General features: G+C 70.2%; 47 protein-coding genes, 1 tRNA gene and 1 pseudogene (2 of these 49 cut by a window edge). 24 read left to right on the forward strand and 25 right to left on the reverse strand.

What is annotated here, in order from left to right; genetic code table 11:
• Together ACX114_RS23185 and ACX114_RS23190 are read left to right on the forward strand one after the other, a co-directional pair.
• A protein-coding gene (locus ACX114_RS23185) for a sensor histidine kinase (protein WP_459287882.1) crosses the window boundary here: on the forward strand, positions 1-706 show its 3' portion. The gene continues 65 nt to the left of window position 1, outside the view; the window shows 706 of its 771 coding nt (coding positions 66-771); its start codon lies beyond the left edge, outside the window; it ends in the stop codon at positions 704-706.
• 26 nt (positions 707-732) lie between these two features.
• Positions 733-3,228 (forward strand): hybrid sensor histidine kinase/response regulator, encoded by a 2,496-nt coding sequence (locus ACX114_RS23190; RefSeq protein WP_459287884.1) that lies wholly within the window; start codon positions 733-735, stop codon positions 3,226-3,228.
• 23 nt (positions 3,229-3,251) lie between these two features.
• On the opposite strand, the gene ACX114_RS23195 is transcribed toward ACX114_RS23190, so the two are convergent.
• Complete coding sequence (locus ACX114_RS23195) at positions 3,252-3,728, reverse strand: DUF3592 domain-containing protein (protein WP_459287886.1); 477 nt, start codon at positions 3,726-3,728, stop codon at positions 3,252-3,254.
• A 13-nt stretch (positions 3,729-3,741) separates the two neighbouring features.
• Positions 3,742-5,415, reverse strand: coding sequence for a S53 family peptidase (locus tag ACX114_RS23200; RefSeq protein WP_459287888.1), 1,674 nt, complete (start codon positions 5,413-5,415; stop codon positions 3,742-3,744).
• Positions 5,416-5,511: 96 nt separating this feature from the next.
• On the opposite strand from ACX114_RS23200, the gene ACX114_RS23205 reads away from it, so the two are divergent.
• Genes ACX114_RS23205 through ACX114_RS23220 form a run of 4 tightly spaced genes read left to right on the forward strand, consistent with a single transcriptional unit; the run spans position 5,512 to position 12,226 of the window.
• Entirely contained in the window at positions 5,512-7,701 is a 2,190-nt protein-coding gene (locus ACX114_RS23205) for a TOMM precursor leader peptide-binding protein (RefSeq protein ID WP_459287890.1), read from the forward strand.
• 3 nt (positions 7,702-7,704) lie between these two features.
• Entirely contained in the window at positions 7,705-9,657 is a 1,953-nt protein-coding gene (locus ACX114_RS23210) for a B12-binding domain-containing radical SAM protein (protein WP_459287892.1), read from the forward strand.
• Between the two features lie 3 nt (positions 9,658-9,660).
• Positions 9,661-10,818: an amidohydrolase family protein gene (locus tag ACX114_RS23215; RefSeq protein ID WP_459287894.1), complete on the forward strand. Its 1,158-nt coding sequence runs from the start codon at positions 9,661-9,663 to the stop codon at positions 10,816-10,818.
• Between the two features lie 10 nt (positions 10,819-10,828).
• Complete coding sequence (locus tag ACX114_RS23220; RefSeq protein ID WP_459287896.1) at positions 10,829-12,226, forward strand: SagB family peptide dehydrogenase; 1,398 nt, start codon at positions 10,829-10,831, stop codon at positions 12,224-12,226.
• Positions 12,227-12,245: 19 nt separating this feature from the next.
• On the opposite strand, the gene ACX114_RS23225 is transcribed toward ACX114_RS23220, so the two are convergent.
• Genes ACX114_RS23225 through cysD form a run of 7 tightly spaced genes read right to left on the reverse strand, consistent with a single transcriptional unit; the run spans position 12,246 to position 21,352 of the window.
• Positions 12,246-12,608 carry a BMA_0021/BMA_0022 family TOMM bacteriocin gene (locus ACX114_RS23225; protein ID WP_459287898.1) on the reverse strand — a complete coding sequence of 121 codons (363 nt, stop codon included), beginning with the start codon at positions 12,606-12,608 and terminating at the stop codon, positions 12,246-12,248.
• Positions 12,609-12,659: 51 nt separating this feature from the next.
• Complete coding sequence (locus ACX114_RS23230; protein ID WP_459287900.1) at positions 12,660-16,751, reverse strand: TOMM system kinase/cyclase fusion protein; 4,092 nt, start codon at positions 16,749-16,751, stop codon at positions 12,660-12,662.
• A gap of 8 nt (positions 16,752-16,759) precedes the next feature.
• Positions 16,760-18,178 carry an ATP-binding protein gene (locus ACX114_RS23235; RefSeq protein WP_459287902.1) on the reverse strand — a complete coding sequence of 473 codons (1,419 nt, stop codon included), beginning with the start codon at positions 18,176-18,178 and terminating at the stop codon, positions 16,760-16,762.
• Entirely contained in the window at positions 18,169-18,552 is a 384-nt protein-coding gene (locus ACX114_RS23240; RefSeq protein WP_459287904.1) for an FHA domain-containing protein, read from the reverse strand. The genes ACX114_RS23235 and ACX114_RS23240 overlap by 10 nt, the downstream gene beginning before the upstream one ends.
• A 58-nt stretch (positions 18,553-18,610) precedes the next feature.
• Positions 18,611-19,171 (reverse strand): adenylyl-sulfate kinase, encoded by a 561-nt coding sequence (cysC, locus tag ACX114_RS23245; RefSeq protein WP_014397431.1) that lies wholly within the window; start codon positions 19,169-19,171, stop codon positions 18,611-18,613.
• Between the two features lie 10 nt (positions 19,172-19,181).
• Complete coding sequence (locus ACX114_RS23250) at positions 19,182-20,447, reverse strand: sulfate adenylyltransferase subunit 1 (RefSeq protein WP_459287906.1); 1,266 nt, start codon at positions 20,445-20,447, stop codon at positions 19,182-19,184.
• On the reverse strand, positions 20,447-21,352 hold the full coding sequence (gene cysD, locus ACX114_RS23255; RefSeq protein WP_014397433.1) for a sulfate adenylyltransferase subunit CysD: 906 nt from the start codon (positions 21,350-21,352) through the stop codon (positions 20,447-20,449). The genes ACX114_RS23250 and cysD overlap by 1 nt, the downstream gene beginning before the upstream one ends.
• Before the next feature lie 235 nt (positions 21,353-21,587).
• Between cysD and ACX114_RS23260 the strand changes: the two genes are divergently transcribed.
• On the forward strand, positions 21,588-22,364 hold the full coding sequence (locus ACX114_RS23260; protein WP_459287908.1) for a thioesterase II family protein: 777 nt from the start codon (positions 21,588-21,590) through the stop codon (positions 22,362-22,364).
• Here the strand turns inward: ACX114_RS23260 and ACX114_RS23265 are convergent.
• Entirely contained in the window at positions 22,361-23,143 is a 783-nt protein-coding gene (locus ACX114_RS23265; RefSeq protein WP_459287910.1) for a 4'-phosphopantetheinyl transferase family protein, read from the reverse strand. The two genes, ACX114_RS23260 and ACX114_RS23265, sit on opposite strands and share 4 nt — an antisense overlap.
• A 103-nt stretch (positions 23,144-23,246) precedes the next feature.
• Here ACX114_RS23265 and ACX114_RS23270 point away from each other — a divergent pair, with 103 nt between their 5' ends.
• The 11 genes from ACX114_RS23270 (at position 23,247) to uraH (ending at position 34,275) form a co-directional block, all read left to right on the forward strand.
• Positions 23,247-24,455, forward strand: coding sequence for a phosphatase domain-containing protein (locus tag ACX114_RS23270; RefSeq protein WP_459287912.1), 1,209 nt, complete (start codon positions 23,247-23,249; stop codon positions 24,453-24,455).
• Positions 24,456-24,514: 59 nt separating this feature from the next.
• Entirely contained in the window at positions 24,515-25,018 is a 504-nt protein-coding gene (locus ACX114_RS23275; protein ID WP_459287914.1) for a hypothetical protein, read from the forward strand.
• Between the two features lie 192 nt (positions 25,019-25,210).
• Entirely contained in the window at positions 25,211-26,464 is a 1,254-nt protein-coding gene (locus ACX114_RS23280; protein WP_459287916.1) for a glycosyltransferase family 2 protein, read from the forward strand.
• Positions 26,461-27,561 (forward strand): hypothetical protein, encoded by a 1,101-nt coding sequence (locus tag ACX114_RS23285; protein WP_459287918.1) that lies wholly within the window; start codon positions 26,461-26,463, stop codon positions 27,559-27,561. Before ACX114_RS23280 ends, ACX114_RS23285 begins: the two co-directional genes overlap by 4 nt.
• Before the next feature lie 32 nt (positions 27,562-27,593).
• Complete coding sequence (locus tag ACX114_RS23290; RefSeq protein ID WP_459287920.1) at positions 27,594-28,724, forward strand: hypothetical protein; 1,131 nt, start codon at positions 27,594-27,596, stop codon at positions 28,722-28,724.
• A complete protein-coding gene (locus ACX114_RS23295; protein ID WP_459287922.1) occupies positions 28,721-29,497 on the forward strand; it encodes a hypothetical protein in 777 nt (258 codons plus the stop codon). The genes ACX114_RS23290 and ACX114_RS23295 overlap by 4 nt, the downstream gene beginning before the upstream one ends.
• An 88-nt stretch (positions 29,498-29,585) precedes the next feature.
• Positions 29,586-31,028, forward strand: a complete 1,443-nt coding sequence (locus ACX114_RS23300) for an FAD/NAD(P)-binding protein (protein ID WP_459287923.1) — start codon at positions 29,586-29,588, stop codon at positions 31,026-31,028.
• On the forward strand, positions 31,025-32,374 hold the full coding sequence (gene allB / locus ACX114_RS23305; protein ID WP_459287925.1) for an allantoinase AllB: 1,350 nt from the start codon (positions 31,025-31,027) through the stop codon (positions 32,372-32,374). The genes ACX114_RS23300 and allB overlap by 4 nt, the downstream gene beginning before the upstream one ends.
• A gap of 28 nt (positions 32,375-32,402) precedes the next feature.
• On the forward strand, positions 32,403-33,425 hold the full coding sequence (alc, locus tag ACX114_RS23310; RefSeq protein ID WP_459287927.1) for an allantoicase: 1,023 nt from the start codon (positions 32,403-32,405) through the stop codon (positions 33,423-33,425).
• Positions 33,422-33,934: a 2-oxo-4-hydroxy-4-carboxy-5-ureidoimidazoline decarboxylase gene (gene uraD / locus ACX114_RS23315; RefSeq protein ID WP_459287929.1), complete on the forward strand. Its 513-nt coding sequence runs from the start codon at positions 33,422-33,424 to the stop codon at positions 33,932-33,934. The genes alc and uraD overlap by 4 nt, the downstream gene beginning before the upstream one ends.
• Complete coding sequence (uraH, locus tag ACX114_RS23320; RefSeq protein ID WP_206793569.1) at positions 33,931-34,275, forward strand: hydroxyisourate hydrolase; 345 nt, start codon at positions 33,931-33,933, stop codon at positions 34,273-34,275. Before uraD ends, uraH begins: the two co-directional genes overlap by 4 nt.
• A gap of 7 nt (positions 34,276-34,282) precedes the next feature.
• Here uraH and ACX114_RS23325 read toward each other — a convergent pair whose 3' ends face one another.
• From ACX114_RS23325 to ACX114_RS23335, 3 genes are all read right to left on the reverse strand, one after another.
• Entirely contained in the window at positions 34,283-35,929 is a 1,647-nt protein-coding gene (locus tag ACX114_RS23325) for a Rieske 2Fe-2S domain-containing protein (RefSeq protein ID WP_459287931.1), read from the reverse strand.
• A gap of 239 nt (positions 35,930-36,168) precedes the next feature.
• Entirely contained in the window at positions 36,169-37,677 is a 1,509-nt protein-coding gene (locus ACX114_RS23330; RefSeq protein WP_459287933.1) for an OTU domain-containing protein, read from the reverse strand.
• Positions 37,678-37,746: 69 nt separating this feature from the next.
• Positions 37,747-38,799, reverse strand: a complete 1,053-nt coding sequence (locus ACX114_RS23335) for a carbohydrate-binding protein (RefSeq protein ID WP_459287935.1) — start codon at positions 38,797-38,799, stop codon at positions 37,747-37,749.
• A 389-nt stretch (positions 38,800-39,188) separates the two neighbouring features.
• Between ACX114_RS23335 and ACX114_RS23340 the strand changes: the two genes are divergently transcribed.
• Entirely contained in the window at positions 39,189-40,148 is a 960-nt protein-coding gene (locus ACX114_RS23340; RefSeq protein WP_459300252.1) for a TerC family protein, read from the forward strand.
• 94 nt (positions 40,149-40,242) lie between these two features.
• Here the strand turns inward: ACX114_RS23340 and ACX114_RS23345 are convergent, their stop codons facing one another.
• The 7 genes from ACX114_RS23345 to ACX114_RS23375 form a co-directional block, all read right to left on the reverse strand.
• Positions 40,243-40,581 (reverse strand): YacL family protein, encoded by a 339-nt coding sequence (locus tag ACX114_RS23345; RefSeq protein ID WP_459287937.1) that lies wholly within the window; start codon positions 40,579-40,581, stop codon positions 40,243-40,245.
• Positions 40,582-40,770: 189 nt separating this feature from the next.
• Positions 40,771-40,842: transfer RNA gene (locus ACX114_RS23350), tRNA-Val, on the reverse strand.
• Between the two features lie 86 nt (positions 40,843-40,928).
• The gene (locus ACX114_RS23355; RefSeq protein ID WP_459287939.1) at positions 40,929-41,213 is read right to left on the reverse strand and encodes a hypothetical protein; all 285 of its coding nucleotides are present in this window, start codon (positions 41,211-41,213) and stop codon (positions 40,929-40,931) included.
• 20 nt (positions 41,214-41,233) lie between these two features.
• On the reverse strand, positions 41,234-41,659 hold the full coding sequence (locus ACX114_RS23360; protein ID WP_206793551.1) for an SCP2 sterol-binding domain-containing protein: 426 nt from the start codon (positions 41,657-41,659) through the stop codon (positions 41,234-41,236).
• A 9-nt stretch (positions 41,660-41,668) separates the two neighbouring features.
• A complete protein-coding gene (locus tag ACX114_RS23365; RefSeq protein ID WP_459287941.1) occupies positions 41,669-43,291 on the reverse strand; it encodes an Hsp70 family protein in 1,623 nt (540 codons plus the stop codon).
• 153 nt (positions 43,292-43,444) lie between these two features.
• A complete protein-coding gene (locus tag ACX114_RS23370) occupies positions 43,445-45,514 on the reverse strand; it encodes an ATP-dependent helicase (protein ID WP_459287943.1) in 2,070 nt (689 codons plus the stop codon).
• Between the two features lie 46 nt (positions 45,515-45,560).
• Positions 45,561-47,249, reverse strand: a complete 1,689-nt coding sequence (locus tag ACX114_RS23375) for a HEAT repeat domain-containing protein (protein ID WP_459287945.1) — start codon at positions 47,247-47,249, stop codon at positions 45,561-45,563.
• A gap of 133 nt (positions 47,250-47,382) precedes the next feature.
• Between ACX114_RS23375 and ACX114_RS23380 the strand changes: the two genes are divergently transcribed.
• On the forward strand, positions 47,383-48,237 hold the full coding sequence (locus ACX114_RS23380; RefSeq protein ID WP_459287947.1) for a CHAP domain-containing protein: 855 nt from the start codon (positions 47,383-47,385) through the stop codon (positions 48,235-48,237).
• A 101-nt stretch (positions 48,238-48,338) separates the two neighbouring features.
• Here ACX114_RS23380 and ACX114_RS23385 read toward each other — a convergent pair whose 3' ends face one another.
• The 5 genes and pseudogenes from ACX114_RS23385 to ACX114_RS23405 all read right to left on the reverse strand — a co-directional run bounded on the left by ACX114_RS23385 (position 48,339) and on the right by ACX114_RS23405 (position 53,673).
• Positions 48,339-49,535: a glycosyltransferase family 2 protein gene (locus ACX114_RS23385; RefSeq protein ID WP_459287949.1), complete on the reverse strand. Its 1,197-nt coding sequence runs from the start codon at positions 49,533-49,535 to the stop codon at positions 48,339-48,341.
• 155 nt (positions 49,536-49,690) lie between these two features.
• Entirely contained in the window at positions 49,691-50,878 is a 1,188-nt protein-coding gene (locus ACX114_RS23390) for a tetratricopeptide repeat protein (RefSeq protein ID WP_459300417.1), read from the reverse strand.
• A 990-nt stretch (positions 50,879-51,868) separates the two neighbouring features.
• Positions 51,869-51,967, reverse strand: a pseudogene (locus tag ACX114_RS23395) (zinc-ribbon domain-containing protein); the annotation flags it as partial.
• Between the two features lie 9 nt (positions 51,968-51,976).
• On the reverse strand, positions 51,977-52,363 hold the full coding sequence (locus ACX114_RS23400; protein ID WP_459287951.1) for a ComEA family DNA-binding protein: 387 nt from the start codon (positions 52,361-52,363) through the stop codon (positions 51,977-51,979).
• A gap of 32 nt (positions 52,364-52,395) precedes the next feature.
• The gene (locus tag ACX114_RS23405) at positions 52,396-53,673 is read right to left on the reverse strand and encodes an aspartate kinase (RefSeq protein WP_459287953.1); all 1,278 of its coding nucleotides are present in this window, start codon (positions 53,671-53,673) and stop codon (positions 52,396-52,398) included.
• 146 nt (positions 53,674-53,819) lie between these two features.
• Here ACX114_RS23405 and hutH point away from each other — a divergent pair, with 146 nt between their 5' ends.
• The 4 genes from hutH to ACX114_RS23425 form a co-directional block, all read left to right on the forward strand.
• Positions 53,820-55,346, forward strand: a complete 1,527-nt coding sequence (gene hutH / locus ACX114_RS23410) for a histidine ammonia-lyase (RefSeq protein ID WP_459287955.1) — start codon at positions 53,820-53,822, stop codon at positions 55,344-55,346.
• A 79-nt stretch (positions 55,347-55,425) separates the two neighbouring features.
• Positions 55,426-56,325 carry a DUF6310 domain-containing protein gene (locus ACX114_RS23415; RefSeq protein ID WP_459287957.1) on the forward strand — a complete coding sequence of 300 codons (900 nt, stop codon included), beginning with the start codon at positions 55,426-55,428 and terminating at the stop codon, positions 56,323-56,325.
• Positions 56,326-57,075: a DUF5953 family protein gene (locus ACX114_RS23420; RefSeq protein ID WP_459287959.1), complete on the forward strand. Its 750-nt coding sequence runs from the start codon at positions 56,326-56,328 to the stop codon at positions 57,073-57,075. It begins immediately after the preceding gene.
• Positions 57,076-57,296: 221 nt separating this feature from the next.
• Positions 57,297-57,671 carry the 5' end (the start) of a serine hydrolase domain-containing protein gene (locus ACX114_RS23425; RefSeq protein ID WP_459287961.1) on the forward strand. 633 nt of this gene lie beyond the right edge of the window, so the window shows 375 of its 1,008 coding nt (coding positions 1-375); it begins with the start codon at positions 57,297-57,299; its stop codon lies beyond the right edge, outside the window.

A 57,671-nucleotide genomic window follows, 5' to 3' on the forward strand; every position in this document is an offset into this window, starting at 1 on the left:
GGGCCTGCGCAAGGCCTTGCGCCAGAACAGCGCCGACCTGGAGCAGTTCACCTACGTGGCCAGCCACGACCTCCGGGCTCCACTGCGAGGCATCTCCAACCTGGCCCAGTGGCTGGAGGAGGATCTGGGGCCGCGGCTCTCCCAGGGGTCGCGCAGGCAGATGGAGCTGTTGCGCGGGCGCGTGCAGCGGATGGAGGGCATGCTGGATGGCCTGCTGGACTACAGCCGGGCGGGCCGTGTGCGCCACGCGCCCGAGCCCGTGCCGGTGGACCGGTTGATCCACGAAGCGCTGGAGCGGCTGGGGCCCGGCCCTCTCGCGCGGCTGGAGCTGGGGCCCGGAATGCCGGTGCTCGTCACGGAGCGCTCCGCGCTCCAGCAGGTCTTCGTGCACCTGCTCTCCAACGCCCTGAAGCACGCGGGCCGCGAGGACGTGCGGATCCGCGTGGAGGTGGAGACCCCCGCGGGCTTCCATCACTTCTCCGTCGCGGATGACGGCCAGGGCATCCCGCCCCGCTACCACGAGAAGATCTGGAGCCCGTTCCAGACGCTCGTCTCGCGCGACAAGGTCGAGGGCGCCGGCATGGGCCTGTGCATCGTCAAGAAGCTCGTGGAGGGTCGCGGCGGCCGGACCTGGGTCGAGTCGGCCGAAGGCGCGGGCGCCACCTTCCACTTCACCTGGCCCGGGTCCGAGGAACGCCTGACGTGAGTGACACCCCTGCCCCGACTTCTCCCGTGACCGAGCGTCTCCGGCTGCTGCTCGTCGATGACGACGAGGTCGACCGGCTCCTGGTCCAGCGGCTGTTGGACACGACCGGGCTCGCGGTGGACGTGGTGGAGGCCACGAGCGGGAGCGAGGCCCTGGAGCACCTGAAGGCGCGGTCCTTCGACGTCATCCTCCTGGACTTCTTCCTGCCAGGAGAGGACGGGTTCTGGGTGCTGCGCGAGCTGGGCAGCCGGGGCTCGCGCTCACCCATCGTCGTCCTCACCGGCCAGGGCAGCGAACAGACGGCCGTCGAGCTGATGAAGGCGGGCGCGTCCGACTACATCGCCAAGAGCCGGTTGTCCGCGGAGCGGCTGGAGCAGAGCCTGCGCCAGGCCATGCGGCTGCACCTGGCGGAGCAGCGGCACCGGGCGCTCGCGGAGGCCCTGCCGCAGATCGTCTGGACGGCGGGCCCGGATGGACGCCCGGACTACTTCAACCAACGCTGGTACGACTACACCGGCCTGCCGGCCAGGCCTGCGTCGGAGGAGCGCGGGAGCACGCCTCCCCTGCTCCCCCGGGACGTCCTCCACACCGATGACGTGGTGGGCTGCCTGGACCGGTGGAGCGAGAGCCGGCACGTGGGAGGCCCCTTCGAGTGCGAGGGCCGCATCCGGCGCCACTCGGACGGCACCTGGCGCTGGCATCTCATCCAGGCCCTGCCGCTGCGCAACGCGCACGGCCGCATCCTCCAGTGGCTGGGCACCTGCACCGACATCGATGATCAGAAGCGCGCGGCGGAGACGCTGAGCTTCCTGGCGGAGGCGAGCACCATGCTCACCGCCTCGCTGGAGATGTCCGTCACGCTCGAGCGGCTCTCTGCGCTGATCCTCCCGAGGCTGGGCGACTGGTGCGCGGTCTACCTCCAGGACGATGACGGGCCGGTGCGCCAGGTGATGGCCGCGCACGTGGATGCCTCACGGGTGCCGCTGCTGCGCGAGCAGCACCTCGCCTTCCATCCGTCCGCCACCGCCAGCCATGGCGTCGCGCGGGTGCTGCGCACGGGCGTGCCGGAGCTGGTGCCCGAGCTCACCGACGCCGTCCTTCAAGAGGCGCTGGGCCCCGCGGGCGACGACGCGCGGATCCGCCCGGGGTCGTGGGTCATCGTCCCCCTGTGGGCGCAGCGGCGCGTCTTCGGGGCGCTGAAGGTGTGCGCCCTCCCGTCCGGTCGCCGCTACGGCGCGCGGGACATGGAGCTCGTGCAGGAGCTGGCGCGGCGGGCGGAGATCGCCATCGACAACGCCCGGCTGTTCGAGATGGCCAAGGCGGAGCACCTGGTCGCCGAGCAGGCCAACCGCGCCAAGGACGAGTTCCTGGCCGCGGTCTCCCATGAGCTGCGCACCCCGCTGATGGCGATGGTGGGCTGGACGCGGATGCTGCGCTCGGGGCAGCTGGGCCCGGAGAAGGCCGCGCGGGCCCTGGAGGCGGTGGAGCGCAACACGCAGGTGCAGACGCAGCTCATCGAGGACCTGCTCGACGTGTCGCGGATCATCACCGGCAAGATGCGGCTGGAGATCCGTCCGGTGCTCCCCGGCATGTTCATCGAGGCGGCGCTGGACTCCGTGCGGCACGCCGCCGAGGCGAAGGGCGTCACGCTCAGCGCCGAGCTGCCCCCGGGCTCCGGCTCCATCCACGGCGACGCGGACCGGCTGCAGCAGGTGGTCTGGAACCTGCTCACCAACGCCATCAAGTTCACGCCCCGGGGCGGCCAGGTCACCGTGCGCCTGCGGTGGGTGGAGGGCCACGTCGTCATCGAGGTCCAGGACACCGGCCAGGGCATCCCCCGCGCCTACCTGGGCCAGATCTTCGAGCGCTTCTGGCAGGTGGACGGAAGCTCCACCCGGAAGCATGGCGGGCTGGGGCTGGGGCTGGCCATCGTGCGGCACCTCACGGAGCTGCACGGGGGCACCATCGAGGCGACGAGCCAGGGCGAAGGGCATGGCGCCCTCTTCCGGTTGACGCTGCCGCTGTCGACCGCGGCCTCGTCGCGGGGGAGCGCGCCGTTCGTCCAGGTCCAGGCGCGCCAGGAGGTGCCCTCGCTCGATTCAGGCATCTTGAAGGGACTTCAGGTGCTGGTGGTGGACGACGAGCCGGACGCGCTCGAGCTGCTCGCCGTGGTGCTGGAGGGCCGAGGGGCCGAGGTCTTCACGGCCGCCAGCGCGCGCGAAGCGCTGGAGAAGCACCACGTCCACCGCCCTCACGTGATCATCTCCGACGTCGGCATGCCGGGAGAGGACGGCTATTCCTTCATCCGCAGGCTGCGCGCCCTGCCCCTGGAGCAGGGCAGCCAGACGCCGGCCATCGCGCTCACCGCCTTCGCGCGGATGGAGGACCGCACCCGGGCGCTGCTCGCGGGCTTCCAGATGCACGTGCCCAAGCCCATCGAGCCGGCGGAGCTGATCATCGTCCTGGCCTCGCTCACCGGGCGGCACCCGCGCGTGGACTCACAGGTGCAGGCCGTCCGCTAGGCGCCGAACCCTCACGGCGCGGGCTACCGCACGAACCGGAGGCCCACCAGGCTCAGCACCGCGCACAGCAACGCAATCCCCGCCGCCAGCGCGGGGCCCCGCGCGGCGTCTGGGTTCACTTCCAGGAGGCTGCGCCGGGGCTCCTTCGGGCTGTAGCGCACGGTCACCGTGGAGCCCACCGGGTAGCGCTCCACATACCGCGTCAGCGCCGGACCGGGCTGGGGGTTCCAGAGCAGCAGCTCCCTCGGAGTCTCGTTGGAGAGCGTCTCCCCGACATACGACTGGCCATCCACTTCGTAGGCGTAACGCGCCTTCACGCGCCAGTAGCGGCTCTTCGAGTACCCCATCTCCACCGACATCTCGAGCACGCGCCCTGGCACTGTCGGCCGGGCCAGGAATGCCTGCGTCGAGCTGTGGATCATCCAGGCGCCAATCCCCAAGAGCACGCCGAAGAACAGGCCGCCCCACACGAGGACACTCAGGAGGTTGCGAAGCCACATGGTGGAGTAGACCTCAGTGCTTGCGGCGCTGGAGCCTGCGCAGGCCCGTGAGCAGCGCCTCGCCGTCCGGCGTACCCAGGCCCGTGCATGCGTTCCACAGCGTCGCGTCGCTGGCGAAGTACGCGCCGTTGCCGCCGTGGGTGATGCGGCGGACGACGAGCTGTCCCTCGGTGACGAGCGCGTACAGCCGGGGGTGGAGGAAGCCCACGCGCGCCCCCAGTGCCTCGTTGAGGCGGACGATGAGCGCGGCCCACATGGGCGCGGCGGCGCTCGTGCCCGCGGCCACGCCCTGCTGGCCCTTGAAGACGATTTGGTAACCGGTGTGCAGGTCCGCGTTCGCCGCGACGTCCGGCACGCCCCGGCCCGTGCTGCGGGACACTTCGAACACGCCGTTCTTCCACGACGACTTCACCAGGTCCGGCACGCCCATGCCCTGCTGGTACAGCGGCAGCGCGTTCATGGTGCTGACGCCGCCGCTGCTCGCGCCCGCGGCCGTGGAGCTGGGGCCCATGGACATCGCCTCGCCCAGGCGGTTCCACACGCGCTCGTGGTGGAGGACCTCCCCCACCGCCTCCAGCGTGGTGCCGCCGCAGCCCAGCACCAGCGCGCTCGCCGCGGGGTAGCTCGTCGCGGCCAGGGTGATGGCGCCCGTGGGCGAGTGGGAGGTCACCGGCACCTGCGAGCCCAGGTCGCCGGACGCGGCGCACACGGTGATGCCCAGGAGCGCCGCCTTGATGAAGAGCCGCTCGAAGGCCAGCTCCTCGCCCTGCTGGATGAGCGACCCTTCGTAGAAGGACCAGCTGGTGGTCAGCACCGACGGCAGGTTCTCCCGGTCGCTGATGGCCTCCGCCAGGACGCGGTAGTAGTCGCGCAGCGAGTAGTCCTTCGACCCCGCGTTGTAGACGACGACGCGCGCGGCCGGACACACGGACGCCACCAGCTCCACGTCCATGGTGACCTCCGCGTTGGAGGCGGTGTTGAGGACCCCCGCCTTGTTCGGCCCCACGGTCACCACCGGCGCCGTGCGCTCCACCCCCACGGACTTCAGGTACGCATCCAGGTCCGACTGCTTGTAGCCGCCCGCCAGCTCGATGATGCCCACGCACTGGCCCTCCCCCTGGTTGCGGGGGTAGCGGTAGAGGTTGGCCACCTGGGGCGCCGTGTACGTGCGCAGCCCGGCCTGTCGAGCCATCTCCCGGGGGATGGGCAGGGCCGCCGCGTTGTGGGTGACGAGCGGCCGTGTGTCCAGGCCCAGGACCCACTCCGCCACGCCTTGCAGCGCGCGCGGCAGGGTCACCGGCTTCGTGTGCGTCAGGTAGGAGGTCTTCCCGTGGGTGAAGCGCCGCAGGTCGACTTCGAAGGCCTTGCGCACCGAGGCCGTGGAGCCCTGGAGCACGACGGAGCCCAGGTCGCGCCGCTCGGAGGTGATGGTGAGGCCATGGCTCTTCGCGAAGCGCCGCACGGCGGCCAGGTGCTTCGGGTCCGTGCCGTACTTCGCCTCGAACTCGTCGTGGGTGAGCGGGCGGCGCGGCGGGTTCGCGCACAGCTCCTCCACCGTGGGCAGCGGCGCTCCGTGGCGCAGCAGCAGGGTGATCTCCACCGTGCCAGTGGCGGAGCGGCTCCGGAGCGGGGGATGGAGGGACGCCGGGGAGACACGCGCGCTCTGCGCCAGGGGGATGCGGGCCATGCGCGGCGTTCTACCACGCGGGGTCCGGGCTCCCGGAAGCCCTGGCCGGGTCGTATCCACGAGCGCGGGCGACCGGGTAGGCTCGCCCGCCTGCCCATGGACCGAGTCCTCCGCATCAAGCCCCACCTGCGCGCCGAGGTGCTCGACGCGCGGCGCGTGTTCCTCGTTGGAGAGCGCGCCCAGTTCCTGCTGGAGGGGGAGCTGCACGCGAGCATCGTGCCCCTGCTGGATGGCGAGCGCACCGTGGCGAACGTCATCGCCGCGCTGGCGGGACGTGCCTCCGCGCCGGAGGTGCTCTACGCGCTGTCGCTCCTGGAGGAGCGCGGGCACGTGGAGGAGGCGCACGACGTCTTCGACGCCAGCGTCGCAGGCTTCTGGGAGTCGCTGGGCGTGGGCGCGGCCACCGCGGCCGGACGGCTGCTGGACGTGTCCGTCTCCGTGCACGCAGTGGATGGCGAGGACGGCGAGGGGCTGGCGGAGGCGCTGCGCGACACCGGCCTGGACGTGCGCGACGACGCCGACCGCCGCGTGCTGCTGGTGGACGACTACCTGTCGCCCGAAGCGCTCGCGCTGGCCCGGGAGGCCCGGAGCGCGGGCGCCGCGTTCCTCCCGCTGAAGGTGTCCGGCACCGCGTGCCACGCAGGTCCGGTCGTGGGCCCCGAGCGCGCCTGCTGGACGTGCCTCACGTCGCGGCTCTTGGACAACCGTCCCATCGAGAAATACCTCGCGCGCAAGGGCATCCCGCCGCGCGCCACCCGCCCGCCGCGCACGGGCCTGCCCACCACCGCGAAGGCGGGGCTGTCCCTCGCGGCGACGCTCGTGGCCCGCTGGGTGGTGGACGGCCCTGGCGGCCCGGGACAGACGCGGCTGTGGACGCTGGACTTCGCCACCTGGAAGCTCGAATCGCACACAGTGGCGAGGCGTCCGCAGTGTCCGGACTGCGGAGACCCCCACTGGATGGAGGCGCGCGCGAAGCAGCCCCTGGAGCTGGCCTCGCGCACCAAGCATTTCACCGAAGATGGCGGCCACCGCATCCTCACGCCCGAGCAGACCTGGGAGCGCCACCGCCACCTCATCAGCCCGGTGACGGGCGTGGTGAGCGACCTGCGCGCGGTGCCGGGCGACGCACCGCTGGGCCACGTCCAGTCCGCCGTCTTCCGCGTGTGCCCCTGGACGGACGCGCCGGCCTCCGACGACTTCCACCGCGTGGCCAGCGGCAAGGGCCGCACGGAGGCCCAGGCCCGCGCGGGCGCGCTGTGTGAGGCGCTGGAGCGCTACAGCGCCGTGTTCCAGGGCGACGAGCCCCGCGTCCACGCCACCGCGTCCGAGCTGGGCGCGCAGGCCGTGCACCCGGACGCGCTCCAGCACTTCAGCGCCGCGCAGTTCCAGGCCCGGCCCGAAAGCGCGAGCCGCGACATGCGCACCGCGGTGCCCCGGCCGTACGCGGATCAACCCATGGACTGGAGCCCCGCGTGGTCGCTCACGCACGGGGTCCACAAGTACGTGCCCACGTCGTTCGCGTACCTCTTCGCGCCCACGCCCCCGCGCGGAGACGGGCCGTTCTGCTTCTTCAACTCCAACGGCAACGCGGCGGGCAACTGCGTGGAGGAGGCCATCCTCCAGGGCTTCCTGGAGCTGGTGGAGCGCGATGCGGTGGCGCTCTGGTGGTACAACCGCCTGCGCCGGCCGCGCCTGGACCTGCGCTCCTTCGACGAGCCGTGGTTCGCGTCCGTGAGCGAGCACTACCAGTCGCTCGGCCTCACGTTGTCGGTGTTGGACCTCACGCACGACCTGGGCATCCCGGTGTTCGCCGCGCTCGTGTGGTCGCCGGAGCGCGGACGGGCCTGGGCCGGGTGCGGCTGCCACTTCGACGCGAAGCTCGCGGTGCAGCGCGCGCTCACGGAGGTGGCCCAGTGCTACGACCCGAAGGACCTGTCCCCGTCGCCCTGGGACGCCAGCGCGCACGATGACGTCAGCTGGCTCTTCCCCAATGATCTGGTCCCCGCGCGCGTCCGCGCCGACTTCCCGCGCGTGTGGCACGACGACCTGCGGGACGACGTGCGCGAGTGCGTGGCCCGGGCCGCGAGCGTGGGACTGGAGACGCTGGTGGTGGAGCAATCACGGCCCGACGTGGGCGTATCCGCGGTGAAGGTCATCGTCCCGGGGCTGCGCCACTTCTGGCCCCGGCTGGGCCCCGGCCGGCTGTATGACGTCCCCGTGCGGATGGGGTGGCTGAAGGCCCCGAAGACCGAAGCGCAGCTCAACCCCGTGCCCTTCTACTTCTGAGCGATGGCGTCCGTCCTTCCCCCCAAGCCTCGCATCCTGCTCGTCCAGTGCGGCCCCGACCGGCGCCACGTGGACCGGGAGACGGAGGACTTCGACCCGGAGCGCGGCCTGGTGAAGCGCGCGACGATGACGCCGCTGGCCTGCGCGACGCTCGCGGCGCTCACGCCGGACACCTTCACCGTGGACATCTGGGACGAGGAGCTGCACGGCCAGCTCCGCGCGGACACGGAGCTGCCGGACTACGACATCGTCGGCGTGTCGGTGATGTACTCCGCCCTCACCTACCAGGCGCGCTTCCTGGGCGGCCACTTCCGCGACCGGGGCGCCACCGTGGTCGCGGGAGGCCCCGCCATCTCCGCCGCGCCAGAGGACTACCGGGGCTTCTTCGACGCCCTCTTCGTCAACGAGGCGGAGCGCACCTGGCCGCGCTTCCTCGCGGACTGGCTCGGAGGCGAGTACGCGCCCGAGTACCGGCAGCTCGACAAGCCTTCGCTGAGCGAGAGCCCCCTGCCCCGCTGGGACGCCATCGCCACGGACCTCCCGCGCTACGCATGGGGCTCCGTGCAGACCACGCGCGGCTGTCCGTTCGACTGCTCCTTCTGCGACGTCATCTACCTGTACGGCCGCAAGCAGCGGCACAAGCCGGTGGAGCGCGTGCTGGACGAGGTGCGCACCCACGCGGCGCTCGGAGCCGAAGGCGTCTTCTTCGCGGACGACGAGTTCATCGGCGACGCGGCGTACGCGAAGGAGGTGCTCGCGGGGCTCGTTCCCCTCAACCGCGCCCTGCCCCGCCCGCTGCGCTTCTTCACCCAGGTGACGATGAACCTGAGCCGCGACGCCGCGCTGCTGGAGGGCATGGCGGACGCGAACTTCTACACCGTCGTCCTGGGCATCGAGTCCTTCGACACCGGCGCGCTCAAGGAGGCGCAGAAGCACCAGAACGTGCGCGCGGACCTCGTGGGCGACCTCTTGCGCATCCAGGCGCACGGCATCGGGCCCCGGGGCAGCTTCATCGTCGGGTTCGACCACGACACGCCCGCGGTCTTCGACTCACTGCACGCGAACATCCAGCGCACGCACCTGCCCTGGGTGGTGGTGGCGCCGCTCCAGGCCCCGCGCGGCACGAAGCTGTGGACGCGGCTGCGCGCGGAAGGCCGGCTCGCCACGCCCCGGAAGACGCACGCGAAGGACCGGGGCGCCATCGTGCTCAACGTGATGCCCCTGGGCATGACGCGGCTCCAGCTGCTCGAAGGCTTCCGCGATCTGGTGGAGCGGCTGTCCACCTGGGACGCCGCCTGCGAGCGCATCCGGGGCTTCATCGCCGGCATCCAGCGCCCGCCCCAGGTGGAGGAGCCCCACTGGCCGGAGGCCGTCACCGACCGCTTCCTGCGCGAGGCCACCACCACCTGGGCCCTGACGCCCGCCGAGCGCCACGCGCTGGGGGACACGCTCGCGGAAGTGCGCCGCACCGCCCCGGCGATGCTGCCGCGCGCGGTGTTCTTCCTCGCGCGAAACCAGAACGAGCGCCGCCGCCATGAGCGCCTCTTCACGGACTTCGACGCGGTGCTGGCCGCCGAGCGCCAGGGCGACCTCGTCCCGGACACGCAGCCCGTCTACGTGCCGCCCGGCTTCGCCACCGCGATGCGCGACGTGTTCCCGGACCTCTTCGTGCGCCTGAGCCGCGACCTGCCGGACCGCCGCGAGGTGCCGGAGGCCTCACGCGACGTGCTGGTGGACTTCGTCGCCCGCTGGGGCGAAGGCTTCCAGGCGCTCCAGCCGCAGCACCACGAGTTCCTGCGCGAGCTGTGCGACCGGGAGGTGGCGGCGCGCGGTGGCCATCCGGGCTCGCTGGAGGTCTCCGAGGAGCAGGCCCTGCGCACCCAGGCGCGCCGCACGGGTCTGCTGGAAGCACTGCTCAAGGACGTGCGCGACGAGCTCGCGAGCTGGGGACCCTGACGCATGCGTGACGGCCTTCACATCTTCGATGCGGACCGGCACGTCCTGGAGCCGCTGAGCCTGTGGGCGGAGCAGCTGGAGCCCGGCCTGCGCCGGCACGCGCCCCGCCCGGGACGCCTTCCGGACGAAACGCTGGAGGAGCGCCTGGCGCGGCTGGGCCCCCAGGGCCTGCTGCCCGTGCTCCCCCTGCCGGAGGTGGACGGCAAGCCGCTGTGGAACCACATGCCGGAGAAGGCCTGGCTGGAGTTCTCCGCGCGCTCCTACGCCCAGCTCGGGCGAAATGAAATGTTGCAACGGCCGGACGTGTACCTGGCCCAGATGGATCGCGACGGCGTGGACATGGCGGCCCTGTTCCCCACCTATGCGCTGCTGCTGGAGGGCTTCTCCCCCCTGGAGCCCCGCGTCGCGACGGCCTTCGCGTCCGTCTACAACACCTGGCTGCACGGCTTCTGCGCACACCAGCCGGAGCGCCTGCGCGGCGTGGGGCTCATCAGCCGGCACCAGCCGGAGGCCATGGTCGCGGAGGTCCGCCGCGTCGCGGGCTTCGGCTGGCGCGCCGTGATGGTGCGCCCCAACCCCATCGGCGGCCGGCTGCTGTCGGACGCCGCCTACGAGCCCTTCTGGTCCGAGTGCGAGAAGCTCTCACTCGCGGTGGTGCTCCACGGCAGCGGCCACGTCTACGTGCCCTCCGCGGGCGCGGACCGCTTCGACACCCGCTTCGCCAACCACGTCTGCGCCCACCCCATGGAGCTGATGATGGGGCTGCTCGCGCTCCTCCAGGGGGGCGTGCTGGAGCGGCACCCGGCCCTGCGCATTGGCGCCATGGAGGCCGGCTGCGGGTGGCTCCCATACTGGGCGTGGCGCCTGGATGAGGAATATCGCGCTGTGGGTGCAGAGGTCTCCGCCACCATCCGACAGCTCCCTTCCTCGTACCTGCGCCAGCACTGCTTCGTTTCCATGGAACCGGACGAGCCGTACGTGCCTGACGTGGTGCGCCACCTCCCGGAGGACCGACTGGTCTTCGGAACCGACTTCCCCCATCTCGACCACGGCGAGGATGTGCTGGGGGCGATGCTGTCCTTGCGTGACGTGATGACCGAAAGTCGTCTACGAAAGGTTCTCTGGGAAAACCCGACTCGGTTCTACGGTGTGGAACCGTGAGGCCGCACGAATGAGATTGTCGCTCGCCGAAGGTGTGGCGCTGCGTTGCCCCGACGCGGAGGACGCGCGCGTGGAGGGCCCTGGCCGCTCACTGCGGTTGGGCCCGCTGGCCCCCGGTGTGCGCGCCGTCTTCGAGTCGCTCGCGGACGGAGGCATCCACGAGACGGAGGTGCCGGCCGCCGCGGGCTCGGACACGACGCTCGCGTGGTACTGGCTGGACCTGGCGGGAGACGGCGGCCTGCTGTCGTGGACGGTGGAGGAGCGCGGCAACCTGCTCCTGACGCTCACGCCCGCGTCCGCGTCGTTCCTGCGCCACCGCGCGACGTTCGACGCGTCCCAACCGCTTCAACTGTCGCGCTTCGCGCACACGCGCATGGCGGAGGGCCGCGCGGTGCTGGACTGCCCCACGGTGCACGCCACCGCGGCGCTGCACGACCGGCGCGTGGTGTCGCTGCTCTTCGACATGGCCCGCCCCACGCTGCTGGCGCGGCTCAACCAGTTCAACACCGGCATCGAGTCCTTCACGCTGCGCGAGCTGGTGCGCCTGCTGGCGGAGACGGGCATCCTGGTCCCCAACGGCCTGGACGTGCCGGCATCGGAGGAGACGCAGACGGCGCTCAAGCAGTGGGAGCCGCACGACCTGCTCTTCCACCTGCGCTCACGCGGCTGGGGCCACCAGACGCGCGCGGGGGCCACCTACCGCTTCCGGGGAGAGCTGCCCAACCCGCCCGCCCTCAAGCCCACGGTGACCGAAGAGGTCGTGGAGCTGCACCGGCCGGACCTGGAGGCGCTGCGCACGGGGGGAGACCGCTCCTTCACGGAGGTGCTGGAGGCCCGCCGCAGCCTGCGCGGCCGGGGCGCCGCGCCGCTCACCGTGAAGCAGTTGGGAGAGCTGCTCTACCGCTCCGCGCGCGTGCGCGACGTGCGCACCACGCAGGACGGTGAAATCACCGACCGACCCTACCCCGGCGCGGGCGCGGTGTACGCGCTGGAGCTCTACCCCATGGTGGGCGAGTGCCAGGGCTTGGCCCCGGGCGCCTACCACTACGACCCGCTGGGCCACCGGCTGGAGAAGCTGAGCGGCCCCACGCCGGAGTTCCACGCGCTCCTGGACGAAGCCCGCGCGCCGGTGGAGCCCTTCGAGCGGCCGGAGGTGCTGATGGTGGTGGCCGCGCGCGTGCCCCGGCTCGCGTGGAAGTACGAGACGCTGGCGTACTCGCTGGTGCTACAGGACACGGGAGCGCTGGTGCAGACGCTCTACCTGGTGTCCACCGCGATGGGCCTCAGGCCCTACGCGCTGGGCCGGAGCGATCCGGACTTCTTCCAGCGCGTGGCGGGCGTGGACGGCTTCGGCGAGGCCAGCGTGGGCGCCTTCGCGGTGTCGGGGGGCGAGTTCCAAGACCGCTAGGCGCCCCCCGCGCGCTGTTTCAGCAGCAGGGGCTGCCGCAGCAGTGCGAGCGGCCGTAGGTGTCGGTGAGGCTGGAGAGCGCCACGGCGTGGTCCGCCACGTCGGCCGGCTTCTTCGGCAGGTGCAGCTCCACCTCCGCGTTGTTCACCTTCCAGGAGCCGTCCGCCGCCGCGTCCTTCGTGGTGGAGGGGACGACCTTCAGGTGGATGCTGGCGGGCAGGTCGAAGTCGAAGCGCTTCTTGAGGGCCTGGCGCGGGTCCTTCTGGAGGGCCGCCTCGAACTCGGGCTCCTTCCACGCCAGCGCGACGGCGCGCATCCACACGGCCTGCCAGTCATTCACCGAGGCCTTGGCCTCCGGGCCCCGCGTGGGCTTGCGCGCCACGGGACGGACCGTGCGGGCGCGGCCTTCGACTCCGGCTTCTTCTTGCTCATGTCAGCGTTCTCCTCCCAGCGCATCCAACAGCACGCGGGCCTCCGAGACGGGCGGTGTCCCCCATCCTTCGGAGAAAGTACTGTAGACCGTTTGCAGGCGTTGCCGGGCTTCTTCCTGTCGCCCGGATGCCTGGAGCACCCGCGCCAGGGCGGTGACGGCCTGCAGCTCCCGCATCCGCGCGCCCTGTGCGTGTGCCACCTCCGCCGCCTGCCGGAAGCACGTCTCCGCGGAGGGTGCAGTGTTTCCATCCCGCTGCAGCAGCACCCGCCCCTTGACGTGAAGCATCCTGGACTCGTGGTACGCCTCGCCCAGGGCCTGCGCGCGCTGCCAGCCGCGCTCCACGGTGGCGAGCGCCGCCTCCACGTGGCCCAGCTCCAGCTCCAGCTCCGCGAGCATGGCGTAGTACGCCGGCTGGTCCATCTCCGTGCCGAACGCCTCGCGCAGCGCGACGCCGCGGCGCATCGCCTCCACGTCCTTCACGGCCCAGGCGCGCAGGATGCCCACGTAGGCGGACTGCTCCAGCAGGCCGTAGCGGTGGGACAGCTCCGTGTGCTGCGCGATGAGCTGGAGCGCCTCCGTCCGGTCGTTGTGCTCCTGGGCAATCAGCAGCAGGTAGATGAACGACAGGCCGATGCTGGTGCCGTGGTTGAGCTCGCGGCCCCACGCCACCGCGGCCTCGCCGTGCGCCTTCGCCTGGTCCGGGAAGCCCAGCAGCCACTTCCCCCGGCACAGCACGGACTCGCCGCCCACGCGCGTGTCCTGTCCGTAGAGGATGCGGTGCATCCGGTGCGCGACCGGGTCGAAGAGCGCCAGGCACCGGTCCGCCTTCGCCTTCGCCTCGCCCAGGCGGCCCTCCAACAGCTCGATATTGGAGAGGATGGTGAGCGCCACCGCCTCCTGGCCCGCGTCCCCGTTGCGCTGCGCCAGCGCCACCAGGCGGTCCAGCAATCCGCGCACCCGGCGCTGATCACCTCCCAGGTGGTAGAAGATGGAGAGGACCCACAGCGTCGGGGCCGCGTATGGGCTCTCCCCCACCGTGAAGAGCAGCTCCAGCGAGCGCTCGGCCACGTTGCGCAGCTCCTGTGAGCGCCAGCCCTGCGTGGACATCAGCGCCGGAGCGAGCACGCCGTTGAGGCTCAGCTCCAACTGCGCGCGCTCCACCGGGTCGTCGATGGCGTCCAGCCACGACAGGCCCAGCCGGGCGAAGAGGATGGCCTCCAGGTAGGCGGAGCGCACCAGCGCGGCGAACGCGGCCTTCTGCGCGTAGAGGATGGCCTTGCGCTTGAGGTTCGCGGCGGCCCAGTGGTGCGCGAGCAGGTCCGGCCGCGACTCCACCTGGTCCTGGAAGTGCGTCTCCAGCGCCTCCGCCGTCTTCGCGTGCATCTGCTGGCGGTAGCGCTTGAGCATGGAGTCGTAGGCCGCGTCCCGCACCAGCGCGTGCTTGAAGAGGTACACGGGCCCCTTCGGCCGGCGCTTGCGGTGCAGGAGCCCCGAGCCCACCAGCCGCTCCAGGTCCGCCTCCAGCGCCTCGGGCGTCAGCGGGCTCACGTGGCGGAGCAGCTCATGCGTCAGCTCACGGCCCAGCACGGAGGCGATCTGCGCGGTCTCCTTGGCGCGGCCCAGCCGGTCCAGGCGGGCGACGAGCAGGTCCCGCAGCGTGCCCGGCACCGAGGGACCCGCCTTGCCGGCCTCCAGCGCGAAGCGGCCCTCGCGCTCCACCAGCGCGCCGGACTCGCGCAGCGTGCGCACCAGCTCCTCCACGAACAGCGGGATGCCGTCCGTGCGCGTGGCGATCTCCTCCAGCGCCTCCGGCGAGAGCGGGCCTCCCGCGGCGGCGGTGGCCAGCCGCTCCACCTCCGCGCGAGCCAGCGCGCCCAGTTGCACCTGCGTCACCGCCGAAGCGGCCCAGGGCGGCTCCAGCTCCGGCCGCGCGCTGAACACGGCGAGCAGGCGCGACGAGGCCACCTCCTCCACCAGCGCCTTGAGCAGCTCCAGCGTGGACGGGTCCGCCCAGTGCAGGTCCTCCAGTGCCAGCACCACGGGCTGGCGCTCCGCCATCGCGGCGAGGAACGCGAGCAGCGCGTTGCGCGTGAGCTCCCGGTGCTTCAGGGGCGACACGTCCAGCGGCGCCCAGCGCTCCGGCGGCAGCGGCAGGGACAGGAGCGACGCGAACAGGGGCAGCGTCTCTGGCAGCTCGAAGCTGTAGCCGGACAGCAGCGCCTCCAGGCCCGTGAGCCGGCCCTCCGGCGGCAGGTCGCGGTTCGGGTCCAGCATCCGAGTGAGCAGGTCCACCACGGGGGCATACGCCTGGCCGGAGCTGTCCTCCGTGCAGCGGGCCTCCAGCCACGTGTGGGGCTCCGCGCCCAGCCGGTCGCCCAGCTCGCGCATGAGGCGCGACTTGCCGATTCCCGGCTCGCCCGAAATCAGCAGCGCCTGTCCCTGCCCCGAGCGCACCTGCTCCCAGCGCGACAGCACCAGGTCCAGCTCGCGCGAGCGGCCCACCAGGGAGAGCGCGTCGTCGGTGCCGCTCCACGTCGCGTCCGCGCCCTGGAGCACGAACGTCTCCAGGCCCGGCGGCAACAGCTCGTTCGGGGACGCGGGCGCGGGGTCCAACGGGAAGTGCTTGCGCACCAGTTGCTGCGTGTCACCCGTGACGAGGATGGCGCCCGAGGGCGCGGAGGTGGACAGCCGGAAGGCCAGCTTCGGCGTGGTGCCCACCACGAAGCCCAGGCCGGAGAGCGTCGGATCTCTCTGCTCGCGCGACACCACCAGGCCCGTGTGCAGGCCCACGCGGATCTCCACGCGGGTGCCGCGCTCGGCTTCAATCGCACGGCCGCGCCGCTTCACCTCCGCCACCATGTCCAGCGCCGCCTGCGCCGCGCGGCGCGCGTCGTCCTCCCGCGCCGCCGGATAGCCGAAGTAGAAGAGGACGATGTCGCCCAGCGCGCTGGCGATGTGGCCGTTGTAGCGCCGGGCGATCTCGATGCAGACCTCCTGCTGGGCGCCCAGCACGTGATCCAGCTCCTCGATGTCCACCGGCCCCGGCGCCGTCTGCGTCGCGGACAGCGTGCAGCACACCACCGTCAGCTGCCGGCGCTCGCCCTCCGCCCACCGGCGCGAGCGCGTGGACACGGCGTTGGGCGTGCGGCTGGACAGCTCCACCGTCGCCGTCTCCGCGTTGGGAGCCGCGGGCTGGATGCGCACGGGCGCGGGCCGGCGCGGCAGGTTGGACACGTCCACCGCCTCCAACTGGCGCAGCAGCACCTCTGCGGACACGGTGCGCTGGGACGGGTCCTTCGCGGTGACGCGCTGGAGCAGCTTGCCCAGCGGGTGCGCGGCGATGGCCGGCGGGATGGGCACCGGCTCCGAGGAGAGCTGCTGGAAGATGACCTCCGCGACGGTGGCGGCCTCGAAGACGCGGCGGCCGGTGAGGCACTCCAGGAACACCAGGCCCCACGCGTACAGGTCCGAGCGCGGCGTGGGCGCCTGCCCGCGGAGCTGCTCCGGCGCCGCGTACGACGGCGTGCCCAGCGACTCATTGGTGGACGTGATGCGCGGCTGCGCCTCCGTGCGCGTCAGCTCGTCCGTCACCGACCCGATGCCGAAGTCCAGCACCAGCGCGTTGCGGCGCGCGCCGGTGGGCACGACCATGATGTTCGCGGGCTTCAGGTCGCGGTGCACCACGTTCTGCGCGTGCGCGCACGCCAGCGCGTCCAGCAGCTGGAGCATCAGGTGGCGCGCCTCCACCGGATCCAGCACTCCCTCCTCCGCGAGCACCTGCGCCAGGTTCTTGCCCGGCACGAACTCGAAGATGGAGTAGACGGCGCCGCCCTGCGCGCGGCCCGAATCGATGAGCCGCACGATGTTCGGGTGGTGCATCTGCGCGCACAGCTTCATCTCGCGCTCGAAGCGCGCGCTGCGGCGCTCCACCGACTCCGGCGTCGCGCCGTCCGTCAGGCGCAGGAGCTTCACCGCCACGTTCTGGCCGGTGGTCACCTGGCGGGCCTTGTAGACGCGGCCGAAGCCGCCCTCGCCCAACTCCGACAGGAGCTCATACCGGCCCTGGAAGGCCTCCAACAGCGCAGGATCCATGAGGTTCTTCATCGCGTCCCCGAGCCTCGCTCCATTGATGACCGTCCCCCCCGCCTGGGCAGGGTGATGACGAACTCCGTGAACTCACCCGGCGCCGACTCCATGCGGAACGTGCCCTGGTGGCCCTGCACGATGATGTCATGGCTGAGTGACAGCCCCAGCCCCGTCCCCTGCCCTGGCGGCTTCGTCGTGAAGAAGGGGTCGAAGATTCTGCCCGCGCTCTCCGCGGGGATGCCCGGTCCATTGTCGCGCAACCGGACCTCCACCTGCTCCTGACGCACGAGGGTGCGAACCTTGAGCACCGGCACGTACGTGGCGCCCTGCGTCTGGCGCTTCTGACGCATGGCGTAGAGCGCGTTGTCCACGACGTTGATGATGACGCGGCCCACGTCCGCGCGGCTGAGCTCCAGCCGTCCCACGGCCGGGTCGTACTCGGCCTCCAGGCGGACGGTCAGGGGCTCGCCCCGCATGCCGCCCTGCCCCAGCGCGACGCTCTCCGCGACCAGCGCGTTCAGGTCCACCGGTTCGCGCGGTCCGGGTGAGCGGCGCGCGTGCTGGAGCATGCCCTGGATGAGCGCGTCCGCGCGGCGGCCGTGCTCGTTGATCTTCTGCACGTTGGTGCGCAGGCACGCGAGCGCCTCATCCACGTCGCGCACGGAGTCCGCCGTCAGCCGTTCACGCTGCGGCTCCAGCACGCCGGCCAGGTCCTCCGTGAGGCCCACGGAGAGGCCGGCGAAGTTGCTGATGAAGTTGAGCGGGTTGCGCAGCTCGTGCGCCATGCCGCCCACCAGCGCCGCGAGCGAGGCCAGCTTCGCGTCCATGATGAGCTGCATGCGCTGCACCGTCTCCTGCTCGATGCGGCGGTAGAGCCGCGCGTTCTCCAGCGCGAGCGCCGCCTGCCCCGCGAACGCGACGAGGAACTCCAGGTCGTCCTCGGAGAAGCTCTTGGGCGTGGAGACGTTGTCCACGTAGAGCACGCCCAGCACCTCGTCGCGGGGCTTGAGTGGCACGCACATGGAGGCGCGGATGGAGCTGAAGATGACGGACTCCGCGGCGCCCAGGCGCGGATCATTCACCGCGTCGGAGAAGAGCGCCGCCACGCTCCGGCGCAGCACGAAGTCCACGATGTTCTGGCTGTAGATGGGCCCGCGCACGGCCGTGCCCTCGGCCGTCTTCGTCACGCGCGGCTCCAGCTTCCCGGTGGCTTCATCCACGAGCAGGATGGCGCCCCGCTCCACGTGGAGGATTTGAAACGCCAGGTCCAGCACCCTGCCGGGCAGCGCCTCCAGGTCGTCCGTGACGGACAGGAGCTTCGCCACCTCCTGGAGGATGCGCATCCGCTCGCGGGCGCGCGTGGCCGTGCCGGGGGCCACCACCGCGGACTTCTCCGAGCCGGACACCGCCTGCACCAGCGTCTTCAGCGGCACGCGGGTGAGCGCGCGCGTGAGCTGGGGCCGGGGCTCGTCGGAGGCGGAGCCGGGCGGCCCGCGGGCGCGGCCGGTGGCGCCTCGTGGGTGAGCAGGAAGACGAGCTCGCCCAGGGTCAGCGTGTCGCCGGGGCGCAGCTCCTTGCGGCGGATCTGCACGCCGTTGACGAACGTGCCGTTCTTGCTCTGCAGGTCGGTGACGAAGAAGCGCCCATCGGAGGGCTCGATGCGGGCGTGCTGGCGCGACAGGCTGCGGTGGGGGATGCAGATGCCCTGGTCGTCCGCGCGGCCAATGGTGATGGGCGCGTCCCCCAGTGGGTAGGACAGCTCATCCGGCTGCCCTGGATTGTAGACGAGCATCGGCACGGCCTTCACACCCCCTCCGGGGTTGGAGCCTAGCCGAAAAGCGACGGCCGGAACCGGCCCGGCCGTCTCAGGCGGCGCTCGCGGCCGGCGCCAGCAGCCCCCGGTCGCGCAGCGTGTCGAGGATGCGCTCCACCCCCGCCTCCACCGTCTCCGCGTCGGAGCGGACGGTGATTTCCGGGGACTCGGGCGGCTCGTACGGGTCCGACACGCCGGTGAAGTGGGGAATCTCCCCGGCCAGGGCCTTCTTGTAGAGCCCCTTCACGTCGCGGGCGATGAGCGCGTCCAGGCTGGCCTGGACGTAGCACTCCAGGAACGGGATGCCGGCCTGGGTGGCCAGGGCGCGCACCTCGTCCCGGGAGCTCTTGTACGGAGAGATGGCGGCGGTGATGACGCCCACCTCGTGCTTCGCCAGCACGCGCGCCACGTAGCCGATGCGCCGGACGTTCTCCTCGCGGTCCGCGCGGCTGAAACCCAGGCCGCGGGAGAGGTACGTGCGCACCTCGTCCCCGTCCAGGAGCTCCACGCGCTGCACGGGCGACAACTGCCGCGCCACCGCGGTGGACAGCGTGCTCTTGCCCGCGCCGGACATGCCAGTGAACCAGAGGATGAAGCCCGGACGCTGTTGCATCGCCATTCCCTTACCTGTCCACGGCGGGGCCGTTGATCATCCCCGCGCCCACGGTGGCGTTGGTGCCTTCGTCGATGAGGATGAAGCTGCCGGTGCTGCGGTTGCGCCGGTACTCGTCGAAGAAGAGCGGCACCGTCGTGCGCAGCGTCACCCGGCCCACCTCGTTGAGCTTCAAGCCGGAGCTCTGCTCGTCTCGGTGCAGGGTGTTGACGTCCAGCCGGTAGTGTAACTGCTTCACCATGGCGCGCGCCATGCGGGTGGTGTGCTTGATGGCCAGACGCGAGCCGCTGTTGAGCTGCGTCGAGTCCGACAGCCAGCAGACCATCGCGTCGATGTCCTGGCTCGCGGTGGGCGGGTTGCCCGGGCGGCACAGCATGTCGCCTCGGCTGATGTCCAGCTCCTCCTCCAGCGACACGTTCACCGACATGGGCGGGAACGCTTCCTTCAGCGGCTTGCCCGCCAGCTCCAGCGACTTGATGCGCGTGGTGAACCCGGACGGCATCACCATCACCTCGTCGCCCGGGCGCATCACGCCGCCCAAAAGCTGCCCGGAGTACGCGCGGTAGTCGTGGAACTTCTTCGCGGACGCCGGCCGGATGACGCCCTGCACGGGGAAGCGCAGGTGGATGAGGTCCCGGTCGGACGCGATGTGCACGTTCTCCAGGTGGTGCAGGAGCGTGGGGCCCTGGTACCAGGCCATCTTCTCCGAGCGCGTCACCACGTTGTCCCCGCCCAGCGCGGAGATGGGGATGAACGACAGGTCGGACACGTCCAGCTTCATGGAGAACTGGCGGAACTCCTCCCGGATGCGGTCGAAGACGCCCTGGTCGTAGTCCACCAGGTCCATCTTGTTCACGCACAGCACCAGGTGCGGCACGCGCAAGAGCGACGCGATGAACGCATGGCGGCGCGTCTGCTCCAGCACGCCCTTGCGCGCGTCCACCAGGATGAGCGCCAGGTCCGCCGTGGACGCGCCCGTCACCATGTTGCGCGTGTACTGCAGGTGTCCGGGCGTGTCCGCGATGATGAACTTGCGCTTCGCCGTGGAGAAGTAGCGGTACGCCACGTCGATGGTGATGCCCTGCTCGCGTTCGGCCTTCAGGCCGTCCAGCAGCAGCGCCAGGTTGACGTACTCGTCACCCCGGGCCTGGCTCGTGCGCTCCACCGCGGCGAGCTGGTCCTCGAGGATGGACTTCGTGTCGTACAACAGCCGCCCGATGAGGGTGCTCTTGCCGTCATCCACGGAGCCCGCGGTCGCGAATCTCAGCAGTTCCACTAGAAGTATCCCTCGCGCTTGCGGTCTTCCATCGCCGTCTCAGAGAACTTGTCGTCCGCGCGGCTGGCGCCACGCTCCGTCACGCGGGAGGCCGTCACCTCCGCGATGACCTGCTCCACGGTGGACGCCGTGGACGGCACGCACGCGGTGCACGTCATGTCGCCCACGGTGCGGAAGCGCACCGTCTCCGTCGTCACCGTCTCGCCGGGCATCATGGACATGAAGGGCGACCAGGCCATCAGCATGCCGTCCCGGCGGAACACCTCGCGCCGGTGCGTGTAGTAGATGGACGGCAGCGCCACGTTCTCCCGGCCGATGTACTGCCAGATGTCCAGCTCGGTCCAGTTGGACAGGGGGAACACGCGCAGGTGCTCACCGCGGCGGTGACGCCCGTTGTAGAGCGCCCACAGCTCCGGCCGCTGGTTCTTCGGATCCCACTGGCCGAACTCGTCGCGGAAGGAATACACGCGCTCCTTCGCGCGGGCCTTCTCCTCGTCGCGCCGGGCGCCGCCGAAGACGGCGTTGAAGCCGTTCTTCTCGATGGCCTCCAGCAGGGGCTGCGTCTGCAACCGGTTGCGGGACGCGCGGGGGCCCTTCTCCTCCGTGACCTTCCCCGCGTCGATGGCCTCCTGCACGGACGCGACGATGAGCCGCGCGCCCAGCTCCGCCACCCGTTCATCGCGATACTGGATGACCTCTGGGAAGTTGTGCCCCGTGTCCACGTGCATCAGCGGAAACGGCAGCGGCGCGGGCCAGAAGGCCTTCACCGCCAGGTGCAACATCACCGCGGAGTCCTTGCCACCGGAGAAGAGCAGCACCGGCCGGTCCAGCTCCGCCGCGACTTCCCTGATGATGAAGATGGACTCGGCTTCCAGCGCCTCAAGATGTGAAAGCTCGTAGCTCACGGCCAGGCAAGCTACCACAACCCGTCCCACGCCCAACCGTGGCCATGAAGGTTTCCGCCTCCGCGAGCGTGAGACACGGCGGATGTGACATGCGGGAGGGGGCGGTGAAACATGGCCGGAGGACCTGCTGGGAGGGATGTTTCACGGCCCCACTCCGGGTGCGTGCCCGGGACCCCCACCCGGCGTGCGGGAGGGGATTTTCGCGCGGGGGGCGCGTGGTATAGACGGCCGCGCCATGGCAAGCGCATCCCCTCCCGTCCAAGACCGTTGGTTCCCGTCCCGCAAGCCGCTTCCGGAGCCGCGCCTGCGCCTGTTCTGCCTGCCGTTCGCCGGTGGGAGCGCGGCCATCTACCAGCCCTGGAACATGGCGCTGCCCACGGGCGTGGAGCTGTGCGCGGTGCAGTTGCCCGGGCGCGAGCGGCGCCTGATGGAGCCGGCGATGAAGTCCCTGCCGGAGCTGATGGACGTGCTGATGCCGGCGCTGACGCCGCTGATGGACCGGCCCTTCGCGCTGTTCGGCTACAGCATGGGGGCGCGCATCGGCCTGGAGGTGGCCCGGAGGCTGAAGCGCCAGGGTGGCCCGAAGCCGCTGGGCTTCATCGCCGCGGCGGCGCCCCCGCCGTCGCACAACGACCGGGAGCCCATCCACACGCTGGATGACAAGGGCTTCATCGCGAAGCTGCGCGAGTACGACGGCACGCCGGAGGAGGTCCTCCAGCACAAGGAGCTCCTGGAGCTCATCCTCCCCACGCTGCGCGCGGACTTCGCGCTGGCCTGGTCGGAGAACGGCAAGGACACGGCCCCGCTGAACATCCCGCTGTCCGTGTACGCGGGCAAGGGCGACAAGCACGTGGACCTGGACGTGATGGAGCACTGGCGCGAGGAGTCCACCGCCGACGTGCGCATCCGCCACTTCGAGGGCGGCCACTTCTTCATCCGCACGCACGGGCCGCCGGTGCTGGCCGCCGTGCGCGAGGACCTGACGCGCTGGATGACGGCCGCGCAGGGTTAGGCCGTCTTGATGACCGGGGCCATGTCTCCGGCGAGCGGCACGGTGTGCTGCCAGCGCACCGTGAGCGCCCCACCCCGGGGCCTGCGGAAGGCCACCGCCGCCTGGTGCCGGGTGGACGGCTTGTGCTGCATGAACTGCCACACGTCCGGCAGGTCGTTCATCCGCGGGTCGAAGGCGATGCGCGGCATCTGTCCCGGCACCAGGTCGAAGCCGAACTGATCCAACGGCAGGGACAGGCCCGCGCCGCGCGCCTTGATGTAGGCCTCCTTCAGGGTCCAGTACTCGAAGAAGCGCTCACGCTGACGCTCCTTGGGCAGCGAGCGCAGGGCCTGCACCTCCGTCTTCGCGAAGTAGTGGTCGGCGATCTCCACCGTCTCGCCCGGCCGCTCCGCGTCCTCGATGTCCGCGCCCAGGTCCACGTCGCGGCCCACCGCGACCAGGGCCATGCCGTCCGTGTGGCTCAGGTTGAAGCGCAGCCACTGGCCCTCGGGGCCGACGATGGCGGGACGGCCGTACTCGTTGGGGACGAAGCGCCAGGCCTCCGGCGCGACGGGCGCGTAGCGCGACAGGGTCAGCCGCACCAGCGCGTGCGACACCAGGTACTGCCGCTGGTGCCGCTCGAAGTGGAAGCGCCGCTGCCGCTCGCGCTCGCTCGGGTCCAACAGGGCCTTGTAGGCCTCCAGGAGGCGCGGATCGTCGATGCGCTCGGGTTCGACGATCCACACGTGGACCTCATCGGGGCGCAGGTCGAGGGGCGTGGAGGAGGGGGAGACCGTCATGTCGTGCAGGCAATCAGGAACCGCCGCGCCTGTCACGGGGGCTGGTCCGGCCGCTCGGCGGGCGCGTAGGCTTCGCGGCCCTTACGCCCAGGGAGGGACACGCATGGACCTGACCACCGCGACCACGAAGCTCCAGGCGCTGCGCCGGGACATGACGGGCCACACGGACCGGAACGACGAGCGCCGCATCCTGGACCTGCTGGCGGGCGCCACCAGCGAGGAGCTGAACTTCCTCCTGTCCAACGTGGACCTGGTGCGCCTGCTGTCGGACCTGGATGACCGGCTGGTGGGCCCGGATCATCACACGGAGCTGCTGGACCTGCTGTGCACGCGCCGCGCGCCGGAGCTGTCCCTGCCGGTGCGCGCGTCGCTGGCCACCGCGCTCCAGAAGGGCGCCACGCATGCCCAGGCGGAAGCGCGGCTGCGCGACCTGTTCCTGGGGCTGAAGGGCCGCGAGCTGACCGGGTTCAAGAACCTGCTGGAGGCGGGCGGCGAGTACCACGACCTGCACAAGCTGGTGTTCGACGACGTGGACGACGTGGCGCTGCGCGCGGAGCTGCTCACCCACTTCCAGCGCGAGGCGGACGCCTTCCCCAGCGGCGAGAACAAGGTCCTGAGCGACATCGACGACACGTTCTTCGCCAACTGGGTGGACAAGCGCTACCCGCCGAAGACGGTGTACCCGGGCGTGCTCGCGTTCTACCAGGAGCTGGACCGGGGGCCGGGCATCATCCCGGGCCGCGCGGGCGACCTCGTCTTCGTGAGCGCGCGCCCGCAGGATCCGCTGGGCCTCATCGAGAACGCGACGCTGGACTCGCTGAGCCGGCGCGGCGTGCCGCTGGCGGTGATGCTCTCCGGCAGCTTCTTCTACCTGCTTGGCAACACGCGCATCGCGCAGAAGAAGTTCGAGAACTTCGAACAGTACGCGCGCCTCTTCCCCGAGTACGGCTTCGTCTTCGTGGGCGACAGCGGCCAGGGCGACGTGGAGTTCGGCGCCCGCATGCGCGAGTCCCTGCCCCAGGCGGTGCGCGCCGTGTTCATCCACGACGTGGTGGCGACGCCGCAGGCGAAGCGCGACACCTGGCGCGCGAAGCACGTCTTCTTCTTCGACACGTACGTGGGCGCCGCGGTGGACGCGTTCCACGCGGGCGTTATCTCCCGCGACGGCGTGGACCGCATCGCCGCCGCCGCGACCGAATCGCTGGCGGCCATCGCCTTCCCCTCCCCCGCCCAGCGCCAGGAAAGGGAAGCGGAGCTGAAGCGCGACCTGGAGCTGGCGCGGGCGCTGCCCCGGACGAGCGCGCCCGTTTGAATATCCCGCGGGCGGGCACGTCGCCCCGAGGCCAGCGCCCTCTCGAAAGGGTTTCACCCATGCGCCGCCTCCTCGCCCTGACGTCCGCCTCCCTATCCCTCGTCTGCGCCGCGTGCGCCGGAGCGGAGGACGAAGCGCCCCCCGAGCCACTCCAGGACACGCGCGCCAGCGTGACGGGAACCCACCCCGTCGTGATGACGGCGCACAGCGCCCGGGTGCTCGAGCCGCTGCTCCCCGCACGGCCTTCGCTCGAGCTGACCTCGGAGGCGGGCTCGCGGGACGGACTGCGCGTCTCCCTTGCTCCCTTCGACTGCGACCTGACCGCGACGATGACGGGCACGTCCACCTTCGCCCTGAACGCGGGCTCCTGTTCGCTGCTCATTCCCCCTCGGGAGGGGCGGTTCGCCTGCGCCATCCGGATCCACATCGCGGAGGGCACCGGCGGGCGCGAGACCGCGGAGGTCCCGGTCGGTGTGTCTTTTGACGGCGACTACGTCCAAGAGTGCGCGGGCGAGGACGGGCCGATCACCACACGCGTGTTCGTCACGCTGGAAGGCACGTAGGCGGTCCGCTCCGCGCGGATGCGCGCTCCCTGACACCGGGCGGCCCACCGGTCCCGGACAGTTGGCGGACCGTACGAGGCACCCCAACCTTCCGTGCGCTTCACAGGGGTGGAGCGGCCGTCTGGGGACGGAAGGAAGGGCTCCGGGAGGTACCCGGGGCCCTTCCGGGGCGTGAGGGGGCGCGCGGGACCGATGGAACTGTTTCCCATCCATTTGCTGTTCATCGTCGTCTTGATGAACCGCTACATCCTTGGCCCCTTCCTGCGGCGGCTGAAGGGGCGGCGGTTCGAACGGGTGGATGACACCTACCGCCCCCGGGTCGCCATCGTCATTCCGCTGTTCAACGAAGGCCAGGGCATCTACCACACGGTCAAGGCGCTGCTGGATCAGGACTATCCCAGCGAGCTGCTGGAGATCATCGTCGTCGATGACTGCTCGCGCGACGACAGCTTCGCGTGGGCCACCAAGGCCGCGGAAGGCCACCCCAACGTCCGGGTGATGCGCAACCCGGAGAACATGGGCAAGCGCAAGGGCATCAACCGGGGCGTCCGCGCCGCGGAGGACGCGGAGATCATCGTCTCCGTGGACTCGGACGTGGTGGTGGAGAAGAGCGCCGTGCGCCAGCTCATCCGCCGCTTCGTGCACCCCAACGTCGCCGCGGTGGGCGGGCGCACCTTCGTCAGCAACCGTCACCAGAACTGGCTGACGCGGATGATCGAGATCAAGTTCCACTTCGCCCAGAAGTGGCTGAAGGACCTGGAGCGCTCGTTCCGCCAGGTGATGTGCCTGTCCGGTTGCCTGACGGCGTATCGCCGCTCCGTGCTGCTGGAGCTGGAGCCCATCCTGGAGTCGCGCGCCATCGCGGGCATCCCCATCAAGTACGGCGAGGACCGCTTCCTCACGCGGCAGATCGTCAAGCACGACTACGAGACGGTCTACACGCTGGACGCGTTCTGCTTCACCGCCGCGCCCGCCACGCTCGCGGGCTACTTCAGCCAGCAACTGCGCTGGCGGCGCTCGAACCTGGTGGACCTCATCTGCGGCCTGTCGCACGCGTGGCGCCTGCACCCGGTCATCACCGTGCACTACGTGTCGCAACTGGCGCTGCTGCTCTCGTACCCGGTGGTCATCGTCCACAACATGCTCAACGGCGAGTTCTGGGACATCCTCGCGTTCCACTTCCTGGTGATTGGCCTCCTGGGCTTCATCTACCGGCTGGAGACGCGCTACCTGCCAGAGGACCGGCGCGTGCATCCGGTGAGCTTCCTGCCCATGGCGCTGCTCATGCCGGTGACGTACGCGCTCTTCACGCCGCTGGCGCTGCTGACGCTCGACTCCGGGAGCTGGGAGACGCGCGGCAGCCCCACGACGGCGCCAGCGCCCTCCCCCGTTCCCGCCCCCGCGAAGCTCACCTCCAACTCCGCAGGCGAAGGAACCCCGTCATGAATCAGCAGGTCGCCAACCGGCTCAACTCCATCGCGGTGTCCGCCTACAAGTTCATGGGCTCGGTGCTGCTGGCGCTGATCCTCCTGGGCCTGATGTCATTCCTCGCGGTGCAGGGCTTCTTCCTGGCGAGCAATAGCTGGGCGGCGCCCACCATCCTGTCGCCCACCGACCCCAACGTGCTGGCGCTCAACGCGCAGGCGGCGCAGCAGGAGTCGGAGCGGGACGGGCTGATGGCCCGGCGGCGCGAGGCGGCGGACCGGCTCCTGGAGGCCGAGCGGACCGTGGCCGCGGAGCGGTCCTTCCAGCAGCGCTTCGTCGTCGCGCTCCAGGGTGAGAAGAAGGCCCGCGACCGGCTGGCGAAGCGGCTGTCCGCGCTGCGCCAGGAGTACCTGCGCACGGGCGAGGAGATCGCCGAGTCCAACCGCGCGTACAGCGGCCTGGCCCGCACGCGGACGAACGCGCTCTATGGCGCGAAGCTGATGGAGCGCGAGGCCGTGCTCACCACCAACCACCACCTGGCGCAGATGGCGCAGAGCAACCTGTCCCTGGCGCAGGAGACGGTGGACCTGGACATGCGCCTGGACACGCTCCGGCGCGAGAGTGAAGGCCTCACCGCCGCGGAGAACGGCCTGGGCCGCGACGCCGCCGCGGAAGGGCTGACGACGGACACGCTGCTGCTGGAGCGCGAGTACACGCAGTCGGTGCTGGCGCTGGCCCGCGCGGACGCGCAGCGCAAGAGCCTGGAGGCGGACGTGCGCGCCCTGGACGACCGCATCCGCCGCTTCGACCACCTGCTCCAGGTGGTGCACAGCTCGCCGTACCTGAAGGCGCTGGAGCAGAACCTCACCGTGGCCTTCGTGCCCTACGAGAACCTGCCCAACGCCCGGGCAGGCACCCCGCTCTACACCTGCGCGTTCAAGATCTTCTGGTGCCGCGAGGTGGGCGTGGTGGGGCCCGTGCTGGAGGGCGAGGTCTCCCAGCAGCACCCCATCCGCCAGTACCACTTGCGAGGCGTGATGGTGGAACTCCAGCTTCGGGATGCGCCGAGCGCGCGCGAGCCGCTGCTTCACCTGGGCCATCCCCCGTTGATGCTGTGAGCCCCGTCGTGGAATCGGAAAGGAAGCGGAGGATGCGGACGAGGCTGGCGAGGGGAGCCCTGCTGGGGCTCGGGTTGTGGGCGGGCGTGGCGCCGGCGGAGGAAGCAGCAGGGACGGTGCGGGCCCAGGCAGACCTCGCGAAGGGCTACTGCGAACGCGTGCGCGGCACCGCGAAGGCGGAGGCCGTGCTGGAGCTGGCGCCGGAGGTGTTCGGCAGCGTGGGCGCGGTGAACGCGGGCGACGCGACGGGAGGCTCGGACGAGACGCCCCTGGGCTCTCCCAAGCTGCGCGTCACCGCCGGGCTGGGCTACGACTTCGTGGGCCTCTACCGGGGCCACACGCTGCGCTCGCGCGCGGAGGCCGAGTGCCGCCGCTACCAGGCGCTCGCCGCGCTCCAGAGCGCCGTGGAGCAGGGCTCGCGGCTGGGAGAGGCGGCGGCGCTGGACGCACGCGCCCGGGCGCTGGCCACCTCCCTGCCCCGCGCGGAGGAGCTGGTGGCCCAACTGCGCGACGACATGCGCGACGGCGGCGCGACGCTGGAGGAGCTCAACGCGGTGCAGGTGCGGTTGGATCACCTGCGCTCGCTCGCGCGCGACACGGCCCAGGCCCGCGAGCGGCTGGCGCTGGAACCCGCGCTCCCGGAAGGGCAGACCTTGGACACGCTGCTCAGCGCCTTCGAGGCCGCGGATGATCAGGTCGAGGTCCTGTCCGGAGGCCTGCGCACGGCGGGCGCCTGGCGCCTGAGCGTGCGCGGCGGCTACGACGAGGTCTTCGACGTGGACCAGTCCACGCCCCTCTTCGGCCAGCTCACGCTGGGCTACAACCTGGGCCAGCTGTGGCAGGGCCGGGCCAACGCCCAGGCCCGCGAAGGCCGCCGCCTGGAGTCGCGCGACGCGGTGGACGGAGCGCCCCGGCGGGTGCGCCAGCTCCTGGGCGAGCTGCGCATCACCGAGAAGAGCGAACAGCAGCGGCTGGGCGAGGTGTCCGCGCTGGTGTCGGACCTGCAAGGCCAGCTGCGCGAGGTGGAGCAGTTGCAGACGCGGCAGGTGCGCCGCTTCCGGGACTACCTGTTGCTGGAGCTGGCGCGGCTCCAGGCGGAGCAGGCGTACCTGGGCGCGCACCTGGAGACCCTCCGCACGCTCCTGGGGGGAACAGGCCCATGAGCGACGCGCGACAACGGCGGTGGGTGGCGCTCGGGACGTCGGGCGTCTTGACGCTCTGGGCGGGCGGCCTGCTCCTGAGCCACGGCGCCTGCAACAGCGCGAGGAAGCCCATGGAATCCCCCGTGTCCTCCAACACGCGCGCGTCGCGCACGGATCCGCCGGCGACGAAGAACGGCATGGCCCCCGTCACGCGGCGGCAACTGCACGTCACCGAAGGCCAGGTCGAAAGCCTCCAGGAGGAGGACGGAACACAGTTCGCCATCGAGGGGCCACGCCAGCGCGCCGTCGTTCCGGAGACGACGGGGGACGAGGCGGAGCTTCGCTTCACCTGGCTGGGCGCCACCCGCGAGGTGATTCCACTCGCATCCGGCCAGCATCGAGAACAGGTGGGCCTCAAGCTGCGCGCCCGCGACGGCTGCAACCTCCTCTACGCCATGTGGCGCATCGCGCCCTCTGCGGGCATCGTGGTCCAGTTCAAGTCCAACCCGGACGACCACGAGAGCGGCGAGTGCGGCAACGCGGGCTACACCACGGTGCGACCGCGCTTCATGGAGCCGTTGGACAGGCTGTCCCCCGGTGAGTCCCACGTGCTGCGCGCCCGCATCGACGCGAACGTGCTGACCGTCTACGCGGACGGCGTGCGCGTCTGGGAGGGATTGCTGCCCGCGGACGCGCTCCGGCTGGAAGGCCCCGCCGGGATGCGCACGGACAACGCACGCGTGCGCTTCGAGCTGCTCGTGCCCCAGGCGGCCGGTCCCACCTCGCACCTCTGAGGCGCCCGTCCGGAACCGGCACGTCGGAGTGAATGCCTGGGGGGCCCCCCTTGCATGGAAGATCCGGGCGTGGGTTGCTTGAGGCACGATGCCCGACCGCGACCCGCTGGCTTCGACGTATCGTCCACCGCAGGGCCTGGAGGCGTTGGAAGACGCCCTCCGCCGCGACCTGGACATCCTGTCGTACCCCGCCCGCGGCTGGGTGCCGCCGCGTTCCACGCCTGACGGACGTCCCATCCTGGACGTGCTCATCATCGGCGGAGGCCAGAGCGGGCTGGGCGCCGCGTTCGGGCTGATGCGCGAGCGCGTGACGAACGTGATGGTCCTGGACGACGGGAAGGACGGCTTCCACGGGCCCTGGAAGACGTTCGCGCGGATGATCACCCTGCGTACGCCCAAGTACCTCACGGGTCCGGACTACAACATCCCCAACCTCTCCTTCCGCGCCTGGTACGAGGCGCAGCACGGCGCGGAGGGCTTCCAGCAGGTGGCCCTCATCCCGAAGGAGCTGTGGGCGGACTACCTCCTCTGGTACCGGCGCGTGCTGGGCATCCCGGTGAGGTGCGGCACCAAGGCGGGCGCGCTGCACTGGCGCAAGGACCTGGACTGCTTCGAGGTCCCCGCCGCGCACAACGGAGAGACGGAGTTCCTCCTCGCGCGCAAGGTGGTGCTGGCCACCGGCATCGACGGCTCCGGCCGCTGGGATGCGCCGCCGGAGGTGCAGCCGCTGCCGCGCGCGCTGTGGGCGCACACCCATGATCCCATCGACTTCGCCGCGCTGAAGGGCAAGCGCATTGGTGTGCTGGGCGCGGGCGCCTCCGCGTTCGACAACGCCTCCGTGGCGCTGGAGACGGGCGCGGGCCAGGTGGACCTGTTCTACCGCCGCAAGAAGCTGCCCAACGTGAACCCCTACCGCTGGGCGGAGTTCGCGGGCTTCCTGCGCCACCACGGCGACCTGCCGGACGCGCAGCGCTGGCGCTTCATCCGGCAGATCATCGACATGGGCCAACTGCCCCCGCGCGACACCTTCGAGCGTGCCCGCCGCCACCCGCACTTCCACCTGCACGCGGAGAGCCCCTGGGTGGAGGTGAAGGCGCAGGACGGCATGGCCGTGGTGCGCACGCCGCACGCGACGCATGCGTTCGACTTCCTCATCATCGCGTCCGGCTTCACCACGGACCTGTCGCTGCGGCCGGAGCTGGCGGAGCTGCACCCGCACATCGCGCTGTGGAAGGACCGCTTCACGCCGCCGGAGAACGAACGGCACGCGGACCTGCTGCGCCACCCGTACCTGGGCCCCTCCTTCGAGTTCCAGGAGAAGCAGCCCGGCACCGCGCCGTGGCTGGGCGGCGTGTTCAACTACACCTTCGGGTGCCTGCTCTCCCTGGGCTTCGGCGGCGCCAGCATCTCCGGCATGAAGTACAGCCTGCCCCGGCTGGTGGGCGGCATCACCAAACAGCTCTACCTGGATGACAGCGAGCGCCACTTCCGCGCGCTCGCGGATTACGCGACGACGGAGTTCGAGACGTGAGTGCTTCTGGCGTGACGGTGTTTCGCAGCGAGCGCGTGGTGACCCCCGAAGGCACGCGCGCGGCGGCGGTGGTGGTGCGCGACGGGCGCATCGAGGGCATCCACGCGAACGTGGACGTGCCGAAGGACGCGCAGGTGGTGGACCTGGGCCGGGACGCGCTGTTGCCCGGCATCGTGGACAGCCACGCGCACATCAACGAGCCCGGCCGCACGGACTGGGAGGGCTTCGCCACGGCGACGGCGGCTGCTGCCGCGGGCGGCATCACCACCGTGGTGGACATGCCGCTCAACTCCATCCCCGCCACCACGTCCCTGGCCGCGCTGCGCACCAAGGCGGAGGCCGCCTCCGGCCAGTGCGCCATCGACTACGGCCTGTGGGGTGGCGTCATCCCCGGCAACGCGAACGAGCTCCAGTCGATGGTCGACGCGGGCGCGCCGGGCTTCAAGTGCTTCCTCGTGCACTCGGGCGTGGATGAGTTCCCCGCCGCCACACGCGAGGTGCTGGACGCGGCAATGCCCATCCTCGCGAAGGCCGGCGTGCCGCTGCTGGTCCACGCGGAGCTGACGGACCACGAGCCGCCCTTCGCGGGCGACGTGCGCGCGTACGCCAGCTACCTCGCGTCCCGCCCGGCAGCGTGGGAGGTGGACGCCATCCGGATGATGATCGACCTGTGCCGCAAGCACCGGGACCCCGTGCACATCGTCCACCTGTCCGCGGCGGACGCGCTGGACGACATCGCGAAGGCCAAGGCGGAGGGGCTGCCCTTCACGGTGGAGACGTGCCCGCACTACCTCACCTTCACCGCGGAGGAGATTGAGGCCGGTGCCACCCACTTCAAGTGCGCCCCGCCCATCCGCGAGGCGGCCAACCGCGAGCGGCTGTGGGACGCGGTGAAGAGCGGCCTCATCGACCTGGTGGTGTCGGACCACTCGCCCTGCACGCCCGCGCTCAAGAAGCTGGAGGCCGGTGACTTCTCCGGCGCGTGGGGCGGCATCGCCGGGTTGCAGCTCAGCGTGTCCGCGGTGTGGACGGGCATGCGCGCCCACGGCATGAGTCTGGACGCGCTGGTGGACCGCATGGCGCACCGCACCGCGAAGCTGGCCGGCTTGTCGGGACGCAAAGGAGCCATCCGGCCGGGGCTGGACGCGGACTTCGTCGTCTTCGCCCCGGAGGCGCGCTTCAAGGTGGCGCCCGAGGACATCCGCCACCGGCACCGGCTGACGCCCTACGCGGGTCGCGAGCTGGAAGGCCGGGTGATGAGGACATACCTGCGCGGTCAGCGTATCTTCGACGCCACCGAGGGACTGACGGGCCCGCGCATCGGCCAGTGGCTGCCGCGCGGATGAGCCCCGGCGGTCCGGGAGAGGAATACCGATGCAAGCCGAAGCACCCGGGGCGATGCACGTCGCCTTCGCTGACCTGATTGATCTCGCCGCACGCAAGGTGGGCGGCAAGGCCCTGCTGGCCAACGACGAGTTCTTCGCGCCCAAGGAAGCGATGCTGGAGCCCGGGCGCGGCGTCTTCATCGCGGACAAGTACACGGAGCGCGGCAAGTGGATGGACGGCTGGGAGACGCGCCGCAAGCGCGTGCCCGGCTACGACTGGTGCATCGTGAAGCTGGGCCTGCCCGGCGCCATCCACGGCATCGACGTGGACACCAACCACTTCCTCGGCAACTTCCCCGAGTACGCCTCCCTGGACGCGTGCGAGGTGGACGGAGACCCGTCGCCGGAGTCGCTGGCGGAGGACGTGTCGCGCTGGACGGAGCTGGTCCCCAAGCAGCGCCTGCGCGGCGGTTCGCGCAACCTCTTCGCCGTGGCGAACGAGCGGCGCTTCACGCACGTGCGCCTCAACATCTACCCGGACGGCGGCGTCGCGCGCCTGCGCGTGCACGGGCAGGTGCTGCCGGACTGGCACGCGCTCAAGAAGGCCGGGCTGGTGGACCTGGCGGCGGCGGCCAACGGCGGCTCCGTCGTCACGTGCAACGATCAGTTCTTCGGCACGAAGGACAACCTCATCTTCCCGGGCCGCGCGGCGAACATGGGCGAGGGCTGGGAGACGCGCCGCAAGCGCGTGCCGGGCTTCGACTGGATCGTCGTGAAGCTGGCCACGGCGGGCACGCTGCGCCGCGCGGAGGTGGACACCCACTTCTTCAAGGGCAACTTCCCGGACCGCTGCTCGCTGGAGGGCATCCACCTGGAGGAGCCGCTGCTGGACTTCGCCAACGCGACGCACCTCCAGTGGAAGGAGCTGCTGCCCCAGTCGAAGCTCCAGGCGGACCACTGCCACGTCTTCGAGAAGGAGTTGAAGGACGTGGGCCCCATCACCCACGTGCGCCTCAACATCTACCCGGACGGCGGCGTCAGCCGGCTGCGCCTCTTCGGAGAGCCGGCGTGACGACGCCGCTGGAGCGCCTGAACACCGCCACGACGGAGGAGGCCACCGAGGCCTTCACCCGTTGCTGCGGCAGCACCAAGTGGGTCCAGCGGATGCTGGCGGTCCGCCCGTTCCGCGACGCGGAGCACCTGTACGCGGAGGCCGTGGACGCCTGGGCGCGCACGGGGCCGGAGGACTGGAAGGAGGCCTTCACGCACCACCCGCGCATCGGCGACGTGTCGAAGCTGCGGGAGAAGTTCGCCTCCACCGCCCAGTGGTCCTCGCAGGAGCAGAAGGGCGTGGCCGGCGCTGACGAAGGCGTGTTGCAGGCGCTGGCCCAGGGCAACCGCGACTACGAGTCCCGCTACGGCTTCATCTTCCTGGTCTGCGCCACGGGCAAGAGCGCGGCGCAGATGCTGGAGCTGCTCCAGGACCGCATGCACCACACCCCGGAAGAAGAGCTGCGAATCGCGGCCGGGGAGCAGGCGAAGATCACCCGCATCCGACTGGAGAAGCTCCTCGCGTCATGAGCACCCTCAGCACGCATGTCCTGGACACGAGCACGGGCCGTCCCGCGGAGGGGCTCTCCCTCACGCTGGAGGCCCGGACGACGGGCGACCTCTTCCTGGAGATCGCCCGGGGCGTCACCAATGTGGATGGACGGGTGAAGGACCTGTCGGGCGGGAACACGAAGCTCGAGCCCGGCGTGTACCGCCTCACCTTCGACACCGGGGCCTGGTTCCAGGCCCGGGGGCAGCGGGGCTTCTACCCGTACGTGCAGGTCGTGTTCGAAGTCACCGCGACCGACGAGCACTACCACGTCCCGCTGCTCCTGAGCCCCTTCGGCTTCTCCACCTACCGGGGCAGCTGAAGACGCCTCAGACGCGCGGCGGTTCGACGGGCGCCTTGTCCACGGCGGGGACCTTCTCCGCCGGGGCCTTGTCGCCGACGCGCTCCACCCGCTCCGGCTTGTCCGCGACAGGCTCCGCGCAGAGGGTGGAGTTGTTCGTCTTGCACGCGCCGCCGTTCTGCAGGTCGAACTGCCAGCGGTGGCGCGGGCAGACCACGTAGCGGCCCTCCTCCACCCACCCTTCCGCCAGGTCCGCGCCCTGATGCGGGCAGAAGCGCTGGATGGTGAAGCGCTTGCCGCCGGCCTCCACCACGGTGCGCTCCTTCTGCGCCTCCGTGGCGCGGATGCCGTCGCAGAACTCGCGGATGTCCTCCACCTCCACGCCCAGGAAGCCGTGCAGCACGGGCTCGTAGACGTCCGGGTTGCGGGACAGGCGCAGGCGGAAGGACAGCAGGAAGTCCTCCCAGTTCAGCTTCCGGTCCAGCACGCGCACGATGTCGCTCGCGCTCACCTTCATCGCGTAGCGGCTCTTGTCGCGCATCTCCGTCACTTCATCCACGCGGCGGGCCTTGAAGTCCACGCGCAGCAGCCGCGTGGGGGCCTCCGTCAGCTCCACGTAGAACGGCATGCCCACGCGGTCGTGCAGATCCAACAGGTCCAGCTTGCGCTGAAGCTCCGTGCGCAGGCGGCCGTGGATCTCATCCACCTCCTCGCGCATCAGGTTGCGGCGGCGCTCGCGGAAGACGTAGGCCATGTCCTTCGCGTACGTGTGGAGGTACTCCTTGAAGTTCTCCGTCGTCACGCGCTCCGGCACCTGGGACACGAACTCCAGCGAGCCCGCGTCCAGCACGTCCCCGGGCATGGGCTCCAGGTAGCGCGTGGGCAGCGTGGGCATGCGCTTCTCCAGGTAGGAGAAGAGCACCGGCGCGCGCGGGAAGATGTTCACGTCCTGGAAGTTCAGGTGGAAGAGCTCCGGATCCAGGAAGGCCGCCGGGCCCGCCGCCGCGATGTACGCGCGGGGCTGCACCACTTCCAACGCGCGCGCCACCGCCTCGAACTTGCTGTCGCGCTTCTTCAGGCTGATGGCCGAGTACTGCGCCTCCGGGTACTCGTAGCAGGTGGGGTGCCAGATGGCGCCGGAGAACTGGGCGGAGAAGACGTCGATGGGCCCCTCCTCCGCGATGACGCGCACCAGGCGGTCGTGCATCTTGCAGTCGTTGATGTTGAGGAAGCACTGCCCGTCACCGCGCACCATCACGCTGGAGTCGCGGTTGGTGCCCTGCTCGGACACGAAGAGCTTGATGTAGCCGCCCTTGATGGGGATCTCGCGCGAGTCCTCGCACGCGATGACGCGCTTGCAGCCGTACTTCTCGAAGATGTCCCGCAGCTCCGAGCGGCGGAACTTGGGCACCAGCACCGTGAAGTCCCGCTTCGCGATGGTGGCCAGGAACTCCGGGTCGAAGTGATCTTTGTGCTCGTGGCTGATGTAGAGGAAGCGCTCCTTGCCCGGCGTCTCCAGCAGCTCCTTCACGCGCGGCGCCAGCTGGTGGTTGCGCGGCAACTGCATCCACGCGGAGTCGAAGGCTCCCTGGGGCGTCAGCCACGGATCCATGACGACGAGCGCTCCGGCGGTCTCCACCGCGAAGCCCGCATGACCCAGGAAGGTGATCCGCATGAACGTCGTCCCTCGTGTGGAGGGCCCGGCCGGGACGACCGCGCCCTCAAGTGGATGTGCGCGGGCGGCCCATGGCCCCGGCGTCGACTAGGCTGCGAAGCTAGGGCGTCTCTTTCCAGCGGCACCCCGGCGCGCCCCTCCTGTCGGAAAGCCCACGGACGCCGCGTCAGGCCGCGAACACAAAAAAGGAGGGAGGCCCTTCAAGGCCCCCCTCCCCTGTCTGCTTCAAATCGAAAGGCTCAGCTCAGCAGCTTGGCGGCCTTCGCGGCGACCTTGGTGAACTTCGCGTCGGTCTCGCTGTTCACCTTCACGCCCTGGCTGGACCAGTAGGCGGTGAAGCGCTGGAGCACCGTCTGGCACGCGTCGCACATGATCTTCTCCAGGAACCAGACGATCTCGATCCCCGCGGGTTCGATCTTGTTCGTCTCGATCCAGTCGAAGAGCTGCACCAGGCAGAAGCGCTCCGTGTGCATGTCGTCGCCCTTGCCGTTCTCCGGCTTGCCGGCGATGTTGCCGGTGTAGATCCAGGGGTTCTCCGCCGCCACGCGCGACTCGTGGTAGTTGGACGCGGCGCAGATGAACACGGACACCTTCTTCGACTTGTCCGTGACGCTCGCCACCATGACGCCCGTGTGCATCAAGGCGGTGTGCACCGGGAACGGGGGCCTGCGGGCGTTGTAGTCCGTGAGCCCGCGGGTCCTCATGGCATCCCAGGTGGTGATGGCCTGGCGTGAGACGCCATCCACGGCGGTCAGCCAGTTGGCCGCGGAGCTGATGTTCGCCACGCAGCTGCGCTTCCCCGCGGAGCCCGTGGAGAGCAGCGCCTCCGCCAGGGTGAAGCGCTTCTTGAAGTCCTTGAGGTACGCGGCCCAGGTGAGCCCGCCCACCGGCTTCTCCTCGCCGCCGAGGGAGACGACCGAGAGCTCCTCCGCCTCGGCGACGAGGGCGTCGTCCACCTCGGCGTTCGTCATCCGCCGCGCCAGCACCTGACGCAGGTAGGAGATGGCCAGGTAGTAGTCCTGGTTGCCGGAGGGCAGGACCTGGCCCGGAGGGGTCTGCTTGGCGACCCGCCTGAAGTGGTCCATCGCGAACCTGGCTTCGATGTCGATCCCGTCGAAGTGGCGCTTGCCGACGTGGGTCGTGCGGTAGAGCAGCAGGAGGAAGGACTCGAGGCCGCAGTCTCCCAACGGATTGGTCTGGAGGACGTTGGAGACGGTGAAGGTCCCGTCCCCCGCCGAGGTGAGCGTGCCGACCTCGTAGTGGTTCCCGGACCAGATCAACGCGGGGGTCGGGATGAAGCCGGGCTCGCCCGCGCCGACCTCGTAGCGGCGGGAGTTCCCGCCCCGGACGGGGATCGCGATGTAGAAGCGCACGTGGAACAGGGCCGCGAGCGCCTCGAACTCGGTGATGCCCACCCACGTGCCCATCCGCCGCAGACGCTCGCGGTAGCCGTCGCGATGGACGGGCTGGATGGCCCGCGGATCCACCTGGGCGCCGAAGCGGAGGCCCAGCTCGAACAACTGGACGTTGAGGCTCGCGATGAGGGACCGGCAGTAGTCCTCGTCCGCCGAGTCGAGCTCCAGGTCGCTCTTGTAGCGGGTCACCAGGGCGTTGACCTTCTTGTCGAGCCCCTTGGGCATCGACGCCTTGCCCTTGCCACCGGAGTCCCCCAGGTCCAAAGCCAGCAGGTCCGCGGCGAAGCAGGAGACACAGCTCTTGGTGGTCGCTTCGTGGTCGGCGCACGGCATGGGCATGGCCTCCGGGGCAGCGGAAAGGAGTCCTTCCGCTGCCCGCTCAACGGGCCATGCTACCGCGTGTCAGGGCTGGATTTCCCGGACGCTCAGCCACTTGAAGTCCACGTCCGTGGCGTTGTCCCAGCGGAACGTGGCGATGGGGCCGCCCCACGTAATGGGCATGGCGCCCACGGAGCCGCCGCAGTGCTGGGCATCCCCGCCCCAGCCGCCGTCGTCGGTCATGTCGTAGACCTTGGTCCAGGTGACCTTGTCGGCGTTGTCGTTGAGGTACAGCTCCAGCTTCACGGCCTCGCCGCCCTTCGCACCCGGCACGTTGTGCATGACGGCCTTGAAGCCCACCCAGCGGCCCTTCAGCGCGGAGGTGGCCGGCTTGTACGGCGCCTGGTCGTACGAGACGTGCCACGTCTCCTTCTCCCAGCGCACGCGGCCGTCGTAGTGCAGGCCGCCCTTGTAGCTGCTGCCCTCGCAGCCGGAGTTGTTGTCGTTGTGCTTCCCGCCGCGCGCGTACCAGGCGAAGTTGTCCTGGGTGTTGTTCACCGCGTTGACCTTCATGAAGCCGGTCATCTCGATGTTCTTCCAGTCGTTGGCCGCCTGCATGTAGCCGCGGCTCGCCAGCACGTCGCGGTCGTACGTGGGGATCTGCTTCGCGTCGTAGCCGGAGGACGGGAAGGCGCTCATGCGCACCTTCGTGCTCTTCATCTTCCAGGAGCCGTCCGCGTTGCGAGTGATGGTGCCCTGCGGATCGAAGCGCTTGTCCGCGGTGGCGTTCTCCGCGAGCGACCAGGACTCACCGCCCGGCAGCGAGGGGTACAGCATCGTCACGCCGAAGCCATCCACGCCCGAGGGCGCGGGGGCCGGCGTGTCCTCCGGCGGAGCGGTGGGCGCGGGCGCCGTGGGGTCCTGCGGGGCCTCCGTCTCCGAGGGGACGGGCTCGGGCGTGCCCTCCGGCTCGGGGGCCGGCGTGGGCGTGGCGGGGATGCCAGGAGCAGGGCTGGGCGCGGGGGTGCTCACCTCGCCGGTCGGGGTCGTCGTGTCGCCTTCGGGGCTCGCGCCACAGCCGAAGGCATGGAGTGCCACCAGCAGCGCGCTGGTCGTGAAGACAAATCGGTTCCGCATCGGGCAGGGGGTTTCCGTGCACGGGGCCTCGAGACGGGCAGCGGCCGCGACGCCTTCGCCGGCGGCCTCGTCACCCACGCACCGTGCCTCCGGGCTCACGTGCCACGGGAGGTTCGAGCGCTCGGCTGGTCTCAATGGCCCGGTGAAAGCGTTCTCCAGCCGGGGTCATTGAAAACCGTGGCACGGGTGAACACTTCCCCTGGCGACAAGGGCCTCAAGAGCCCCCGGCGGGATGCCTGCTCCGGAGATACTTCCGTTTTCCCGAAGTATCGCGCCTGGATTCTCTATTTGCCGAAGATACGCGGCGCTCCTATTTGAGAGGGGTTGGCTCCCCGTGCCTCCCCCAGGTGATCGCCTTGGAATCATTCCAAACCATCGGCAGCCCCGTCATGTGGGGCGGCTTCATCGCATTTGTCATCGCGATGCTCGCGCTGGACCTGGGTGTGTTCCACCGCAAGGCGCACACCGTCAGCTTCAAGGAGGCCGGTGCCTGGAGCGCGGTGTGGGTGAGCCTGTCGCTGGCCTTCAACGCCTTCCTGTGGTGGCGCTACGGCGCCGGGCCGGGCATGGAGTTCCTCACCGGCTACCTCATCGAGAAGTCGCTCTCCGTCGACAACATCTTCGTCTTCGTCGTCATCTTCTCCACGATGAAGGTCCCGGCCCTCTACCAGCACCGGGTCCTCTTCTGGGGCATCCTGAGCGCGCTGGTGCTGCGCGCGGCGATGATCTTCGCGGGCGTGGCGATGCTGGAGCGCTTCCACTGGCTCATCTACGTCTTCGGCGCGTTCCTGATCATCACGGGCGTGAAGCTCTTCATCCAGCGCAACCATGAAGAGCACCCGGAGGACGGCTGGCTGATGCGCACCGCCCGCCGTGTGATTCCCTCCACGCCGCACTTCGACGGGCAGCACTTCCTCACGGTGGAGAACGGCCGCAAGCTGGCGACGCCGCTGCTCATGGCGCTGATGCTGGTGGAGGCGTCCGACGTGCTCTTCGCGCTGGACTCCATCCCCGCCATCTTCGCGGTGACGCGCGACCCGTTCATCGTCTTCACGTCGAACATCTTCGCCATCCTGGGCCTGCGCTCGCTGTTCTTCCTGATGGCCGGCGCGATGGAGAAGTTCACCTACCTGAAGGTCGGCCTGTCCGGCGTGCTCGTCTTCGTGGGCGCGAAGATGGCGCTGGTGGACGTGGTGCACCTGTCCCCGGCCGTCTCCCTGAGCGTCATCGCGCTGGTGCTGGGCGCCAGCATCGTGGCCTCGCTGGTGAAGGCGAAGAACACGCCGCCGCACACACCTGACGCGTCACCCCGCGCGACGAACGACTCGCCGGCGCCAGCGAAGAGCTGACGCCGTCCATCCAGACTTTCCGGCTGTGGGTCCCATGGGGTGTGGGGCTCCGGGCCCGGGCCCTCGAAGTGCATGGGGGCTCGGGCCTCTTTTTTCAATGCCCTCGCGACAGCTCCATGAACTCCAGCCAGGAGCGGATGGCGTCCTCGAACTCCTCCAGGGGCAGGTCCTGGGAGCGGCCGGGGATGGCCACCTCGCTGTGGATGGAGGCCCGGGCCCGACTGAGCTCCAGGCTCCAGGTCTCCCCGGTGACGTCCCAGCGCTCGCGCCGTCCCTGCCGCAGTGACGCCAGCACGTTCAGCACCCCCTGCGCCCGGTTCGCGTCCGGCCGCAGCTCCTGGGCAAGGTAGTCCGCCAGCACGTCGTCGGGCGGCAGGCCACTCACGACCGCCCGTCCCTGCTGATCCCACGTGAATCGCAATGTCCTGGGCACGGCCGTGAAGGTCGCACAGTCCGCGGATCGCCGGCCACGCCCCGCCCCCGCCGATTGCGCCGGAACCCGACACTGCGGCTTGGCCGCGTGCGGCAGCCAACGGGCGCATCCGCCCGGCGTCCAGCGACTGTCAGGAGGTGGAAAAGCGAAAGGCCGTGAGCCCCTGAGGACTCACGGCCTTGCTTTGAGTGGGCGCGGCAGGTTTCGAACCTGCGACCCCTGCCGTGTGAAGGCAGTGCTCTACCGCTGAGCTACGCGCCCTGCTGTCTGTGCCGCCCGCCGCGCGACCGCTGCGCAACGAACGCGGCGGTAAATGCCATTCGCCGCCGTGGGTGTCAACGCATTTTCTACGAGGATTCTTCCGCGAGTTCTTCGAGCTTCTCGTCCAGCTCGCGCAGGCGGCGCTTGAGGCCCGAGAGCTGCTTCCCCACGGCCTTGAAGTCCCCCTTCGGCGCGAAGTGCAGGGCCTTCATGACCTCTTCCTGTCCGCGATCCAGGGCCTGCTTGCCGCGCTGGACCCGGCCAATGGCCTGGGCCACGGCCATGGCGCGCTTCTCGTCAGCCATGAGCTTCTCCATGGCCATGCTGGACAGCCCCAGCGCCTGCTTCTTCAAGTCGTCCCGGATGCCCATGGTCGCGGTCCTCTGGCCCCTCAGGGGCCGTCGGGGAACTCGGTCTTCAGCGCGGCGAAGACGCGGTCGGCGATGCCCTTGTAGCGCATGCGTTCGATGAGCGGCTGCAGGTCCCCGCGCATGGAGATGCGGCGCTTGAGCACCGCCTCCACCGGGTCCAGCGTGCCCAGCAGGAGCTGCTTCCAGACGGAGTACGGCGCGCGGGCCAGGTACACCGGCTCCAGCTCGTCCAGGTCGTCCGGATCCGACAGCACGCGGGCCCGCTTGATGTCGCAGTCCCCGGGCTCCACGTGGATGACGAAGGGCTTGTCCAGCTTGCCCTTCTCCGCGTCGATGATGGCCCCGAAGTCGCCCTTCCAGCCCTTGCCGGCGATGGCGCACTCCGGGTCTGCATTGGTGAGCCGGACGGCTTCGTCCAGCCATTCCTTCGACGGAAACTTCGGCATCGCGCCTCCCTACCCCCTACGGAAGATGCTCTTGATGCTGGAGAAGAGGCCACGGTCGTCGCTCGGCCCGCTGCTGCTCGACGGAGCAGCCTGCGTGTTGCGCGAGGCGACTTCCTGCAGGGCCTTCTTCAACTGCTCGGGCGTGTCGCGGGTGGCCAGATCCACCTTGCGCGACATGCCGCTCGCGTCCTCCACCTGCACCTGGAGGAGACACTCCTCGGTGAGGCGGAAGTCGATCTTCCGGCCCGCGGCGGCGGCCGGCACGCGAACGGTGCCCAGGTACTCGTTGTCCACCATCAGGTCGCTGTCGCCCTGGTAGATGTCCAACTCGATGAACTGCGCGCCCGGCTGCTGCGGCGGCGGCAGGCGGAAGCTCTTCACCATCGGGATGAGCGAGTTCTTCTCGATGATGCGCTTCACGCGGCCGTTGGGCATCGCGTAGCCGATGGGCATGGACAGCGCGTCCAGCAGCGTCACCGCGTCGATGCTGCCCAGCGAGTCGCCCAGCAGCGCGGCGCCCAGGGCCACGCACTCATCCGGGTGCACGCCCTTGCGCGGGGCCTTGCCGAAGTGGGCCTGGATCTTCTGCTGCACCAGAGGCATGCGGCTCTGGCCGCCCACCAGGATGATCTCGTCGATCTCCGAGCGGCTGATGCCCTTCTCCGCGAGCACGCGGTCGCAGATGTCGAAGGTGCGGTCCACCAGGTCGCCGGTGAGGTTGTTGAGGTAGTCGCGGGTCAGCGGGATGCGCAGGTCCAGCGGCTTGCCCTTGCGCTCCTCGATGTAGGGCAGGTCGATGACGACGTTCGGGATGAGCGTCAGGTCGATCTTCGCGGCCTCGGCGGCGTTCTTGATGCGCTGGAGGGCGATGGGGCTCTCGGTCAGGTCGACCTTGGTCTCGTCGCGGAAGCGCTCCAGCACGTACTCCATGATGCGGTTGTCGAAGTCCGCGCCGCCCAGGAACGAGTCGCCGCCCGTGGCCAGCACCTCGAAGACGTTGCCGGCCAGGTGCAGCACGCTGACGTCGAAGGTGCCGCCGCCCAGGTCATAGACGAGGACCTTCTGATCCAGGCCCCGGTTGAAGCCGTAGGCCAGCGCCGCGGCGGTGGGCTCGTTGACGATGCGCTTGACGTCGAAGCCGGCCAGCCGCCCGGCCTCCTTCACCGCGTTGCGCTGGTTGTCGTTGTAGTAGGCCGGGACGGAGATGACGGCCGCGTCGATGGGGCCGCCCAGGAACTGCTCCGCGATGGTCTTCAGCTGCGACAGCACGAAGCTGGAGACCTGCGGCAGCGTGTAGAGCTTGCCGCCCATGGTGACGGCGGTGTCCCCGTTGGCGTCCTCGACGATGTCGTAGGGGAAGTACCCCTTGAGGTCCTCCACCGCCTTCGAATGGTACTTGCGGCCGATCAGGCGCTTGGTGCCCCAGAGCGTGTTCTTGGGGTTGGTCACCATCTGATCCTTGGCGACGCCGCCGACCAACAGGTCGTTCTTGGCGGAAAGCGCGACCACGGAGGGCAGGATGAGGTTGCCGCGGTCCGTGGGGACGATCTTCGGGATGCGGTTGCGCACGGACGCCACCAGGGTGTTGGTGGTGCCCAGGTCAATCCCGACGATGCGAGGTCTGTCCGCCATGAAGGTCAACGTGCGCTGCTCAGGGGGAGAGGCCGCGCCCGTCCTCACTCTCTAGCACGTCGAGGCGTCGCGTGCGCGTTTCTAGGCGGACGCTTCCTCCCTGACTGTAGTTCTGGCCAGCCTGCCTACCAGGGGGGCTGATTCCAAGCCGGCCTACAGCTCCCGGTCGGGATCCGGCCCCAGGTCGCGCAGGCGGATCGGCCCGTCGGGCTCCGGGGGCGGGTGCGTCTCACACACCGCGTCAGGACCCACCGGCAGCTCGGCCAGGAAGCGCGACGGGGTGAGCAGGAGCCGCCCGTCCTCCCGGGGCAGCGAGGTGTGGGGGTACACGAGCCACAGCGCCTCCCGGGCCCGGGTGACGGCGACATAGAAGAGGCGGCGCTCCTCCTCCTCGTCCTCCGGGTCGCGCGTGGCGAGCGACAGGGGGAACCTCCCGTCGGTGAGGCCCAGCACGAAGACCGTGGGCCACTCCAGGCCCTTGGCCTGGTGCACCGTGGTCAGGGTGAGCACGTCGTCCGGGGCCTCGCCGTCGCCCTCCAGCGCGGCCCGGGCGGAGAACTCGGCCACCAGGGCGATGGCGGACAGGAAGCGGGGCACGTCCTCGAAGCGGCCGGCGAACTCCTGGAGCTGGCGCAGGTCCTCCGCGCGCGGGTCCGTCCCGTCCGGGGTGGCCTGGGGCTCGCGAGCCGCCAGCACGTCCGCGAGCAGCGCGCCCGGGCTCCGGGGCCCCCGGGGCCCGGTCGCGGACAGGGTGGTCATCAGGGCCTGGAAGCGCTGGAAGCCGGCCTGCGCCTTCTTCGGCACGTGAGCCTGGACGTCCGGATGGGCCAGCGCTTCCGCGAGGGACAGCTCCGGGGGCAGCGCGGACAGGGCGGTCCACAGGTGCTCGGTGCTGGCGGTGCCCACGCCGGAGAGCCGCCGCGCGAGCCGCTTGAAGGCCAGCTCGTCGGTCCGGTTGTGCGCCCAGCGCAGGTGGGCGAGCGCGTCCTTGACGTGGGCCTGCTCGAAGAAGCGCACCCCGGAGCGCACGCGGAAGGGAAGCCCGTGGCGCGTCAGCTCCAACTGGAGCTCCAGCGAGTGCAGGTGGGCGCGGTAGAGCACCGCCATGGACTCCAGGCGCTCCCCTCGGGCGCGCAGCTCCAGGACGCGCTCGGCGACGAAGGCGGCCTGGGCCTTCACGTCGCGGGTGGGCACCACCTGGGGCACCGGGCCGGGCGCGCCGTCGGACACGAGCGCCTTGGGGAACTGGCGGGTGTTGCGCGCGATGACGGCGTTGGCCAGCCGCAGCACCTGGGGCGTGGAGCGGTAGTTGCGGGTGAGCGGGTAGATGCCGCAGCCGGGGTAGCGTTGGGGGAAGTCGATGATGTTGGTGAACTCCGCGCCCCGGAAGCTGTAGATGGACTGGCAGTCGTCGCCCACGACGGTGAGGTTCTTGCGCTCGCCCACGAGCAGGTCCACGAGGTCGCCCTGGAGGCGGTTCGTGTCCTGGTACTCGTCCACGAGCACGCCCTGGAAGCGCCCGGTGAGCTCCGCGCGGATGGACGGGTGGTCCTCCAGGAGCCGCTTCAGGTGCGCGAGCAGGTCGTCGTAGTCCATCAGGTGCAGCTGCGCCTTGCGCTGCTGGAAGCGCCGCGCGGTGGCGAACACCTCCGGGGCCACGGGCAGCATCTCCCTGCGCCGGTCCACCAGCACCTGAGACACGGGCTGCTGGAGGTTGGTGGCCAGGGAGACCAGGTCCAACAGCGCGTCTGGACGCGGGAAGCGCTTGTCGCTTCGCAGCTTCCGCTCCGCCAGGCACGTGGCCATCAGGTCGCGTGCGTCCTCGCGGTCCAGCACCGTGAAGCCGGTGGAGAAGCCCAGCGCGCCCGCATGCTGGCGCAGGAGCACGTGCGCCGCGTGGTGGAAGGTGCCGCCCAGGAGACTGCCCACGTCCGCGAAGCCGCCGGCCAGCTCCTCCACGCGGCGGATCATCTCGCGCGCGGCCTTGTTGGTGAACGTGAGCAGCAAGAGCGACGACGGCGGGACGCCCCGCTCCAGCATGCGCGCCACGCGGTAGGTGAGCGTGCGCGTCTTGCCGGAGCCCGCCCCGGCGATGACGAGCACGGGCCCCTCCCCTGCTTCCACGGCCGCGCGCTGCTCGTCATTGAGCGCGCCCTCCAGGTCCAGACGGCGCGAGGGCGCTCCGGCGGGGACGGCGTGGATCAGCGGCAGGGGGGCGGCCATGGGGGGCTGGGACTCTAACCGCCGCCGTCCGGTCCGCCAGTCCGTCTCAGGGAGGGGTGGATCCAGCCAACCGGGAGGCCGCCGCGGCGCGGACCTCCGGAGAGGGATCCCGCTCTCGGGCCAGCTCCAGGAGCAGCGTGCCCACGGGCCTGGGCAGCTTCGCGCTGGCGGCCTGCTGGAGCGCCTGGGTGCGCTCCTTCACGCCCTGCGACAGGCGCTCGGCGACCTGTTGATCCGCGCAGGTGCGCACACCGGGGTGCTGCTGGCGCAGGAGCAGCTCCGCGTCCGCGAGCTTCGCCTCGGCCAGCCGCACGGCGTCCTGGGCGGTGCGCTCGAAGGTGGCCATGTCCTCGGGGAACTCCGTCTTCTCGTTGCGGACCCGGGCGATGGCCTGGGCCGCGAAGCGCGCGTCCACCACCGCCGCGCAGAGCTGACGGGCCGACGCCAGGGGCACGCCACCCTCCGCGGACACGAGCTCCTCGCGCGCGGTCGTCTGGGCCCACACGGCGAGCTGCCGGGCCGCCACCGCCGCGGAGAACGCCTGGCGGCGCTGCTCGCGCAGCTGCACCCAACGCCAGAGCACCACCGGATCCGTGCCGCCGGACTCATAGACGCGCTGGTACTGGCTGGCGGCCTGCTCCAGCTGGCCGCTCAGGTCCAGGAGCGCCGCCACGGTGATGTAGAGCTCCGGGCTGCTGGCGCGCTCGCGCAGGGACTCCAGCCGCACGGCGACCTCATAGCCGGCCACGGGGGCCGGCAGCGCGGAGAGCACCGAGCGCAGCGACGACAGCGCGTTCTGGCGGATCAGCGGGTTGCGCGCCGTGCGCAACGCCTCCAGCAGCGGATCCACCGCGCGCACGGAGACGTGCTGGCCCATCTCCTCCGCCGCCTGCCAGCGGTCCAGCGGATCCGGCGCCACGAGCGCGCGCTTCAGGTCCTCCAGGTCGCGCAGGTAGTGGCCCGCCTGCATCGCGCGGACGGCGGGCTCGGTGCGGGAGAGGGCGCCCTGCTCCTCGCGGGCGCGGGCCAGGCGCGCGGGGAAGCCCGTCAGCTTCGGCCCCAGCGGGTGGACCTTCACCTTCGCCTCGGCCTCGTCCACCAGCCCGGAGACGAGCAGCCCCTCCACCTCCAGCTCCAGCAGCTTGACGCGGGCCTCCTCGCGGTGCGCGCCCGCGGGGAAGTCGCGCAGGTAGGCGAAGAGCTTCCCGGCGTCCCGGGCCTGGGCGAAGGACTCGTCGTCCAGCTTGCGCTCCAGCTCGTCGCGGCGCGCGCCGGCGGCCTCGCCCTGGAGGAGCTGGGACACGCGGTTGAGGTCCGTGGTCGTCTGGACGTCGCGCTCCTGCGCCGCCTGTAGCTTCGCGCGCGCCTCGTCGCGGTGGGCGCCGTCGGGGTGCTCGGCGAGGAACTGCCGCCAGCCGGCCTCCGTGTCCGCCTCCTTCGCGGCGTTGAAGCGCAGGCCCTCCAGCAGCGACTTCACCCGAGGCTGCTGCGGCGCGTCCGGGTACGTCTCCAGGAAGCGCTTGTAGGCGATGACCGAGTGCAGCCGCTTCGCCTCGTCGAACTCCAGCCCCTCGATGCGCCCCTGGGCCGTCGTGGCCTCGGGATCATCCGGGTTCTCGCGCAGGAAGTCCTGGTAGGCCTGCACGGTGTCCAGCTCGCTGGCCTTCTCGAAGGACATGTGCGAGCAACCGGTGGCCAGGAGCACGAGGGCGAGGGCGCGGCGGAAGGTGGGCATCCCCTCCAGCAATACCCCACCCGCCTCCGGCCGAAAACCCGAGCCGCTCCGCCCGGTTGCCTGGGTGGTTTTCTTGCCTACACGCCCCAGCGGAGGGAGCCTCTGTCCCAGGACGCTACAGGACGAGGTGGCCATGAAGCTGGGCGCATGGATGGCGATGCTGGCGATGACGACGGGCTGTGCGACGGGCTCCCCCACGGGGACCTGGGTGGCGTCGGATGCCGTGCGCTACCGCTCCGCCTCCCCGCCGGCCTTCCCGCGCGCCGCGCTGTCCGAGGAGGTGGCGGTCCGTGAGAGCGCCCCCGCGAAGTCCCCTGCCCCGAGCAAGGCCCCGGCGGTGGCGAAGGCGCCCGCCAAGGCCAAGGCCCCCGCGAAGCCGCGCGTCACGCCCGCGAAGCAGACGGCCGCGCGCCCTGCCCCCACAGGTAATCCCCGCGAGCGCGTGCTGGACACGGCGCGCGCCCTGGTGGGCCAGTCGTCCGTGCAGGTGAACGGCAAGCGCTACCCGGCGGACTGCACCGCGCTCATCGAGGCCACCTACGCCCAGGCGGGCGTGAAGTTCCGGGGCACGATCAAGCCCGGGGACAACGGCGTCACCGCGATGTACCGCTACGCCCAGGCGAACGGCCGCGTGTACACGAGCGGGCGTCCCGTGCCGGGCGACCTGGTGTTCTTCCGCGAGACGTACGATCAGAACCGCGACGGCCGGCGCAACGACGGCCTCACCCACGTGGGCCTGGTGGACGGCGTGGACTCGGACGGCACGGTCACCGTCATCCACCGCGTGAAGCGCGGCGTGGTGCGCTACCGGATGAACTTGGCGCGCCCGCACATGGCCCGCGACCCGAAGACGGGCGAGATCCTCAACGACATGCTGCGAAGCCCCGCCCCCGGTCAGCCGCACGTGCTCACCGGCCAGCTCTTCGCCGCGTTCGGCAGCGTGCTGCCCTCCGGCTCCGCGAAGCCCATGGCCGTGGCGGCGCGCTGAAGCTGGAAAAGGAAAGCCCGCCGATTCCATCCGTGCGCTTCCGGAACCAGCCGGAGCGCCGCGGGGAACCGGCGGGCCTGGACTGCCAAATCGGTTGAAGGTCAGGTCGACGTGGACGTCGGCACGCGGGCGGTGCGGTCCCACGCGGCGCGCTGCGAGTTGCGCAGGAAGCGCCAGAAGCCCACGGCGATGGCCGCGTTCATGGTCACGAAGTAGTACGCGATGGACGTGGCCTTCTTCGCCGCGCCGCTCTTGAAGACGCCGGAGCGGCCCAGGTACGCCAGGGCGTAGAAGCCCAACTGCGCGCCCAGCGTGAAGCGGTAGAACAGGCTGTCGAGCAGGAACAGGTTGGCGACGAGCGCCAGCGCCATCAGCGCCGGAGCGCACCAGCGCAAGAGCTTGTGCGACCAGAAGGCGAAGGCGGCGAAGCCCGCGGTGGGCAGCAGCAGCCCGGGCACGAGGCGCAGGCTCTGGAAGTTGCCCGCCGCGATGCGCGCGCGCCGGCCGAACTCCTTGCCGTAGTCCTCCGTCGTCTCCTCGTGGGCGACGGCGCCCTCCTCGTAGACGACCTTGTAGCCGCTCTCCAGGATGCGCAGCGGAATCACGAAGTCATCCACGATGGTGGACGGCGGCAGCTGCGTGAAGAGCGAGCGCCGGATGGCGTAGAGGCCGCCGTTGGCCCCCACCACCGCGCCGCGCCGGCCCTCGTACATCTTGATGAGGGACTCGTAGCTCCAGTACGCGCTCTCCTCGTAGTCCTGCTTCGTGGGGTTGTAGAGGCGCAGCTTGCCGCAGACGGCGCCGACCTCCGGATCCTCGAAGTGGCGGACAATCTTCCGCACCGCGTCCGCGTCGATCATCGTGTTCGCGTCCGACAGCAGGACGATGTCGCCGTGCGCGGACGGAATGCAGCGGTTGAGCACCGTCGTCTTGCCGGCGCGAGCCGCGGGCGACAGGCGCACGCGCGGATCCGTGCACTTCTGCACGAGCCCATCCGTGCCGTCCGTGGAGCCGTCCGAACCGATGACGACCTCGAAGCGGTCCGCCGGGTAGTCCAGCGCCAGGCTGTTCTTCAGCTTCGACTCGATGCAGTCCGCCTCGTTGTAGGCGGCCACCACCAGACTCACCGAGGGCAACGCGCTGGCCTTGACGCCCGTCCTGGCGGCCTCACCCGAGCGCATCTTCCGCAGGTTCTGGAAGACCTGGGCCGCGCCCTCCAGGGCGAACAGGCTCAAGGGATAGAGAAAATAAGTGTGCACGAGCGCAAGCGCCGCGCACCAGAAGAAGACCTCCGCCATCGACCCACCCTCCGAACCCCGAGTCCTCGACGCCCATGCACGAAGCAAGGTGCGTGCCTGGGCGTCCAGAGGCACTTCAGGGCGAGGGAGCCAGCGAGCCCCCGGGACGGACTGGAGTTTCTCCAGGGTGAGACGGAGGTGATCCGGTCAACGTTTCAGGGCGAGGGTGCGAGGGCCGCGGTTTGAGCGAGCATGCGCCTGGCTAGGTCGTGCTTGGGGTTGAGCGCCACCACTTCGTCCAGCAGCTTGCGGGCCGTGTCCGCATCGCCCTGGCGGATGGCCAGCCGGGCGCCCAGGACGAAGGCGCGGAAGAGGTAGCGGTCCTGTGCTCGCAGCGCTCCCAGCTCCTCGGAGACAGCCTGGATGGTGGCGGGCGAGCCGGAGCCGAGGGCGTATTCGGCGCGGGCAAGGACGCTCCAGACCGGCTTGAGCTCCGCCTGGCGCAGGCGCTCCGCGAGGGCCAGGGCGTTGGGGGCGCCCGTCACCGCGGCGTAGAGGGCCTGGGCCTTGAGGCGCGCGGCAACGGTGGCGGCGGGCTCCACGTCCGGAGCGGCCCGGAGGTTCTCCACCAGCGCGTCGAGCACCTTGCGCCGCTCGGCGATCTCGGTGCGCAGCGGCTGCATGGCGCGCTCGACTTCGCGCAGGTCGTCGTGGAGCGCGTTGGACTGGGCCATCCATCCTGGCGACGCCTTCGCGGTGGTGACCTCGTCGATGTCCCGCTTGATCGCGTTGGACTGGAGGTTCAGCCGGTCGAACTCGGCGTGCAGGTCGCCCAGTTGGAGGGTGTAGGCCACGGCCAGCTCGGCCTGGACCTCGGCGTACTTGGGATGGGCGGTGGCCAGGACCTTGAGGTTCTGGATGGCCTGTTCGCGCGTGGGGGCGTCATCGGAGCGAAGGGCCTGCACGGCCTCTTCCTTCTTCGCCACGGCCTCCACGGGCATGGCCGAATTGCGGTCGCGGAAGACGGGATACGCCAGGTACCCGGCCAGGAGGATGCCCGCGAGCACCATGAGCCCGAGGAGCACCCAGCTCACCGAGGAGGACCGCCGGTTGCCGTCCTCGATGACGAGGGCGCCGCCACGGGAGGAGGCCCCGAGCAGCTCCGGAGGCAGCTCGCCGGAGGGCTTCCGGGAAGGAAGGGGCCGGTCCAGACCGCCCCCGAGCACCGACGCGCCGGAGGGCGAAGCCGCGGGCCGGGAGGGCTCGGTGGGAGCGAAGGGAGCGTCATCGCCGGGAAGGGAGACGGTCGAGGTCGGCGCGGAGGTCGCCCAGGGCGCGTCGCCGTGGCCTTCCGGAACGAGCTTGGAGCGTGAACCGCTCGCAGCCGACCAAGGCGGATCCACGGGCTCGCCCGAAGGCGAGATGTCCTCGAAGGACCGGGGGGCGGACGCGTGCGTCGGGCCACCCGCCTCGACCGAACCAGAAGCTGTAGGGCCCGGTACCGCACCGAACGCACGGGTGGATCCAATCGCGTCGGCCACAGGTGAACCCGAGGGGCCTGGCACTGCACCGAACGCACGGGTGGATCCAATCGCGTCGGCTACCGGCGCACCTGAAGGCCCCGGCACTGCACCGAACGCACGGGTGGATCCGACCGCCTCGGCTACCGGCGCACCTGAAGGCCCCGGCACCGCACCGAACGCACGGGTCGAGCCGATGCTCGCGTCGGCGGCACCGGAGGGCGCGGCGTCCGGCACCGCGCCAAACGCTCGGGTCGAGCCGATGCTCGCGTCGGCGGCACTGGAGGGCGCGGAATCCGACACCGCACCGAACGCACGGGTCGAGCCAATGCCTGCGTCGGCAGCACCGGAAGGCGCGGGGCCCGTCACGGCGCCGAACGCACGCGTTGCTCCGACACCCTCCGGCCCGCGCGCTGAAGCACCCGGCTCCGCGAGGCGGAACGAACCCGAGGACGAAGCGGAGACAGCGCCGAACGCGCGCGTCGTCGCCCCAGGAGCCGCACCCTGCCCCACCGTCGCCGCGGGTGGCGCGACCTCTCCGGTCCCTACGGCCCCGAAGGCCCGCGTCGTGCCCATCGCCGCCGGAGGCAGTGTGCTGGACGCCGCGGGAGGCGGCGCCGCGACCGGAGCGATGGACGGAGGCGGAGGAATCACGCCGGACGAAGTCAGCGAACCCGTGGCCGGAGTCGGCTGCGGAACGAAGGATCCGGAGGCCGTGGTGGAACCCGCGAACAGGTTCGTGGACTTCAGGCTGGAAGCGCCCTCACCGCCGAAGATCTGCGTGGACGACTGCGCACCCGACCGGTCTCCCCCACCCGCCGGAGGAATCTTCGGCGCGGGAGCCATGACACCGGTGGGCGAAGCCTTGAACACGTGGCCACACCGCGTGCACTGCACCGAAGCGCCGCCAGGCGGCAGGAGTCGGGCATCCAGCACGTACTGCATCGAGCATTGCGGGCAGGCGATCTGCACCGGCCGTGCTTACCACACGCCCCCATTGGCCGCCGCCGCGTCCAACACGGTGGCTGCCCGGAGGGTCTCCAACTTGGCAGCGCCCACACCGGGCACGGCGTCCACGTCCGCCCAGCTCGAAAACCGGCCCTGCTCCTCGCGGGCGGACACCAGCCGTCTGGCGAGGTCACGGCCTACACCGGGCAACAGAGCCAGCTCGGACTCGGAGGCCGCGTTGAGGTCCAGCTTGAGCCCCAGCGCGAGCGCCTGTGCCCCCTTCGGCACCGCACCCGGGCCACACGTGGCCAGTCCCGCCGGGTCCAGCCGCACGGCCTCCGGCGGGCAGTCGAGCGAGGGCCGCGACTCCGGCCACCGCGCCCGGGCCATGAAGCCCAGGGCGAGCAGCCCCAGGGACAACGCCGCGAGCGCGGACGTGCGCCCGAACCGCTTCAGGCCTTCTGCCCCTTGAGCGCGTCCACTTCCGACACGGTGGGGTTGGCCGTCACGGGGGGCGGCGCGTCCAGCCCGAAGGCCGTGTGCAGCGCGCGCACCGCCAGCTCCGTGTACTTCGTGTGGATCACGCAGGAGGTCTTGATCTCCGACGTGGAGATGAGCTGGATGTTGATGCCCTCCTGGGAGAGCGTCTGGAACATCCGCGCCGCCACGCCCGAGTGGTTGCGCATGCCCACGCCGACGATGGACACCTTGGCGATGGCGTCATCGACCTCGACGCCGGTGGCGCCCACGTCCTGCGCGGCCTGCTTCACGACCTCGTGGACCTTGGCGAAGTCCGACTTGGCGACGGTGAAGGTGACGTCGGTGCGCCCGTCGCGGGACAGGTTCTGCACGATGAGGTCCACCACGATGTGCTTCGCGTCGAGCGCCCCGAAGAGCTTCGCCGCGGCGCCCGGCTGATCCGGCACGCCCACCACGGTGATCTTCGCCTCGTTCCGGTCGTAGGCGACCCCTCGAACCAGCACGTCCTCCATGGATGCGTCCTCCTCGCAGACGAGCGTGCCCGGATCCTCGGTGAAGGAAGACTTCACCCACAGGGGCACCTTGTACTTCATGGCGAATTCGACCGAGCGGATCTGCAGCACCTTGGCGCCCAGGCTGGCCAGCTCCAGCATCTCCTCGTAGGTGATGCGGTCCAGCTTCTTCGCGGCCGGGCACACGTTGGGGTCGGTGGTGTAGACGCCGTCGACGTCCGTATAGATTTCACACGCGTCGGCCTTGAGCGCGGCGGCCAGCGCGACGCCCGTCGTGTCGGACCCGCCGCGGCCGAGCGTGGTGACGCTGCCCGTCTCGTCCACGCCCTGGAAGCCGGCGACGACGACGATCTTCCCCTGCTTCAGCGCGGCGCGGATGGGCTCCGCGTCGATGCTCTTGATACGCGCCTTGGAGAAGGTGCTGTCGGTGACGATGCGCACCTGGTGGCCGAGGAAGCTCACGGCCTTCCCGCCCTGCGCCTGGATGGCCATGGCGACGAGCCCGATGGACACCTGCTCGCCGGTGGCGACGACGACGTCCTGTTCGCGCTCGTCGGGCCGGTCGGTGATCTGCGCCACGAGCTTGAGCAGGCGGTTGGTCTCGCCGGACATGGCGGAGACGACGACCACGACGTCATGGCCGGCCTTCTGGGCGGCGAGGCAGCGGCGCGCGACGTTCTTCATGCGCTCGGTGTCACCCACCGAGGTACCGCCGTACTTCTGGACGATGAGGGCCACGGGACTCACGACCTCCCTGCACGGACGGGCGCAGGCTATATGGGCGCCGGGGCCTGGGTGTAAAGGGCCCTCAACCTGCCTGCCACGAATCCGCTAGCGTTCGTGGCCCAACGACTTTCAAGCCGCATTCCCGGAGTAGCCAGAACATGTCCCGCCCCCGCCTCCTCATCGATGGTGACACCCTGAAGCTGGAGGAGATCCTCCAGGTCTCCCGCCACGAAGTCACGGTGGAGCTCGCCCCCGAAGCCGCGAAGCGGGTGCAGGCGTCTCGTGCCCTGGTGGACCGGGTGGCGGCCGGAGACACGCCGTCCTACGGCATCAACACGGGCTTCGGCACGCTGGCGGAGGTGCGGATCGACCGGAAGGACCTGCGGGACCTGCAGCGAAACCTCATCCTGTCGCACGCCTGTGGCGTGGGAAATCCCCTGCCCCTGCCGGAGGCCCGGGTGCTCCTGCTGCTGAGGGCCAACGTGCTGGCGAAGGGCTTCAGCGGCATCCGGATGGAGACGCTGGGGCTGGCCATCGACATGTTGAACAAGGACGTGGTGCCCGTGGTCCCCGAGCGGGGAAGCGTGGGCGCGTCCGGAGACCTGGCCCCGCTGGCGCACCTGGCGCTGGTGCTGATTGGCGAGGGTGAGGCGTTCTTCGAGGGCGTGCGGATGCCGTCGAAGCAGGCGCTGGAGAAGGCGGGCCTGAAGCCGGTGGTGCTGGAGGCGAAGGAAGGCCTGACGCTGATCAACGGCACGCAGGCGATGTGTGCGGTGGGCACGCTGACGCAGCTGCGGGCGGAGCTGCTGGCGGACGTGGCGGACATCGCGGGAGCGATGACGGTGGAGGGCCTCTTGGGCAGCCACAAGCCGTTCCTGCCGGAGATCCACGCGGTGCGCCCGCACGCGGGCCAGAAGGCGGTGGCGGAGCACCTGCGCCGGATCCTGAAGGGCAGCGAGCTGGTGGAGACGCACGTCAACTGCAGCAAGGTGCAGGACCCGTACAGCCTGCGGTGCATCCCGCAGGTGCACGGCTCGGCGCGAGAGGGATTGGCGTTCGCGCGTCGCATCCTGGAGGTGGAGGTGAACAGCGGAACGGACAACCCGCTGGTGTTCCCGGACACGGGCAACATCATCTCCGGAGGCAACTTCCACGGTCAGCCCATCTCACTGGCGATGGACGTGGTGGCCATGGCGCTGACGCAGCTGTCGAGCATCAGTGAGCGTCGAGTGGAGCAGATGGTGAACCCGAGCCTCTCGGGTCTGCCCGCGTTCCTGGCGAAGAACAGTGGGTTGAACAGCGGGTTCATGATCGCCCAGGTGACCGCAGCGGCCCTGGTGGCCGAGTCGCGAATCCTGAGCCACCCGGCGTCGGTGGACTCCATCCCCTCCTCCGCGGGCCGCGAGGACCACGTGTCCATGGGCATGACAGCGGCGCTGAAGGGCCGTCAGGTCTCGGAGTTCGCGCGTTCGTGTCTGGCGATTGAGCTACTGGTCGCGGCGCAGGCGCTGGACTTCCGTCAGCCGGTGAAGCCCGGCAAGGGCGTGCTGGCGGCGTACGAGCTGATCCGCGGCAAGGTTCCGCACATGGACCGGGACCGCGAGCTGCATCACGACATCTCCGCGGTCACGGCGCTGGTGGAGTCCGGTGCGATTCGTGAGGCGGTGCGGTCGGCGACCGCGTAGTCACCGCCGTGAGGCAGAGTCGGATTGGCTGTTGTCCGACTCTGCTCGCAGTCCGAAGCGTGTGCCCAACGGAGAGGCTGTGACCTTGAAACTCGGAGCACTCGCCACGCTTCTGTTGTTCATGACGGCATGCGCGACACCAGCGGCGCGTGAAAGCCGATCTCCAAGGCGCGCCAACCTCCAGCGAGCAGCAAGCCTGCCGTGGACGGACGAAGGACGGTGCGTCGTCCGAGAATCTGCTCAGCCATGGCCTGTTCTGACGGAGCGGTGCTTTCACGTCCTCGACCAGGATCGTGTCCGGTTCACCGATCGCTCAGGAAGATGCACGGTCGCTTCTGCTGAAGCCGCCACACTGGGAATCGGCCTCTGTGTCCTGGCCGCACCGGAGGTCGTCGTAGGCGCAGTCATCGTCATCGGCGTGGTGGTGGTGGCGGTCGCCATCAAGGAAGCAATGGATGAGGCGGATTGGCCGGAAGCGGCCGAACACCCCATCCCCATGCAGAGGATTGAATCCGACGAGCAGGAAGCCTCAAGAAATCGAAAACCCAGCCCCCAGCCTTCGGGGCAAGACTTGTTTCCGCCATCACCGAATGACCCATTCGAGCGGGATCGCAGGCCAGAGTGCAGACCTGTCTTGGGCCCGCCTCGGGGAGGGAACGATCCGCACAATGAGTGCGCCGACAAGATTCTCGGCAACAGCTTTCCTGGCTTCAACGTGCTCATCAATGGCAAGCACTACGACGCCCTGGTGCTGTCCCGTCGAACGCTGTGGGAGGTCAAGACAGACGATTTCGAGAAGCACTCCCTCCGCTCCCGAAGATTCTTCGTCTCCATGAAGCTGACCGAACTGCAACGCGAAGCCAAGCTCGCCAGAGAGTGTGGCTACGACTTCGTTATTGGAGTGCGCAGCGAAGCGCATCGGGCTGAATTGAAGCTCGCGGATCCATCCCTCCACGTTGTCATGATGGATTGGTGCTGAATGCCCTCCAACCCTATCGAACTGGTAGTGATTGCATATGCACCTGGTTCCCAGAGCAACGACGGCCGCGCACTCACCATCATCCACGGACTGGAGCAAGCACTTCCCGGTCTGCACCTGAAGTGGACCTCTTCAGAGAAAGAGGACCTCATCCCGTTGTCCAACCGCGACGAGTGGGTTGTTGCAAACGGTCTGAGCGGCAAGCTCCCCTTCCTGTGCAATGACGATGACAACAACCTCGTCACCATTTCAGGCTGGGAGAACCCGAACGGACTTGCTTCGGAGGGACCACCGCACTTCGAGGTCCACGCTGATTTCCGGATGGAGGCTTTCAGCCCCATCGACGCAGCGAATGCGTTGGAAGCCATCGCAGTCGGAGCACGAGCACTCTGGGGTCATGCCACGCCATTCAAGGCAGCGGTCGAAATCGCGGAGCAGACGGCCCCGACAATGGCGGGCCCCCCTTCCCCACCGAAAGGACTCCCAGCCCTCAAATTCTCCTGGGACATCTCCTCGCCTGAAATTCCACACCGCCTGGGATGGCTGAACTATTGGTCGGCGGAGTCTGCGAGAGCGATCGGATATCCTGATCCTGCGCGCGACGCGGACCTGCTCTCGCGGACACGACGCACTGAGACGAATGGATGGGTCGTGCAACTCACGGACGCGCCACTTGATCTCGACAAGCCAGCGCACCTGGACGCGCTCCTGAGAGCCTACGATCGATTCCCGAAGATTGGTGGGCGTTGAGGACGCAGGGCCGGCTCTTTGAATCCCCTGGCACTCCAGGGGAGAGCCGATTTCATGCAATCGGCGTCGCCCCCCGACGTACTCAGGATTCGACTGACCGACCATCGACCCCACATCCATTGAGGCACCTCTTGCCTGTGAACCCCTTCAAAGTGACCTGCCAAGGGCTGATTGTCAGCCTCTGCTTCGCGCTTCCTGCGCATGCAGAGGACCTGCTCCCGGTGCAGGTCCAACAGTTCGCCGCGGACACGGATTTCAACGGTGTCGCCCTGGTGGGCAAGGGCTCACATGTTGAGTACGTCGAGACGTTCGGAGTCATGGACGCCGAGTCCGCGAAGCGGATCAAGCGGAACAGCCGCTTCTTCGTGGGGTCGGTGAGCAAGTGGCTGACGTCCATCGTGGTCCTCCGGATGGTGGATGACGGGAAGCTGTCGCTCGACGAGCCCATCCTCACGTACCTCCCGGAGTACCGCGCGGACACGGGGAAACAGATCACCCTGCGTCACCTGATCAGCCATGGCAGCGGCCTGCCCAATGGGCTCATGGACGCAGCCAAGAAGGACCCCAGCATCGAAAAGGAAACGCGTCCCGTGGCC

The sequence above is a fragment of the Corallococcus sp. M7 genome (assembly GCF_054512695.1).

Excerpts from the sequence above, each read along its gene's own strand:
- ACX114_RS23290 (WP_459287920.1), top strand. The coding sequence starts at position 27,594 with ATGCGGACGAGGCTGGCGAGGGGAGCCCTGCTGGGGCTCGGGTTGTGG.
- ACX114_RS23375 (WP_459287945.1), bottom strand. The coding sequence starts at position 47,249 with ATGCCCACCTTCCGCCGCGCCCTCGCCCTCGTGCTCCTGGCCACCGGT.
- ACX114_RS23365 (WP_459287941.1), bottom strand. The coding sequence starts at position 43,291 with ATGGCGGACAGACCTCGCATCGTCGGGATTGACCTGGGCACCACCAAC.
- ACX114_RS23380 (WP_459287947.1), top strand. The coding sequence starts at position 47,383 with ATGAAGCTGGGCGCATGGATGGCGATGCTGGCGATGACGACGGGCTGT.
- ACX114_RS23370 (WP_459287943.1), bottom strand. The coding sequence starts at position 45,514 with ATGGCCGCCCCCCTGCCGCTGATCCACGCCGTCCCCGCCGGAGCGCCC.
- uraH (WP_206793569.1), top strand. The coding sequence starts at position 33,931 with ATGAGCACCCTCAGCACGCATGTCCTGGACACGAGCACGGGCCGTCCC.
- cysC (WP_014397431.1), bottom strand. The coding sequence starts at position 19,171 with ATGCAACAGCGTCCGGGCTTCATCCTCTGGTTCACTGGCATGTCCGGC.
- ACX114_RS23295 (WP_459287922.1), top strand. The coding sequence starts at position 28,721 with ATGAGCGACGCGCGACAACGGCGGTGGGTGGCGCTCGGGACGTCGGGC.
- ACX114_RS23205 (WP_459287890.1), top strand. The coding sequence starts at position 5,512 with ATGGACCGAGTCCTCCGCATCAAGCCCCACCTGCGCGCCGAGGTGCTC.
- ACX114_RS23340 (WP_459300252.1), top strand. The coding sequence starts at position 39,189 with ATGTGGGGCGGCTTCATCGCATTTGTCATCGCGATGCTCGCGCTGGAC.
- ACX114_RS23385 (WP_459287949.1), bottom strand. The coding sequence starts at position 49,535 with ATGGCGGAGGTCTTCTTCTGGTGCGCGGCGCTTGCGCTCGTGCACACT.
- alc (WP_459287927.1), top strand. The coding sequence starts at position 32,403 with ATGCAAGCCGAAGCACCCGGGGCGATGCACGTCGCCTTCGCTGACCTG.
- ACX114_RS23265 (WP_459287910.1), bottom strand. The coding sequence starts at position 23,143 with ATGACGGTCTCCCCCTCCTCCACGCCCCTCGACCTGCGCCCCGATGAG.
- ACX114_RS23215 (WP_459287894.1), top strand. The coding sequence starts at position 9,661 with ATGCGTGACGGCCTTCACATCTTCGATGCGGACCGGCACGTCCTGGAG.
- ACX114_RS23275 (WP_459287914.1), top strand. The coding sequence starts at position 24,515 with ATGCGCCGCCTCCTCGCCCTGACGTCCGCCTCCCTATCCCTCGTCTGC.
- ACX114_RS23285 (WP_459287918.1), top strand. The coding sequence starts at position 26,461 with ATGAATCAGCAGGTCGCCAACCGGCTCAACTCCATCGCGGTGTCCGCC.
- ACX114_RS23220 (WP_459287896.1), top strand. The coding sequence starts at position 10,829 with ATGAGATTGTCGCTCGCCGAAGGTGTGGCGCTGCGTTGCCCCGACGCG.
- ACX114_RS23355 (WP_459287939.1), bottom strand. The coding sequence starts at position 41,213 with ATGGGCATCCGGGACGACTTGAAGAAGCAGGCGCTGGGGCTGTCCAGC.
- ACX114_RS23335 (WP_459287935.1), bottom strand. The coding sequence starts at position 38,799 with ATGCGGAACCGATTTGTCTTCACGACCAGCGCGCTGCTGGTGGCACTC.
- ACX114_RS23195 (WP_459287886.1), bottom strand. The coding sequence starts at position 3,728 with ATGTGGCTTCGCAACCTCCTGAGTGTCCTCGTGTGGGGCGGCCTGTTC.
- ACX114_RS23260 (WP_459287908.1), top strand. The coding sequence starts at position 21,588 with ATGGCAAGCGCATCCCCTCCCGTCCAAGACCGTTGGTTCCCGTCCCGC.
- ACX114_RS23280 (WP_459287916.1), top strand. The coding sequence starts at position 25,211 with ATGGAACTGTTTCCCATCCATTTGCTGTTCATCGTCGTCTTGATGAAC.
- ACX114_RS23360 (WP_206793551.1), bottom strand. The coding sequence starts at position 41,659 with ATGCCGAAGTTTCCGTCGAAGGAATGGCTGGACGAAGCCGTCCGGCTC.
- ACX114_RS23325 (WP_459287931.1), bottom strand. The coding sequence starts at position 35,929 with ATGCGGATCACCTTCCTGGGTCATGCGGGCTTCGCGGTGGAGACCGCC.
- ACX114_RS23210 (WP_459287892.1), top strand. The coding sequence starts at position 7,705 with ATGGCGTCCGTCCTTCCCCCCAAGCCTCGCATCCTGCTCGTCCAGTGC.
- ACX114_RS23200 (WP_459287888.1), bottom strand. The coding sequence starts at position 5,415 with ATGGCCCGCATCCCCCTGGCGCAGAGCGCGCGTGTCTCCCCGGCGTCC.
- ACX114_RS23420 (WP_459287959.1), top strand. The coding sequence starts at position 56,326 with ATGCCCTCCAACCCTATCGAACTGGTAGTGATTGCATATGCACCTGGT.
- hutH (WP_459287955.1), top strand. The coding sequence starts at position 53,820 with ATGTCCCGCCCCCGCCTCCTCATCGATGGTGACACCCTGAAGCTGGAG.
- ACX114_RS23230 (WP_459287900.1), bottom strand. The coding sequence starts at position 16,751 with ATGGATCCTGCGCTGTTGGAGGCCTTCCAGGGCCGGTATGAGCTCCTG.
- ACX114_RS23270 (WP_459287912.1), top strand. The coding sequence starts at position 23,247 with ATGGACCTGACCACCGCGACCACGAAGCTCCAGGCGCTGCGCCGGGAC.
- ACX114_RS23330 (WP_459287933.1), bottom strand. The coding sequence starts at position 37,677 with ATGCCGTGCGCCGACCACGAAGCGACCACCAAGAGCTGTGTCTCCTGC.
- ACX114_RS23300 (WP_459287923.1), top strand. The coding sequence starts at position 29,586 with ATGCCCGACCGCGACCCGCTGGCTTCGACGTATCGTCCACCGCAGGGC.